Source organism: Shewanella sp. Isolate13 (assembly GCF_022398325.1).
In the GTDB taxonomy this organism is placed as follows: domain Bacteria; phylum Pseudomonadota; class Gammaproteobacteria; order Enterobacterales; family Shewanellaceae; genus Shewanella.
This window is the reverse complement of sequence record NZ_JAKEVD010000037.1, coordinates 1-43724: the sequence shown is the minus strand read 5'-3', so window position 1 is coordinate 43724 and position 43724 is coordinate 1. Positions and strand designations below refer to the sequence as shown.

41 protein-coding genes and 2 riboswitches are annotated in these 43724 nt (G+C 45.9%); of the genes, 25 read left to right on the top strand and 16 right to left on the bottom strand.

Translation table 11 applies throughout. From position 1 onward, the window contains the following. The first annotated feature begins 771 nt into the window (after positions 1 to 771). The 3 genes from L1D44_RS18400 (at position 772) to L1D44_RS18390 (ending at position 4638) form a co-directional block, all read left to right on the top strand. Entirely contained in the window at positions 772 to 2331 is a 1560-nt protein-coding gene (locus L1D44_RS18400) for a flavocytochrome c (protein WP_239892751.1), read from the top strand. 72 nt (positions 2332 to 2403) lie between these two features. Next, entirely contained in the window at positions 2404 to 4047 is a 1644-nt protein-coding gene (locus tag L1D44_RS18395; protein ID WP_239892750.1) for an aromatic amino acid ammonia-lyase, read from the top strand. Between the two features lie 210 nt (positions 4048 to 4257). Then, positions 4258 to 4638: a cytochrome c3 family protein gene (locus L1D44_RS18390; protein ID WP_239892749.1), complete on the top strand. Its 381-nt coding sequence runs from the start codon at positions 4258 to 4260 to the stop codon at positions 4636 to 4638. Between the two features lie 915 nt (positions 4639 to 5553). On the opposite strand, the gene L1D44_RS18385 is transcribed toward L1D44_RS18390, so the two are convergent. The 7 genes from L1D44_RS18385 to L1D44_RS18355 form a co-directional block, all read right to left on the bottom strand. Beyond that, the gene (locus tag L1D44_RS18385) at positions 5554 to 5937 is read right to left on the bottom strand and encodes an MAPEG family protein (RefSeq protein ID WP_239892748.1); all 384 of its coding nucleotides are present in this window, start codon (positions 5935 to 5937) and stop codon (positions 5554 to 5556) included. Between the two features lie 348 nt (positions 5938 to 6285). Next, a complete protein-coding gene (locus L1D44_RS18380) occupies positions 6286 to 6843 on the bottom strand; it encodes a DUF308 domain-containing protein (RefSeq protein WP_239892747.1) in 558 nt (185 codons plus the stop codon). A 423-nt stretch (positions 6844 to 7266) separates the two neighbouring features. Beyond that, a complete protein-coding gene (locus tag L1D44_RS18375) occupies positions 7267 to 8100 on the bottom strand; it encodes a cobalamin-binding protein (RefSeq protein WP_239892746.1) in 834 nt (277 codons plus the stop codon). A gap of 251 nt (positions 8101 to 8351) precedes the next feature. Further along, positions 8352 to 9029: a cob(I)yrinic acid a,c-diamide adenosyltransferase gene (gene cobO, locus L1D44_RS18370; protein ID WP_239892745.1), complete on the bottom strand. Its 678-nt coding sequence runs from the start codon at positions 9027 to 9029 to the stop codon at positions 8352 to 8354. Between the two features lie 329 nt (positions 9030 to 9358). After that, positions 9359 to 10909, bottom strand: a complete 1551-nt coding sequence (locus L1D44_RS18365) for a cobyric acid synthase (protein WP_239892753.1) — start codon at positions 10907 to 10909, stop codon at positions 9359 to 9361. Between the two features lie 42 nt (positions 10910 to 10951). Further along, positions 10952 to 11512: a bifunctional adenosylcobinamide kinase/adenosylcobinamide-phosphate guanylyltransferase gene (gene cobU / locus L1D44_RS18360; protein ID WP_239892744.1), complete on the bottom strand. Its 561-nt coding sequence runs from the start codon at positions 11510 to 11512 to the stop codon at positions 10952 to 10954. Further along, complete coding sequence (locus tag L1D44_RS18355; protein WP_239892743.1) at positions 11509 to 12288, bottom strand: adenosylcobinamide-GDP ribazoletransferase; 780 nt, start codon at positions 12286 to 12288, stop codon at positions 11509 to 11511. Before L1D44_RS18355 ends, cobU begins: the two co-directional genes overlap by 4 nt. Before the next feature lie 318 nt (positions 12289 to 12606). Between L1D44_RS18355 and L1D44_RS18350 the strand changes: the two genes are divergently transcribed. Continuing rightward, positions 12607 to 12822: a hypothetical protein gene (locus L1D44_RS18350; protein WP_239892742.1), complete on the top strand. Its 216-nt coding sequence runs from the start codon at positions 12607 to 12609 to the stop codon at positions 12820 to 12822. 55 nt (positions 12823 to 12877) lie between these two features. On the opposite strand, the gene cobT is transcribed toward L1D44_RS18350, so the two are convergent. The 4 genes from cobT to L1D44_RS18330 all read right to left on the bottom strand — a co-directional run bounded on the left by cobT (position 12878) and on the right by L1D44_RS18330 (position 17224). After that, on the bottom strand, positions 12878 to 13906 hold the full coding sequence (gene cobT / locus L1D44_RS18345; RefSeq protein ID WP_239892741.1) for a nicotinate-nucleotide--dimethylbenzimidazole phosphoribosyltransferase: 1029 nt from the start codon (positions 13904 to 13906) through the stop codon (positions 12878 to 12880). Between the two features lie 83 nt (positions 13907 to 13989). Further along, positions 13990 to 15045, bottom strand: coding sequence for an iron ABC transporter permease (locus L1D44_RS18340; protein WP_239892740.1), 1056 nt, complete (start codon positions 15043 to 15045; stop codon positions 13990 to 13992). Then, positions 15038 to 15928, bottom strand: a complete 891-nt coding sequence (locus tag L1D44_RS18335) for an ABC transporter ATP-binding protein (RefSeq protein WP_239892739.1) — start codon at positions 15926 to 15928, stop codon at positions 15038 to 15040. The genes L1D44_RS18340 and L1D44_RS18335 overlap by 8 nt, the downstream gene beginning before the upstream one ends. Before the next feature lie 128 nt (positions 15929 to 16056). Then, positions 16057 to 16210: riboswitch (cobalamin riboswitch) on the bottom strand. A 405-nt stretch (positions 16211 to 16615) separates the two neighbouring features. Continuing rightward, positions 16616 to 17224 carry a histidine phosphatase family protein gene (locus L1D44_RS18330; protein WP_239892752.1) on the bottom strand — a complete coding sequence of 203 codons (609 nt, stop codon included), beginning with the start codon at positions 17222 to 17224 and terminating at the stop codon, positions 16616 to 16618. 258 nt (positions 17225 to 17482) lie between these two features. Between L1D44_RS18330 and metH the strand changes: the two genes are divergently transcribed. Next, the gene (metH, locus tag L1D44_RS18325) at positions 17483 to 21238 is read left to right on the top strand and encodes a methionine synthase (protein ID WP_239892738.1); all 3756 of its coding nucleotides are present in this window, start codon (positions 17483 to 17485) and stop codon (positions 21236 to 21238) included. Positions 21239 to 21315: 77 nt separating this feature from the next. Here metH and L1D44_RS18320 read toward each other — a convergent pair whose 3' ends face one another. Further along, a complete protein-coding gene (locus L1D44_RS18320) occupies positions 21316 to 22056 on the bottom strand; it encodes a hypothetical protein (RefSeq protein ID WP_239892737.1) in 741 nt (246 codons plus the stop codon). 353 nt (positions 22057 to 22409) lie between these two features. Between L1D44_RS18320 and L1D44_RS18315 the strand changes: the two genes are divergently transcribed. The 12 genes from L1D44_RS18315 (at position 22410) to L1D44_RS18260 (ending at position 32325) form a co-directional block, all read left to right on the top strand. Continuing rightward, positions 22410 to 22580, top strand: coding sequence for a hypothetical protein (locus tag L1D44_RS18315; protein WP_202720859.1), 171 nt, complete (start codon positions 22410 to 22412; stop codon positions 22578 to 22580). 233 nt (positions 22581 to 22813) lie between these two features. Beyond that, on the top strand, positions 22814 to 23731 hold the full coding sequence (locus tag L1D44_RS18310) for an urease accessory protein UreD (protein ID WP_239892736.1): 918 nt from the start codon (positions 22814 to 22816) through the stop codon (positions 23729 to 23731). 84 nt (positions 23732 to 23815) lie between these two features. Next, positions 23816 to 24118: an urease subunit gamma gene (ureA, locus tag L1D44_RS18305; RefSeq protein WP_220767390.1), complete on the top strand. Its 303-nt coding sequence runs from the start codon at positions 23816 to 23818 to the stop codon at positions 24116 to 24118. Between the two features lie 48 nt (positions 24119 to 24166). Next, on the top strand, positions 24167 to 24484 hold the full coding sequence (locus L1D44_RS18300; RefSeq protein WP_220767389.1) for an urease subunit beta: 318 nt from the start codon (positions 24167 to 24169) through the stop codon (positions 24482 to 24484). A 2-nt stretch (positions 24485 to 24486) separates the two neighbouring features. Further along, positions 24487 to 26190 carry an urease subunit alpha gene (ureC, locus tag L1D44_RS18295; RefSeq protein WP_220767388.1) on the top strand — a complete coding sequence of 568 codons (1704 nt, stop codon included), beginning with the start codon at positions 24487 to 24489 and terminating at the stop codon, positions 26188 to 26190. A gap of 78 nt (positions 26191 to 26268) precedes the next feature. After that, positions 26269 to 26787 (top strand): urease accessory protein UreE, encoded by a 519-nt coding sequence (gene ureE / locus L1D44_RS18290; RefSeq protein WP_239892735.1) that lies wholly within the window; start codon positions 26269 to 26271, stop codon positions 26785 to 26787. 3 nt (positions 26788 to 26790) lie between these two features. Continuing rightward, positions 26791 to 27474 (top strand): urease accessory protein UreF, encoded by a 684-nt coding sequence (locus tag L1D44_RS18285; protein ID WP_239892734.1) that lies wholly within the window; start codon positions 26791 to 26793, stop codon positions 27472 to 27474. A gap of 108 nt (positions 27475 to 27582) precedes the next feature. Further along, positions 27583 to 28206: an urease accessory protein UreG gene (gene ureG / locus L1D44_RS18280; RefSeq protein ID WP_239892733.1), complete on the top strand. Its 624-nt coding sequence runs from the start codon at positions 27583 to 27585 to the stop codon at positions 28204 to 28206. Between the two features lie 190 nt (positions 28207 to 28396). Further along, positions 28397 to 29635, top strand: a complete 1239-nt coding sequence (locus L1D44_RS18275) for a Rid family detoxifying hydrolase (RefSeq protein WP_239892732.1) — start codon at positions 28397 to 28399, stop codon at positions 29633 to 29635. A 336-nt stretch (positions 29636 to 29971) separates the two neighbouring features. After that, complete coding sequence (locus L1D44_RS18270) at positions 29972 to 30220, top strand: YdcH family protein (protein WP_239892731.1); 249 nt, start codon at positions 29972 to 29974, stop codon at positions 30218 to 30220. 170 nt (positions 30221 to 30390) lie between these two features. Next, positions 30391 to 30490: riboswitch (purine riboswitch) on the top strand. A 90-nt stretch (positions 30491 to 30580) separates the two neighbouring features. Beyond that, on the top strand, positions 30581 to 31576 hold the full coding sequence (gene add / locus L1D44_RS18265) for an adenosine deaminase (protein ID WP_239892730.1): 996 nt from the start codon (positions 30581 to 30583) through the stop codon (positions 31574 to 31576). Positions 31577 to 31983: 407 nt separating this feature from the next. After that, entirely contained in the window at positions 31984 to 32325 is a 342-nt protein-coding gene (locus tag L1D44_RS18260; protein WP_239892729.1) for an NINE protein, read from the top strand. A gap of 182 nt (positions 32326 to 32507) precedes the next feature. Here L1D44_RS18260 and L1D44_RS18255 read toward each other — a convergent pair whose 3' ends face one another. The 3 genes from L1D44_RS18255 to L1D44_RS18245 all read right to left on the bottom strand — a co-directional run bounded on the left by L1D44_RS18255 (position 32508) and on the right by L1D44_RS18245 (position 34823). Then, positions 32508 to 32747: a YgjV family protein gene (locus L1D44_RS18255; protein WP_239892728.1), complete on the bottom strand. Its 240-nt coding sequence runs from the start codon at positions 32745 to 32747 to the stop codon at positions 32508 to 32510. A gap of 97 nt (positions 32748 to 32844) precedes the next feature. Then, positions 32845 to 33624: a nucleoside phosphorylase gene (locus L1D44_RS18250; RefSeq protein ID WP_239892727.1), complete on the bottom strand. Its 780-nt coding sequence runs from the start codon at positions 33622 to 33624 to the stop codon at positions 32845 to 32847. A gap of 251 nt (positions 33625 to 33875) precedes the next feature. Next, a complete protein-coding gene (locus L1D44_RS18245) occupies positions 33876 to 34823 on the bottom strand; it encodes a LysR family transcriptional regulator (RefSeq protein ID WP_239892726.1) in 948 nt (315 codons plus the stop codon). Between the two features lie 394 nt (positions 34824 to 35217). Here L1D44_RS18245 and L1D44_RS18240 point away from each other — a divergent pair, with 394 nt between their 5' ends. The 3 genes from L1D44_RS18240 to L1D44_RS18230 are packed head-to-tail and all read left to right on the top strand — an operon-like array spanning position 35218 to position 37361. Continuing rightward, positions 35218 to 35955, top strand: a complete 738-nt coding sequence (locus L1D44_RS18240) for a basic amino acid ABC transporter substrate-binding protein (RefSeq protein ID WP_239892725.1) — start codon at positions 35218 to 35220, stop codon at positions 35953 to 35955. A gap of 7 nt (positions 35956 to 35962) precedes the next feature. Beyond that, on the top strand, positions 35963 to 36643 hold the full coding sequence (locus L1D44_RS18235) for an amino acid ABC transporter permease (protein WP_220767376.1): 681 nt from the start codon (positions 35963 to 35965) through the stop codon (positions 36641 to 36643). After that, a complete protein-coding gene (locus L1D44_RS18230; RefSeq protein ID WP_239892724.1) occupies positions 36636 to 37361 on the top strand; it encodes an amino acid ABC transporter ATP-binding protein in 726 nt (241 codons plus the stop codon). Before L1D44_RS18235 ends, L1D44_RS18230 begins: the two co-directional genes overlap by 8 nt. A 174-nt stretch (positions 37362 to 37535) precedes the next feature. Here L1D44_RS18230 and L1D44_RS18225 read toward each other — a convergent pair whose 3' ends face one another. Further along, on the bottom strand, positions 37536 to 38846 hold the full coding sequence (locus L1D44_RS18225) for a hypothetical protein (protein WP_239892723.1): 1311 nt from the start codon (positions 38844 to 38846) through the stop codon (positions 37536 to 37538). A 372-nt stretch (positions 38847 to 39218) separates the two neighbouring features. On the opposite strand from L1D44_RS18225, the gene L1D44_RS18220 reads away from it, so the two are divergent. From L1D44_RS18220 to L1D44_RS18200, 5 genes are all read left to right on the top strand, one after another. After that, on the top strand, positions 39219 to 39698 hold the full coding sequence (locus L1D44_RS18220; RefSeq protein WP_239892722.1) for a YbaK/EbsC family protein: 480 nt from the start codon (positions 39219 to 39221) through the stop codon (positions 39696 to 39698). 252 nt (positions 39699 to 39950) lie between these two features. After that, positions 39951 to 40442 (top strand): hypothetical protein, encoded by a 492-nt coding sequence (locus tag L1D44_RS18215; protein ID WP_239892721.1) that lies wholly within the window; start codon positions 39951 to 39953, stop codon positions 40440 to 40442. Positions 40443 to 40830: 388 nt separating this feature from the next. Further along, positions 40831 to 41394: an NAD(P)H-dependent oxidoreductase gene (locus tag L1D44_RS18210; protein WP_239892720.1), complete on the top strand. Its 564-nt coding sequence runs from the start codon at positions 40831 to 40833 to the stop codon at positions 41392 to 41394. A gap of 30 nt (positions 41395 to 41424) precedes the next feature. After that, positions 41425 to 42672: a nucleoside transporter C-terminal domain-containing protein gene (locus L1D44_RS18205; RefSeq protein ID WP_239892719.1), complete on the top strand. Its 1248-nt coding sequence runs from the start codon at positions 41425 to 41427 to the stop codon at positions 42670 to 42672. A 308-nt stretch (positions 42673 to 42980) separates the two neighbouring features. After that, the gene (locus tag L1D44_RS18200) at positions 42981 to 43658 is read left to right on the top strand and encodes a DUF2076 family protein (protein ID WP_239892718.1); all 678 of its coding nucleotides are present in this window, start codon (positions 42981 to 42983) and stop codon (positions 43656 to 43658) included. The last annotated feature ends 66 nt before the right edge of the window (positions 43659 to 43724 follow it).

Sequence of the window (43724 nt, the reverse complement as noted above, 5' to 3'; positions counted from 1 at the left end):
AGCTTAGAATGTGAGAGCTATTTAAAACTAAACATGAAGATGTGAATGCTTTTACAAAAGCGATAAAATATGTGAGTAATTTAAAAATAAACTCAGATATGTGAGCTATTCACCCATAGAGTTAAATATGTGAGAAGCTTATAGGTTCCACTGCAACATGTGATGATTTATACATATGAAAAATGTTATTCAACAGCAGTTACCGTTTACAAAAACCATGAGAGGCAAACCGTCAAACCTTTGATTGAAAATGATTTATGCAGTAACACCCAAAACCATCCAATGCTCATCAGCGCCTATCCCCCCCTCTCTGTGCAGGCTAATAAAAACACAAATAAGAGCAAGGCAAAAACCGACTTAATAAGTATACAAATAATTTAGTAGATTAATTCATTTAAACCTACACCTTCCCCTACCGCAAACCAAATTAATTGGCTAACATATCTATTAATAACCACTATCACCCCTACTTATATCGAATACAAGATCCCCATTTTATAGTTAGTTACTCATTACTTTTTAAACAGCAAGTGCAAAAGCCTATTTTAAATTCAAATTATAAGCCAAGTTTATTATTGATATGTCGGGATAACCACGAAATATCATGATGGTAAATCTTGATATTTCACGATTTCAGGATCCTGTTCATAAATCACAGGCTTTATACTAAAAATTAGGTAGTTGGCACAGTCACTGCAACTTCATCTACATGAGTTAGAGCTTAAACAGCTCAGAAACATAATTAGAAAATACACATAGGGAAACAGATAGATGAACGTAAAAGAACTGGCAAGTCCTGGCCGACGCCAACTATTAAAAGGCGGTGCAGCGATGGCTGTTGCAGGCCTTGGTAGCACAGTTGTCTTATCGGCGAATGCCACTTGCGTCTCTGTAGACGAGGCAAAGTTTGACGAAGTGGTTGATGTCATCGTCGTTGGTAGTGGCTTTGCGGGTATGTCTGCTGCGCTACAGGCAAAAGAGAGCGGCGCAAGCGTTATGGTTATCGACAAGATGCCAGTGTTTGGCGGCAACTCTACTATTAACGGTGGCGCAATGGCGGTTGCAGGCTCGCCTTTGCAAAAGAAAGAAGGTATTGAAGATTCTGTCGATGTAATGGTTGCCGATATGCTTGAGTCTGGCCGCGGCATGAACGATGTCGAGATGCTAAAGCTTGTGTGTAATGGTACCGCCGAGTCTTGTGAGTGGCTTATCGACCATGGTGTTGAATGGAAGCCGTTCGTACAACACTTCGGCGGCCACTCAATTCCACGCGTACTGCAAACCGTACAAAGCTCAGGCGCTGGCATTATTCGCCCACTTATCAAAGCCGCTAAGAAGAGTGGCATCGATATGAGAAACCAGACCAAGCTAGAAGGTTTCGTCAAAGATGACAGTGGCCGAGTGATCGGTATCGAAGTTCGTCAAGGCTATTACTTCCCAAAAGAACGCACAGGTAAGATGGCTAAGATTGGTGCCCGTAAAGGTGTGATCATGGCGACGGGGGGCTTTGGTAACGACATCGAGTATCGTCAGATGCAACAACCAGAGTACACCAGTGAGCTAGACTCGACCAACCATGCGGGTGCGACCTCTGAAGCACTTAAGCAGATGATGCTACTGGGCGCTAACCCGATTCACTTAGATCAGATCCAGCTAGGTCCATGGGCATCTCCTGACGAGAAAGGCTTTGGCACCGCATCACAATTCAACACTATCGCCACCTACCCTAGTGGCATCGTTGTTGACGTCCGTACCGGTGAACGCTTCTTTAACGAGCTTGCCGACCGTAAAGCTCGTGCTGATGCCATCATGACCCGCCGTGACGATAAAGGTAATCCTGTTTATCCGATTGGCTTTACCAATGCCGAAGGTGCGAAAGATGCACAAACGCTAGATTGGGGCCTTAAATACAATGTGATTAAGAAAGCCGACAACCTAGATGAGCTTGCCAAGATCTACAACATGCCAGCCGAAGCGCTAAAGGCGCAGGTTGCACGCTGGAACGAAGCGGTAAGCAAAGGAGAAGACGGTGAGTTCGGTCGCCCTATGCAAAAAGCCATGCTGTTAGACAAAGGTCCTTGGTACGCAGTACGTATGTGGCCAAAGGTTCACTACTGCATGGGTGGTGTAAAAGTTAACACTGCATCTGAAGTACTACACCTTGTCAGCAACAAACCCATCCCAGGCCTATACGCTGCCGGCGAAGCGACGGGTGGTATTCACGGTGCGAGTCGTTTAGGTGCTTGCGCGGTAGCTGAAGGGGTGGTAACCGGACGTAACGCTGGCCGCCATTGTGCACAGAGCCAGTCAATAACACTGAATCTCGCTTAGCCCAAAGAGAAATCAAATTCGCCTTGCTGAGTGACTGACACTTAGCAGCAAAAAATTATGGAATAGATGAAGATGAAAACAACTAAAAATGCTGTATTAACATCACTAGCCCTCGCACTAACTGCGACTCATGCCATGGCTGCAGATCCTGTGGTACTCGATGGTAAACACTTCACCCAAGACCAAGCTTGGGCTATCGCCGATGGCGCCGAAGTTAAAATCGCACCACAGTCGGCGACTACGCTAGTAAAAGCCCACGAGTTATTGATGGAAGCGGCGCGTCTAGGCAAGCCAGTTTACGGCCTAACCGTAGGTGTGGGTCTAAACAAAGATCACAAACTATTTGATGCTAACGGTGAGCTAAGCGCCGAAGTATTGAAGGCTTCAGAGTCATTCAACTACAGCACTCTACGTGCTCACAGCGCTGGTGTCGGTGAAGCTATGCCAGTACGTTTAACCCGTGTCGCCCTAGCGGTACGCTTAAACACAATTCTGTCTGGTCACACAGGCGTGCAACCTTATGTTGCCGAGCTTTACCAAGCTTATCTAAATAACGATATTTCACCTATCATCCCATCTAAGGGCACCGTGGGTGAAGCGGATATTCTTCTAGCTTCTCACGTTGGCCTTGCCATGATTGGTGAGTGGGACGTTATCTACAAAGGTGAGCGCATGAACAGCGCTGAAGCGATGAAAAAAGCTGGCATCAAGCCACTTAAGCCTGTCGGTAAAGACGCGCTATCGATTCTATCGAACAACTCTGTTGGCGTTACATACGCAATGAAGGGCTACCGCGATGCCAAGCACCTGCTTGAGGTGTCACCAACGGTATTTAGCTTAAGTCTTGAAGGCCTTAATGGTAACGTGTCACCGTTCTTGCCACAGACCAACGACATTCGCCCTTTCCCTTATCTCAAAGAAGCGACAGCCAATGTGCGTGACAGCCTGACTGGTAGCTACTTATGGGATGCTAACAGTGAACGTCCACTCCAAGATCCACTCAGCTATCGCACCACAGCCTACACATTTGCAAGCGCATACAAGGCACTAGCAGATCTTGGACAGATGATTGATATTCAAATCAACCATTCTGACGATAACCCAGGTGTGATCCTTGGCGCAGGCATAGACTACGGCAACAACTCTCAGGTATCTAAGTACCTAGTTGAAGGCAAAGGCGGCGTGTTCCCCACCACCAACTTTGAGCCACTACCTGTTGCACTCGCCGTACAGCAGCTCAGTATCGCCCTAACTCACGTTTCACATAACAGTGCTATGCGTACCATCCACCTATCGGATGACCACTTTACTCGTCTACCACGCTTCCTAAGTGCACCGGGTAACAATGGCCACGCCTTTGGTGCAATCCAGAAGACCTTCGTCGACATGCAGGTGCGTAACAAAGCCTTAGCGAACCCAGTATCGTTCGATGGTATTCAAATCGCGGGTAACATCGAAGACACCTTCACTAACTTGAAGCTGGCGTCTGACAGACTTATCCAAATTGTTGCTAACACCAATGTAATGTACGGCTTAGAGCTAATGCACTCGACTCAAGCTATCGATCTTCGCAAGCTTGCAGACAAGAACATCAAGCAAGGCGAAGCGACCAAAGCTATGCATGACGCGTTCCGTAAGCAAGTGCCATTTGTTGAAGTTGACCGCCCGTTCACACCAGATATTAAGGCGTCATACGACTTTATTACTCAGTTCTAATCCCATGAATTAAGGCGACTCAACATCGCCCCACTTGCTCTCCCTTGCAGCGATAGGTACCACTCCCGCCTATTGCTGCAAGCCGAGTGCAAAAGGCTAAGGAAAGCCCTGTCACTCAAGAGCAAGGTTCTGATTAATAAGTTTTGGTTAATAGATTTTGTTTCAACAATTAGTGGGCATAAGCGCCCCAAATAAAGAATAGGATTAAAGATGTTAAGAGTACTAACGGCTATCTGTATGGTGATGCTGATGTCAATTCCGGCAGCCAACGCGATGAAGCTTAAAGATTACCACCAAGAGATCATGACTGGTGACAACGGCAAGGTCGATTGTAGTTTTTGTCATGGCGAAGCCAAACGCAAAACCATTCCTGAGGCGAGCAGATGTGAAAGCTGTCACGGTACACCAAGCGATGTAGCCGAACTCACTAAGCGTCCAGCTGGTTCAGGTCACGATGTAGAGCCAAACCCGCATGACAGCCTACACTACGGCACAGACCTACCTTGTACTTACTGCCATATGGAGCACAAAGAGAGCAAGGTTTACTGTAATCAGTGTCACGAGTTTGAATACCCAGAAATGAAGCGCTAGGTTCTAGCGCCGAATAAGCAAAGACGGTAAAGAGTAGGAAAGAGCTAAGACGGTTGAAAGCCGAACAAGCAAAGACGAACGGTCTTCAACCTGACCCAAAGCTATAACCTTCCACTCTTCTCCGTCTTTTCCAACTCTTTCGTCTTTTCCGTAAGCGCAGCGTTCTGTGAGTGACTAAGTCACGTTCCCTAGGCTGCAGGCCGTTCGACTCTTACCGTCTAAGCTTTACCCATCTTTGCTTTCATCGTCTTTGCTTTAAAAAAGGGGCTAGGTTCTAGGACGCTCCGCCCGAGGACGGGCTGCGCCCTACTAGGAAAATCAAAAATCACGACCTTTGTCTCTTCTTTGCTTTTCCGGCTTCTCCCGTCTTTGCTTTTTCCTAGAACCTTTCTTTGCCTTTCCTAGGCCCTTGCTCATCCCGTAAGCGCAGCGTTCTGTGAGTGACTAAGTCACGTTCGCAAGGCTGCAGGCCATTCGACTCTTACCGTCTCAGCTTTAAAACAAGGACCTAGATTCTAGGGCGCTTCGCTTCGAGGACGGGCTGCGCCCTACTAGGAAAATCAAAAGCTCAAAACAAAACCCAAGCAAAACACTGTATTCTTTCTGCTTTTTCCTTCTTTATCCTTTCTAGGATCTAAGGTCTTCTTTTCCAGATACCTAACTCTTTGACGGGCTAAAGCCCGACCAACAAAGTAAGATTAAATACGCTTGACCGTCTCAGCTTAACCGTCTTTGCTTGTATCGTCTTAGCTTGTACCGTCTTTGCTTGTATCGTCTTTGCTTGTATCGTCTTTGCTTGTATCGTCTTAGCTTGTACCGTCTTAGCTCTTCCTAAAACCTAGAACCTAAAACCTAGAACCTAGAACCTAGAACCTAAAACCTAGAACCTTTCTTTGCTTTTCCTAGAACCTTCTTTTAAACCGCCTGCCAAAACACAGTAAATGAGGCAAATATTGCCACAAACCACGACAGTGATCGCAGCGTACCTTTATCCACTAAGTACAAGAGCTGATACGCAACTCTTGCAATCACATGCACGACTGCTGCTGTTTCTGCGACTCCATTCACTTTATCTGTGGCTATCACGGCCAGAACTGACAAGCCAAAAATCAGCAATGACTCGAAGGCATTTTGATGCCCCGCAACAGCCCGAGCACCAAAACCGGTAAGTTTCGACTGCTGCTCACGGGGGTGGTTATTGTCATAACCTCCAAGCTTGGCCATTGCCACCGCAACCGGCCCCTTTGCAGCATAGGGCAGCAACATGGCGATAAATAGACAGATGAGTAGCGTGGTCATAGTGGATTCCCTGTTATTGTTATGAGTTTTTATCTGAAACTAAGCTTTATGGGTGATAACACTACAGGATTATAAAAGCAGCTTCTAGGCTCTAGGAAAAGCGGAAAGGTAAAGACAATAACAGCTAAGACGGGAAAACAGTTCTGCTTCTGTAGCTCGGCATTTATGCCGTCACTTGTTTAGGCGGAGCAAGGATTACTAGATGGTTCTAGAAAACAGCTCCTAGGTAGCAGGAGTTACTTTTCCTAGAGGCCTATTTCCTAAAACCTATTTCCTAGAATCTATTTCCTAGAACCTAAGTCCTAGGAAAAGTGGCTAACGAATACGCGATGATTACAGGTACTCGGGCTATTTAGGCACAACCTTTTTCATCTGTACCCCGATGAAGATAAAACTAACCCCTTCAAAGATAAAAGAAACACCAATGAAGATCCCTAAGAGAGACAGTGAAAATTCAGGGTTGTTCATCAGAGTAAAAAAGTAAACCGCAATGGCTGTAGATACTAATCCACTGAACACAATCCAGGGCCAACCATCTAGGTTACCTCGGCTCATAAAACCAAAAAACATCCTCGTCACCCCATTAAACAGCATAATAACGATCATCATTGCCGTAATGGTCAATAAACTAACGAAGGGTTCGGCTAAAATGAGTATGCCGCCAATAAGATAGAACAGTGCACTAATGACATACCAAGACTTAGCTTTCCATTTAGGAATGCTGAAGGTGTGGTAAACCTGCACCAGGCCGATAACTAAAAAGATCGCTCCAATGATAGCGGTAATAGCCACCCCCACAGCAACAGGCAGGCTTATAGCAAGAAAGCCAGCAAGGGTAACCACGACACCAACTATGACGAACCATTTCCAGCCTTTTGTGAGCATAGTATTTACTGGATTTTCCATATTATATCCTTAAGAATCAGCTGATTGATTAGCAGCTAAGCCTGAGTGTTCAATTCACTTGTAGATTGTTTATCAAAAACAGATCCAACTATTTGAATTGGCGATACAAGCTCAAGTATTGGTCATCAATGAAGATATGACTAGCTGTAGGTCAATATTTATTGGTTTAATCTAATGCCTACCGAGACTTAGCAGACTATTAATCTAGACTTACAAGGTTGAACCAGTGATATAAACCGCACGAGATCGATATGGTAGAACTCAACACCAATCACGAACGTGATCAGCGTCACAAATAACGATGTAGCGTGACTTTAATAACAGGGCGATATTGCGCATATCAAAAATTAGGCTATCCGGATAGCTTGAGTACCTGCCGCAAGCCTGCAGCAGAGCCGGACAGGCTTGAGGAGTAGATAATTTTTAACGCGACTTATCTAGCGCTTCGCACAGTTCCTCGACGCCAAGCAGTGCTCTTGGTGCAGCGCGGTGAAGGAGATCTGTGTTGAGCTGGTAGATATGGCCATTCTTAACCGCAGGGATCTCAGCCCACTTACTCCAGTTTACACCGACTATGTTCCCCTCATCTTGGCTCTGTAGGATCACTTCAGGCTGTTTCAAGACCACTGTTTCTAGGCTAACTTGTGGATAATCGCTGGCAGCATCGACAAATACATTATCGCCGTGGCATACAGCAATGATCTGTTGGATCCAGCTATTTTTTGCAACCGTCATCAAGGGAGTCGACCACAGCTGATAGAAGACACTTACCTCAGACTTGGCTGCGTTATCGATACGTAACTGTTTCAGCTTCTCACGGTAATCTGCAGCCACTTTCGCAGCTTGCACCTGATGCCCCGTCAGCTCACCAAGAGATTCTAGCTCATCGGCTACCGCCTCGAGTGTTTGCGGGTTACTATCAAACACGCGAAAGCCCAGCTCTTTGATACGCTCAATATCTTCGGCTTTATTACCGCTACCCCACACCACAACTAAATCAGGCTCTAGCTCCAATACTCGCTCTATCTGGATACCGTAATAACCGCCAATGCGTGGAATAGCTAAAGCCGCTTCGGGAAAGTCGGCATGGTCTGTGGTAGCCACAATCGACTCCCCAGCACCAATCGCATACAGCATCTCAACCGAGTGCGGCGACAGCGCAACAATGCGTTTAGTGGGTGTTTCAACAGCAAAAATAGGAGTAGAAGCAGATATAAATAGGCCCAACACCAATAACAATTTACATAAGATGTTCATAAAATCCTTCTAAAGTCGGTTAAACCTAAGATGGTAGGAGCTAAGACGACTCAAGCTGTTACGGAAAAGTCGATAACAGCAGAGATGAAGAAGACAATAACGCCACAACAAAGAAAGCGAAGAAAGTAATTTCTAACTGTTTGAGATTAGGACAAAGCCGTCAAGTTTTCCTAGCCCCTGAGCATACGAGTAGTATGTGATGGGGTAGGAAAACGAAGACAATGCCGTCATCATTTCAAACAGGACGAAATTTAGTAGTCGAAGCCGGGCTGAGCTTTAATGCCATTATCAAATGCATGCTTTATCGGCTGCACCTCGCTCACCGTATCAGCCAGCTCGATAATGGCTCGATGACATGCTCTGCCCGTGACTATCACATGCTGCATTGGCGGGCGATTCTTTAGCGCCTCAATCACTCGATCCACTTCTAGATAGTGGTAGCTGACCATATAGGTCAGCTCATCGAGCATGACTAAATCGATCGTTTCATCTTGCAGTAATTTCTCGGTCGCCTCCCAAGCTTGCAGTGCTGCTAGAGTATCTTTTTCACGGTCTTGAGTTTCCCAAGTAAAACCGGTGCCCATCACGTGAAACTCAACACCAGCGCCTTCGAGTAAGGTACGCTCGCCGCAGTCCCAGTTACCTTTGATGAATTGCACTACGGCAGCTTTTTTACCATGACCGACTGCGCGTACCACGGTGCCAAAACCTGAGGTAGATTTGCCTTTACCATTACCGGTTAACACTAAAAGGATGCCTTTCTCTTCTTGGGCGCGAGCGATCTTGGCATCTACGCCCTCTTTGATCCGCTGTTGGCGCGCTTTATGACGCTCTGCTTTTGCAACTTCTGATCTCGCCTTTTCCGATTGAGTTGCAGCAGATTGAGCAGCTGGCACTTGATCTGCCTCGTTCGAGTTATTATCCGTCATATTACTTCCCTATTTTATCCCTTAAACACTAATCTAATTTGCAAACAAACTAAAAAACACCCAACAGCTTCCCGGCTAAAGTTTTGTCTCTCACAGCTAAAAACGTCTTTATCAACTCAGTTTAAAAACCCACAACAAACTCAGTGATGGCGAGGGTTTGAACGATATGAATTATGAAGCCCGCACATCATATTTTAATCGTTTAGTTAGCGCACAACCAACGTTTAACTTTCAAGCAAAAAGATGATTTTTTACACCTTTAGCATTTTTATCTGCTTTAAGACTTATAAATACACTTTTTACTTTAAACACAACCCAACCTTGATAAGTTAATGTCGATCCCAGATCTGATCGAGTCGATCGAGATCTAGATGCAGCTCTAATACATCTGCCAATCGATCAAGTTGCTGCTCGCGTACTTGATTAACATCAACCGCTGCCGCATCTTTCATTCCCGCCCATTGCAAAATCAATTGGCATGCCTGTGGCGAATCAAATAAGCCATGAACATAAGTGCCCAAGATATTGCCATCATCTGACAGCATGCCCTCTAATTCTGGCACTTGGGCTTCAGCGCTCTGCTCATAATCGCCAGCTTCGAGCTTGACGCTTAATGATAACGGCTGAGTTAATGGCAACAGTGAGCGCGAACGACCACAGTGGATCTCATAACCTTCAACAGGTACCCTTTCACCAAGCAAGTTCAAATGCCCCTCAACCTGTTGCAAAATCTTGTTATCCGTTAACTCGGTAACCAGCGGCAATAAGCCTAAAGCGTCGCTATTACCTGGACTGTCTTCTATTCCGTGTGAGTCATCGATTAACTGACCGAGCATTTGATAGCCTCCGCAGATCCCCATCAGTTTGCCGCCGTAGCGTAAATGCTTATCAATGGCGCTATCCCACCCTTGCTGGCGAATAAACTCAAGGTCGGCACGCACATTCTTACTACCCGGAATAATGATTAAATCCGCAGCAGGAAGTGGATGGGGCTCATCAATCGCTTTTTGCGCCTGAGTTTTGGTAATAGTTTGCAGCGACACATAATTAAAGTCGATTTGCGGGTGTAACCTTAGCGGGTCAAAATCAGTATGGTTACTGATCCGCGGTAGCACCAACACTAAGACTTTCAACTTAGTATCAGTAGATTTTTCTGGCGCGGCAATTAAGGCATCTTCGGCATCTAAATGCAGGTCATGTAGATAGGGCAGCACGCCTAGCACCGGTTTATTAGTGTAGTTTTCTAGCCAATCCAGCCCATCTTGCAATAGGCTAATATCGCCACGAAAACGGTTAATCACAAAACCTTTTACTCGTGCTCGCTCCGACTCACTCAAAAGAGCCAAGGTTCCGACCAGATGGGCAAATACGCCACCCTTGTCGATATCGGCGATGATGATGACAGGGCAACCCACCTCTTCGGCGAAGCCCATATTGGCAATATCACCTTCGCGCAGATTGATCTCGGCTGGGCTGCCCGCCCCTTCCACCAGCAACATGTCGTAATCGCTTGTTAAGCGCTGATAAGACTCAAGCACCGCCGCCATCGCTTTAACGCGGTAGCCCTCGGCATTTTTACCAAAGTAATCTTCAGCCTCCATTTTCATCAAGGCTCTACCATGCACTATCACTTGTGAGCCAGTGTCAGAGCTCGGCTTTAGCAGAATTGGATTAAAGTCAATTTGAGGCTCAAGATGGCAGGCCACAGCTTGTAAAGCTTGCGCGCGGCCAATCTCGCCGCCATCTATGGTGACAGCGCTATTAAGCGCCATATTTTGCGGCTTAAACGGCGCGACTTTAACGCCATTTCTCACAAACAAGCGACACAGCCCTGCCACCAGAGTACTTTTACCCGCATCCGATGTAGTGCCCTGCACCATCAAAACTTTGCTATTACTTAACCTTGCCACTAATTGGCTCTCCTAACCTTTTAGACACAGGGGCAAACCTGCGGTCACCAAGGTGACTCTGTCTGCAATAGCCGCAATATCTTGATGTAGCCAACCCGCTTCATCGACGAAGCGACGATTTATCTCACCCATTGGCACTATGCCGCAGCCAACCTCATTACTCACCAGTACCACAGTCCCCGGCAATTCGCTTAAAAGTTGTAAAAAATCGGCCTTAACCTGTTGCCAACTATCTTCTTTTTGTAAGAGCGGCTCTTTTTGCAACAGATGATTCGTCAACCACAGGGTTAAGCAGTCCACTAAGATGATGCTGCTTTCAGTAGCATGTGCCTTTAGGGCAACGGTTAACTCTAGGGGGCATTCGATAGTGCGCCAAACAATAGTATCTGACCCACGCTGAGTTTGATGGTGGTGAATACGCTCGCCCATTTCAGCGTCTAACGCCTGGGCTGTGGCGAAGTAGAAGCACTCGCTATCAACACCATTTTGCGTCTCAGCTAAAAGCTGTTTCACTTGCGCCTCGGCGAAACGACTCTTGCCGCTACGGGCACCGCCTAATACAAGATGGATCACCAACTTACTCCTAAAATAAGCAAAAGTAGATAACAGCTCAGCTCACTGCCTTGCTGGGCAGCTCCTAATGTGTCACCTGTATAGCCACCGATTTGACTTCGAAACAATCTAATAAAGCCGTACCGTACGATAATAAGACCCGTGATCAACACTAACGCAGGCACAAAACCGACTAACAGCAGTGGCAATACACCTAAAACTAATAAAATAGATAACTCGTTTACCCCCTGCTCTTGGGCAAGGGGCTTACTCTTGCTGGTGCTTGAATCACTCACATATGGCTCAGAGAAGATAAAACTCGCGGCAACGACCCGACTTAAGCAGTGACCAACAATCAGCGCTAAGCTCACACTGCTTGGGTCAAATAGTGCAATCTCGGTTAGCAGTTGCCACTTTAGCAGCAAGGCTAACACCAACGCCAGTGCTCCGTAGCTGCCAAGGCGCGAGTCCTTCATGATGTTAAGCTTAGCCTCCACCGTCCAGCCTCCCCCTAAGCCATCTGCGGTGTCGGCAAGACCATCTTCATGAAAACCACCAGTGACTAACACGCTGGTTATCATGGCCAGCACTATGGCAATAGAAGGCGATACCCAGTGCAGCATCAGGGTATAAACCGCCGCACTAATGACGCCCACCAGCAAGCCCACCAAGCCGAAATAACGGCTAGCCTTATTAAGTTTATCTGCATCCACCTCAACCCATTTAGGCATCGGAATTCGAGTAAAGAACCCCATCGCAATAAAGAATAAATTGAGCTGCTTATGCCATGCCTGCATGTAAAAATCCTTAAAATATCGAATAAAGCTAAGACGAAAAATCCGAAAATAGCAGAGACGGTAAAAAGCCGAAGAAGCAAAGACGGATAAGAGCGGGTTAAAGCAAAGATGAACGGTCTTCGAACTACCGAAAAGCAATAACTTTCCACTCTTTCTCTCAGCTTGTACCGTCTTAGCTTTGACCGTAAGCAAAGCGTTCCGTAGTGACGCAGTCACGTTCGCAAGGCCGCAGGCCGTTCGTCTCAGCTTGTACCGTCTTAGCTTATACCGTCTCAGCCTGTACCGTCTTAGCTTTAACCGTAAGCGAAGCGTTCCGTAGTGACGCAGTCACGTTCGCAAGGCCGCAGGCCGTTCGTCTCAGCCTGTACCTTCTTAGCTTATACCGTCTCAGCCTGTACCGTCTTAGCTTTAACCGTAAGCGAAGCGTTCCGTAGTGACGCAGTCACGTTCGCAAGGCCGCAGGCCGTTCGTCTCAGCTTATACCGTCTCAGCCTGTACCGTCTTAGCTTTAACCGTAAGCGAAGCGTTCCGTAGTGACGCAGTCACGTTCGTAAGGCCGTAGGCCGTTCGTCTCAGCTTGTTTCGGCTGTTAAATCTCTATCCCTACATCTTGAAAGCTGGCCATCTCATTATAGAAATTGGCCGCCGCCTGAATGAGCGGTAGTGCGAGCGCTGCGCCCGTGCCTTCGCCGAGTTTCATGCCAAGCTTTAAGAGTGGCTTAGCCTGCAAAAACTCCAGCATAAAAAAGTGGCCCTTCTCATCAGACTGATGAGCGAAAATCATATAATCACGCACATTAGGGTTAATCTTCACCGCGACTAAGGCTGCTGCGCTAGCAATAAAACCATCAACAATGATGAGCATATTGCGCTCGGCAGCGGCAAGCATGGCACCTGTCATCTGTACGATCTCGAAACCGCCGAGACAAGCCAAAACCTGCATTGGATCGTCAAGTTCACTATGATGCACAAGCAGCGCTTGCTCAACGAGCATCTTCTTGCGCTTAAAAGTCGCCGCATCGATACCAGTGCCTCGACCGACACAATCCTCCACTTTTATGCCTGTTAGCGCTGCCATGATAGCGGCGGCAGAAGAGGTGTTGCCTATGCCCATCTCGCCGAGCGCAATCAAGTTGCAACCATTTTGATGGTGTAATTCGACTCTCTCGGTAGCCATCTTAAAGCCCTGCTTCACCGCGCCCAGCGTCATAGCAGCGCGTTTGTGAATGGGACCCGTTCCAGAGCCTAAACGCTGATTAATTACACCGGGTAAATTTTCAATTGGCTTTAAGATGCCACAATCAATCACCTCTAAGTCGAAACCAACCTGACGGGTAAATACGTTAATCGCCGCGCCGCCATTCATAAAGTTGTACACCATCTGCGTGGTGACTTCACTCGGCGCTATGGAGACGCCTGAATCTGCAATACCATGGTCGGCGGCAAATACCATCATCTTTGGATTGGCAATTTGTGGTTTGTCTTTACCCAGTACCCGAGCAATTTGCAGCGCTACGGTCTCTAGGTCGCCCAGCGCTCCTAACGGCTTGGTTTTAGTGTCTATTTTTTGCTGAATGACATCATCAAATTCAGTGCTTACAGGTTTAATATCAAACATCTTTAGTTCCCCTAACCGCTCAATAAGGATTAATTACGCGCACAACTATCACAACTAACCACAACGACTAATATCATGGTTTGCTAGAGCCGCTTCGCGCTGCGACTGCCTAGAATAAATAAAAAGAAAATACTGCCCATCACAGAGGTAATAATCCCCACTGGCAACTCTTGGTAACTGAGCACTGTTCGGGCTAACACATCGACCCAGACCATAAACAGTCCGCCCAGCAATGCCGTTAATAACAGTGGATATCGCCCCGGAAACAGTAAACGCACCGTATGGGGCACCATCAGGCCGATAAAACCAATACCGCCACAGTTGGCCACCAGAATCGCAGTGATTAGCGAACACAGTAGCAACATGCTAAGCCGCAGGTGGCCCACATTAATGCCTAAGGTATGGGCCGTTTCATCACCGGCTCGCATCGCCACAATCTGACGCTTATTCAGTAAAATAATCAAAGTTGCAACCAGCACCACTGCAGCGGGCAACCACAAACCTTGCCAGCTAGCTTTGGCGAAACTGCCTAAGGTCCAAAACAGCACAGAGGCGGCCGCTTGTGGGCTGGAGAAATACAGCATCAGGCTCGCCATTGCGCCAAACATAAACGAGATCGCCACCCCTGAAAGCAGCATACGTTCAACCTGAGTACTCAAGTTGCGGCCACATAGACTCAGCACCATGACCACAGAAAGACTGGCACCAATAAAGGCACCAACTGGTAAACTGAGCCAGAGCATACTTTGGCTAAAGAGGGTTAACGCCACTACGGCACCAAAAGAAGCGCCAGATGAGATCCCAAAAAGATAGGGGTCGGCCAACGGGTTGCGGGTCACGGTCTGCAGCACGCTACCGGCTATCGACAGCCCAGCTCCGGCGATAAAAGCCAATAACACTCGTGGTAAACGTAGCTCCCAAATAATTCGTTCCCTCACCCCCAGTGATTCGCCAATCCCCAATAGCTTATGATTGAGCACATTGAACACATCGACGGCACTAATGGTGGCCGCTCCAAAACTTGTAGCCGCAAACGGCGTGAGCAGAGTTAAAAATAGGAGTAATGTAAACAGCAGGTATTCAATCGGTCGCCGCTCCAGCTTTAACGTACCAACTTGGCCAATAGTGGGATTAGTCATCTTGGCCTCCAACGATATCGAACCGGGTTGAACCATCACGAATGTGATGCCCAGAATGCCCATAGCCGTAAAAATAGCTGATCAGCGGGTTACCATGCTGCGGATGAGGCCTTATTTCACAGAAGACATCAAACACTTCGGCGATCCGCTGCTCTGTGAGTACCGCTTTGGGTGATCCTTTTGCGACACAACAACCATCATTTAATAGCAATAACTCATCGCACAGGGCGCTGGCGAGATTAAGATCGTGAATTGAGGTAATAACGGTAATATTGAGGCTACGAAGCAGCTCCAAGGTTTGGATCTGATAGCGAATATCTAAGTGATTAGTGGGCTCATCGAGAATAAGCAGCTTGGGACGCTGAACGATGGCGCGAGCAATCAAGGCGCGCTGCTTCTCTCCACCCGATAGGCTCTCATAGGCTTGATTGGCTTTGTCTTGCAGACCTACCTTTTCAAGAGCTTGAGCGATCACTTCTCGGTCACCACGACTGGTAAAGTCAAACGCACCTTTATGGGGGGTTAAGCCTAGCGCCACAAGCTGAGCCGTGGTCATCTCAAAATGATGAGGAGTGTCTTGCAGCACGACGGCTATTTGCTGCGCGAACGCCTTGGCCGACAAGGTGTTAATGTCATCGCCAAAGAGATGAATACAGCCTGTTGTTGGCTTAATAAAGCGGTATAGACAACGTAGCAAGCTCGACTTACCCGCACCATTAGGGCCGATGATGCCCAGCATCTTGCCTTCAGCTAAGCTAAATTCAATGGCCGATAAAATCGCTTTACCAGCTAACTGCCAGCCTAAGTCTTGTACCGACAGCACAGTTTCTGCGTCAGAGTCGGCTTGAGAACAAGGCTTGTTTACGCCTGCCCATTTAGTCATGACAAGCGTTTGCCCCAGCTTCTTAGCCCGGTATCGAGTTTCATTTATTGTCTCCCCCGAGTCGCCCGCTCGAGTCAATGCGTATATAAATACACTTTTAGCCATCAATACATACTGATGAAGATGTATCGAACAATATTAAGTTAGGCAGGTATCTGACTTGGACAATAGCTTTCGGGCTATCTTCCCTACAGTTGCGGGTACAGTCCGGACTAAGCCACTGATTATAGTCAACTTCCGGTTCCCTTTATGCCGTTAAGCACCTAACTTTCATTTTTTCACAAGTTTAACGCTATGAGCGCCAACAAGATAACGCCGCAGTTTAACACGCCTTCGAGCATTTGCGTGCTGAGCTTTTTTCTTATCTAGCAAATCGCCTTGCTTGGAAGAAGGCGCTAGGTTCTAGGACGCTACGCTGCGAGGACGGGCTGCGCCCTACTAGGAAAATCAAAAGCATGACGGGCTAAAGCCCGACCTACAATGTAAGATTAAAACCGCTTTTCCGTCTTTGCTTCTACCGTCTTTGCTCTTCCTAGAACCTAGAACCTAGAACCTAGCACCTTTCTTTGCTTTCATCGTCTTTGCTTTAATCGTCTTTGCTTTTTGCCTTTCCTTGAACCTTTCTTTGCTTTTCCTAGAACCTAAAACCTTTCTTTGCCTTTCCTAGGTCCTTCTGTTAACCCTTCGTTATCCCCAATTTAAGCTCGTATACTGCTTATCGCCATCGTGTAAAACATCTATCTCCACCGTGGCGGCATAGGGCAGTTTAAGCGAAGTATAAAAACCGCTAGCTTGGCTGATCCCTAATGCTTTTGCCATCAAGTGGCGGATCACGCCGCCATGAGTCACCAATAACACACTCTGTCCCTGATACGCTTCAAGCATTGCCTGCCAAGCGGCACCGATGCGGGACTCGAACGCTTGCATCGATTCTCCATTGGGTGGCGGTATTTTCCAAGGGTTGGCCCAGTAACTATCAAGCTCCTGAGCATAATGCTGGTAAAGGGTATCGAATGTTTGCCCGTCCCAATCACCGAAGTTCAGCTCTTTAAACCTGTCTTCAAGCGCAAAGCCTAACTCATGCTCCTCGGCAAACAGTTGAGCGACCTTAGCACAGCGAATAAGCGGCGAGCTCACCAGTACATCGGGCGAAAAACCGTCTAAAAACAAAGTCGAAAGCGCAGTTTGCATCTGCTGTTCTCCCAGTTCTGTCAGCGCAACATCGATCTGGCCGCGTAAAATATTGCCACCTTGACATTCGCCATGCCGAAGTAAAATAACCTTAGTGGTTTGCATCATCCCCGCTTACCTTCATTATTTATCAGCAACTTAGTTAAATTCATTGGCTTTTAATGCTGAAAAAGTATCATGCTTTAGCACTTGCACTTTTTGTTACGCCTCACGTATTATGGACGTCTATACGTATAAATGTCCAAACAAAATATTCGGCAGGTTAACATTAGTCGCCTTAAAAACCGGACAGTAATTACATAAGAATATTGACGAAAAAATAAATAACAAAATACTTTATTTGCGAATTGGTAGGAATTATCTATGGCAACCTGTACCCCAACACATGCCTTGAGCGCAGTAGCACATACTCAAGACACGGCCGACAAGGTTTTAGCACTGCTTACCCAAAAACTCCATGATGGGATCCTTATCCTCGATGGTGCAATGGGTACCATGATCCAAGATCGCAAATTTGAAGAATCCGACTTTCGCGGCGAACTGTTCAAAGACTGGCATTGTGATGTTAAAGGCAACAACGATATGTTGGTGCTCACCCAGCCAGAGGCCATCAAACACATCCATAAAGAGTATCTGCTTGCTGGCAGCGATATTATTGAAACCAACACTTTTAATGCCACGCGAATCGCCTTGGCCGACTACGACATGCAGGCGCATTCGGCCGAGATTAACCTGGTTGGTGCAAGCCTCGCTCGGGAAGCTGCCAACGAGGTCGAGGCGGAAACTGGCCGACAGTGCTTTGTTGCAGGGGTACTTGGCCCGACCAACCGCACCTGTTCAATCAGTCCTGATGTCAACGACCCTGGCTATCGCAACGTCAGTTTCGATGAACTGGTTGAAGCCTATATCGAGTCTATCAATGCCCTGATTGCTGGCGGCAGCGACATCATCATGGTAGAAACCATTTTCGATACCCTTAACGCCAAAGCTGCATTGTTTGCTATCGAAACCGTCTTCGATGAGCAAGGCTTTCGCTTGCCAATTATGATCTCCGGCACCATCACCGATGCCTCAGGCCGCACTCTTACCGGACAAACTACCGAAGCTTTCTACAACTCGCTGCGCCACGTTAAGCCGCTATCGATTGGCCTTAACTGCGCCCTAGGTCCAACTGAACTTCGTCCTTATGTGGAAGAACTCTCTAAAATTTCTGAGTGCTTCGTATCGGCGCACCCCAATGCGGGATTACCAAATGAATTTGGTGGTTACGATGAAACGCCAGAGCAGATGGCCGAAGTCATCGAAGAGTGGGCAAAGGAAGGCCTATTAAACATCATCGGCGGCTGCTGCGGCACCACGCCGGAGCATATCCGCGTTATTCGTGAAGCGGTACTTGACCATGATGCCCGTAAACTCCCAGATATTGCTGTTGCCTGTCGGCTATCGGGCCTTGAGCCACTCACCATAGATGAGAACTCGCTCTTTTTAAACGTGGGTGAGCGAACCAACGTTACCGGTTCGGCTAAATTCTTGCGCCTCATTAAAACTGGTGAATATGAAGAAGCGCTTTCGGTTGCTCGCGACCAAGTTGAGAACGGCGCACAGATCATCGATATCAATATGGATGAAGGCATGCTCGATGGCGTTGAGGTGATGCAAAAATTCCTCAACCTTATCGCCTCTGAGCCAGATATCTCGCGGGTACCTATCATGATCGACTCCTCTAAGTGGGAAGTGATTGAGGCAGGCCTTAAGTGCATTCAAGGTAAAGGCATCGTCAACTCTATCTCACTCAAAGAGGGGGAGGAGAAGTTTATCGAACAGGCTAAACTGGTTAAGCGCTATGGTGCCGCGGCGATTATTATGGCCTTCGATGAAGTCGGCCAAGCCGATACCAAAGCGCGCAAAGTCGAGATCTGTACTCGTGCTTATAACGTACTGGTCGACAAGGTCGGCTTCCCGCCGGAAGATATTATCTTCGATCCCAATATCTTCGCCATTGCCACAGGTATCGATGAACATGACAACTATGCGGTCGACTTTATCGAAGCCACCCGCGAGATAAAGCGCACCCTCCCCCATGCGATGATTTCGGGCGGTGTGTCTAACGTATCCTTCTCCTTCCGCGGTAATAACCCTGTACGCGAAGCTATCCATGCGGTATTCCTGTATCACGCGATTCAAGCGGGGATGGACATGGGAATTGTTAACGCTGGCCAGTTGGCAATCTATGACGATATCGACCCTGAGCTTAAAGAGCGCGTTGAAGCTATTGTACAAAACTTGCCTTGCACCGTTGCCGACACGAATAACACTGAACAGCTACTAGAAGTCGCTGAAAAATTCCGTGGTGACGGCAGCCAAGCCGCCAAAAAAGAAGATTTAGAGTGGCGTACTAAACCGGTGAATGAGCGCTTAGCCCATGCGCTGGTGAAAGGCATCACCGACTTTATCGATGCCGACACCGAAGAAGCGCGTTTGCAGGCAAACCGCCCACTCGATGTGATTGAAGGGCCGTTAATGGACGGCATGAACATCGTTGGCGATCTCTTTGGCTCAGGCAAGATGTTCCTGCCTCAGGTGGTTAAATCGGCGCGAGTAATGAAGAAAGCCGTGGCTTATTTAAACCCCTTTATTGAGCTTGAAAAGGTTGAGGGCCAGTCAAACGGTAAAATCTTAATGGTCACGGTGAAAGGCGACGTGCACGATATCGGCAAAAATATTGTCGGCGTAGTGCTAGCCTGTAACGGCTATGAAGTCATCGACTTAGGCGTCATGGTGCCAGTCGAGAAAATCATCGAAGTCGCTAAGGCTGAAAATGTCGACATTATCGGCATGTCAGGACTAATCACTCCAAGTCTCGATGAGATGGTGCATAACGTTAAGAGCTTCCATAAGGCAGGCTTAACCATTCCATCGATTATTGGTGGTGCCACCTGCTCTAAAATTCATACCGCAGTGAAAATTGCGCCTCACTCACCTGAGGGTGCCATCTACATTGCCGATGCCTCTCGCGCTGTGCCTATGGTGTCAAAACTCATCAACGATGAAACGCGCCAAGCGACCATAGATGAGGCTTACGCCGAATACCAGCTGATGCGCGACAAGCGCAACTCTCAGGCCAAACGCAAAGAGATCACCTCAATCGAGGCGGCCCGTGAAAATCGTTGCCAGCACGACTGGGCTGGCTACACGCCATTTATGCCAAACCAGCTTGGTCGCCAAGTATTTGATGACTACCCATTAGAAGATCTGCTGGAGCGTATAGACTGGACGCCTTTCTTTAGAAGCTGGGAATTACATGGCCATTTCCCACGTATCTTAGAAGACGAAGTGGTAGGCGTTGAGGCGCGTAAGCTCTACAGCGATGCCAAGGTGATGCTTAACCAAATAATTAGTGAAAAGTGGTTAACCGCCAAAGCCGTGATTGGTCTATTCCCCGCCAATACCGTCAACCATGACGATATTGAGCTATACACAGATGAGAGCCGCAGCGAGCTTGAACTCACGACTCACCATCTGCGGATGCAGATTGAGCGGGTGGGTAATGACAACTTCTGTCTTGCAGATTTTGTGGCGCCAAAAGCTAGCGGCGTTGCCGATTACATGGGCGGCTTTGCTGTCACCGCAGGCCATGGCATTGACGAGCATATTGCTCGCTTTGAAGCTAACCATGACGATTACAGTGCGATTATGCTCAAATGTTTGGCAGACCGCTTAGCGGAAGCCTTCGCCGAACGTATGCATGAGCGCGTACGGAAAGAGTTTTGGGGTTACGCTGCCGATGAGGCCCTCGATAACGAAGCGCTTATCCGAGAAAAATATAAAGGTATTCGCCCCGCTCCTGGCTACCCAGCCTGCCCTGATCACACTGAAAAAGGCTTGCTGTGGGACCTGTTAAAACCTGATGAAACCATTGGCCTTAACATTACTGAAAGTTATGCTATGTTCCCTACAGCTGCAGTATCGGGTTGGTACTTTGCTCACCCTAAATCTCGTTACTTTGGCGTGACCAATATTGGACGCGATCAGGTGGAAGATTATGCAGCGCGTAAAGGCATGAGCATAGAGGAAACTGAGCGCTGGTTAGCCCCAGTTTTGGACTATGATCCGGAATAAGCAGCCTTGAGCGGGAGGGCAAACTTATTTGCCCTGTGGCCATAGGCCTAAATTAAAGAGTCGCCCTAAAACAAAGGCTATAAAATATTACTCATACAAGGCTTAACAGTCGTGGAGGCTTTATCATTATTCAATGATAAAGCCTCATACTGATTGATATTCATCGCGACTTGACGCAGCAAGCCTTCCGCTCCTTTTGCGGCCTCACTCTCATAGATCAAAGGCACCATAGTTAACTGATGGGATTTTGCCTGGGCATCGATAAACTGTAGCTGAGACCAAAAGAGTGTTGAGATCAGATGAAACAGGCAACTCCCCACCCCAAGATGACGCCACTTTGGTACCACATAGGCGTACAGCAAGTAACAGCAACCACCAATTTGCCGCTCATTACAGATCTTGCCATCGGAGTACCAAGAATCGAGTAAACCGATATTAAAGGTCACGAATGCTACTGGGGTTCGCTTTTCCTCTTCAGAAAAAGCCACTAATCGATAATGCCTCTGATGCCTGCTTTCAGAGATGTGACTGACAGGTGTGAGGGTGTTGAATATCTGCTGGCAGACCAACTCATCGTCTGCGCATGTATCGCAAAAGTATTGCTGTAAAGCAGTGGTGTTCTCATGCGATGAATCGTCATAAATACTAACGCAGGGTATAACGGATGACTCATCTAACTCGATTGAGGAAGGGGCCTGCAAACGCAAATCTTTTTCGGCTAATGTTTGAATAAAGCCATGTTGTAGTTGGAAGTGGCTAAAATCATCCAACAGGTGAAGTAAGGGAAAGAGCTCCACCTTACTTTTATGAAGTATCATATACAGCTCCGCACAATCTACTCATTATCTGCATAAATAATAGAAGGTCTCACAACACAATACAGACAACATTGTGCATTAACTATAGGTGCTCATTTTCAACCTGTAAAATGCAAGAACACTAGGTTTGATAAGGCTTGTGGCTTAATTCAAACCCAAGCTATTGTATATAAAGACAAGCCTCTCTCTCGCTAGTTAATCCCACTAAAAATCAGATTTTCTTCGCACTTGTCGCTCACTTAGTGATCTCCGTCATTGTTTTTCGGCCGAAAAGGTTTACTATGGCGGCTTCTCAGGAGGAATGTTCTTTCCTCCGCACTGCTTACCACAATTTATTTCAGGATATACACACAATGAAGAGTCTTCTTCCTACATTGATCATGCTATTGATCCCGTCTGTTTCATGGGCACACCCAGGTCATGGTGCTGTTGGCTTGTTCCACCACCTATCTGATGTTGCACCACTTATCTTACTGGCCGCTATTGTTGCCGGCTATGCGATTTGGGTTCGTTCAAAGCGCTAACTATTCACAACTTTTTATTCATTAGATTTTAAAGCGCACGCAGCCGTTCAAGCTCTGGTTCGTTTGGCACTCTTGTAGCCGCTGTTAGATTAAATTCTCAACAACTTTAGATTGTTTGGGCTAGCTAGTTGCGCGCGTTTTTCAAAATCTATATCAGGATCACATGCTCACGTTTTGGGAGTGTGATCTGTTGGCTTGCGATTTTGCCTTGATGATTTGGATAAATTTGAATAATGAATATTCCACAAAGCGTTTGCTTTAAACGCCCTGAGTCCGATGCTGGTTGGCGTGCGGAACTGCGCCTTAAATATGGCATTAAGAGAGAAAAAACTCGGCTTTTAGAACGCCATCAAATCGGGCCGTTAACGGTTCAAAAGACATTTTTCCCTGAAGGTGCGGCTTGTCATACCTATCTTTTACACCCGCCAGGTGGCGTGGTTGGCGGCGATCAACTCAGCTTCACTGTTGATGTCGCAGAACAGGCCCATGCGTTATTAACCACTCCAGGGGCGACTAAATTTTATCGCAGTAATGCAGAGCAGGCATGGCAAAGCCAACAATTGAGCGTGGCAGAATCAGGCTTACTCGAGTGGCTTCCCATGGAGAACATTTTCTTCCCTGGTGCTAATTGTAAGTTACTCACTCAGGTGAATTTAGCCGCCAATGCCCGTTTTATTGGCTGGGAAATGCAATGCTTCGGTCGTCCACAACTTGGGGAAGAGTTCAATTACGGACAAGTATTAGGCCAGACCTTTATTTGTCGTGATAACAAGGTGTTATTGGCTGAAAGTCTACGAGTTCAAGATCAGTTTCAATTCAAGCAAGCTGCTGCTATGCGCAACTTCGCCATGACTGGATGCCTGTATATCACTCCTGTTGATCGCGCGCTTATCGACAAAGTGAATCAAGTGATTGATGAGCAGCAAGCGCGCTTCGCAACTGAGATTGTGCTCGGAGCCAGTGAGTTAGGCAGCTCCTCAATGAGTAGTGCAATGACCCTCAACAGTCCGGCAGAAAACAGCTTATTGGTGGTACGCGCCTTGGGACAACAAACCGAACCTATGATGGCCAGTTTTGTCCAGATCTGGCGCTGCGTTCGCCAACATTGGTTTGGTCAGCTCCCCGATGTACCGAGGATTTGGTCAACTTAAGCTCTGCCGTTCAAGCACTCATTCACGCTTAATCGCACGCAAAACTACATCTAAAAACCAATTGATTTTAAAGAGAGTTATGCCATGGAACTAACCCCAAGAGAAAAAGATAAGTTAATGCTATTTACCGCTGGCTTACTCGCTGAGCGTCGGCTGGCGCGAGGCTTAAAGCTCAACTATCCCGAATCAGTCGCATTAATCAGTTGTGCCATTTTAGAGGGCGCTAGAGATGGCCGCACAGTAGCTGAACTGATGAATTATGGCCGCACAATTTTAACCTCAGAGCAGGTTATGGAAGGCGTACCAGAGATGGTGCATAACGTGCAGGTGGAGTGCACTTTTCCAGATGGCACCAAGTTAGTCTCCATCCACGAACCCATAGTTTAAAAAGATATTGTTAACGGTTAATCGAATACGTTGTTTAAGGACCACACCATGATCCCGGGTGAAATCATAATAAATAAAAATCTTGGTGAGATTGCGCTCAATCAAGGCTATCAAAAGCGAACATTAGCGGTCGCAAATATTGGCGACCGCCCTATTCAAGTGGGTTCTCATTATCACTTTTACGAAGTGAATCAGTTTTTAAGTTTCGACCGAGCGCAGAGCTTAGGTTTTCGTCTCGACATTCCCGCAGGGATGGCTGTGCGATTCGAGCCAGGGCAAAGCCGAACGGTCGAACTCGTCGCTTTTTCTGGCAAGCGCATAATTCAAGGCTTTGATGGCCAAATCATGGGCAAAATTAAGGAGTAAGTATGGCTAAGATCTCAAGACAAGCTTATGCAGATATGTTTGGCCCAACGGTCGGCGATCGTGTGCGCTTGGCTGACACTGCATTGATTTTAGAGGTTGAAAAAGATCTCACCACCTATGGTGAAGAAGTTAAGTTTGGCGGTGGAAAAGTGATCCGTGATGGTATGGGGCAAAGTCAGGTATTGAGTCAAGATTGTGTTGATGCCGTGATTACCAATGCACTCATTCTTGACCATTGGGGCATAGTTAAAGCCGATATCGGCATCAAGCATGGGCGTATTGTTGGAATTGGTAAGGCTGGTAACCCCGATGTACAACCCAATGTCGACATCGTCATTGGCGCAGGTACAGAAGCTATCGCAGGTGAAGGAAAAATCATTACCGCTGGTGCGATTGACACTCACATTCACTTTATCTGCCCGCAGCAGGCTGAAGAAGGTCTGTGTGCTGGCACTACAACCTTTATTGGGGGCGGTACCGGCCCTGTTGCAGGCTCAACGGCAACAACAGTCACTCCAGGCACGTGGAACATGCACCGCATGTTAGAAGCGGCAGATGAGTTACCCATCAACGTCGGTTTATTCGGTAAAGGGACTGTGAGTAACCCAGATGCCATTCGAGAGCAAATAAGCAACGGTGCTATGGGGCTCAAAATTCATGAAGATTGGGGCGCAACGCCGTCAGCCATCGATACCTGTTTAAGTGTCGCTGACGAGATGGACGTGCAAGTGGCTATCCACTCAGATACCTTAAATGAAGGGGGTTTTTATGAGGCAACCGCTAATGCCATTGGCGATCGTGTTATTCACGTATTCCATACTGAAGGTGCCGGCGGCGGCCATGCTCCCGATGTCATAAAATCGGTAGGCGAGCCTAATATCATTCCTGCCTCGACCAATCCGACCATGCCTTACACCGTCAATACCGTGGATGAGCATTTAGACATGTTGATGGTATGCCATCACTTAGATCCCGCTATCGCAGAAGACGTTGCCTTTGCAGAGTCCCGTATTCGCCGTGAAACCATTGCCGCTGAAGATATCTTGCATGACTTAGGTGCAATTTCAGTGATGAGTTCGGATTCTCAAGCAATGGGACGCGTGGCCGAGGTTGCCATGCGTACCTGGCAATGCGCCCATAAGATGAAGCTTCAACGTGGCCCACTCGAAGGCGACAATGAAGATGCTGATAATACTCGCCTAAAGCGTTATGTCGCCAAGTACACCATTAACCCAGCCATCGCTCACGGGATAAGCCACGAAGTGGGCTCCATTGAAGTGGGCAAGCTGGCGGATATCGTGCTGTGGGATCCCGCATTTTTTGGCGTCAAACCCGCGTTAGTGCTCAAAGGTGGCTTAACGGTTTATGCCCCAATGGGTGATATTAATGGTGCCATTCCTACGCCACAACCCGTGCACTACCGCCCTATGTATGCAGCAACAGGCAAGGCCCGTGCAGCAACATCCATGACTTTCTTGCCAAAGGCTGCCATTGAGGCCGCCATACCTGAAAAGCTCAAGTTAACTCACCTTATCGGCGAGGTTAGAGGCTGCCGCAATATCAGTAAACAGGACATGATCCACAACAGCTACGTGCCGCATATCGAGCTCGACTCACAAACTTATGTGGTCAAAGCCGATGGCATGCCCTTGGTGTGTGAGCCCCTTGCAAAGCTGCCAATGGCTCAACGCTACTTTTTATTCTAATTGTTGGAGTTTGTTTAATTTTCAACGCCATGCCGAATGTTGCTCTGTTGACTCACTCGGCTTTTTGAAGAGGTCAAAATGATTAAGTTAACCCAGATATTACCCCAAGCAACTCATATTGATGCAAAGGTGTGTTTAACCATGGTTGAGCGCACTAAGAGTCGATTACGTATCGTCCTTGAAGATGGTCGAGGTGCAGGCTTAATGTTGCCGCGAGGACACATTTTGCACCATGGGTCGTTACTGGCTAGCGACGACGGCTTTGTGGTTGAAGTTATCGCTGCTAAAGAGCAAGTGTCCACCGCACGTAGTGATGATGCGACCCTTTTTGCCAAAGGCTGTTATCACTTAGGAAATCGACATGTGCCACTACAAGTTGAAGCCGGATGGTGCCGATACCAACACGATCATGTCTTAGATGAAATGCTGATGGGGTTAGGGCTTGAAGTGAAAGTTGAAAGTGCAGCATTCCAGCCTGAACCCGGCGCTTATGGCGGCACTACAGGTGGACATTCCCATGGAGAAGTTTACGACAGCAGCTTAGAAAAAATGGCTAACAGCCATCATCACGAGCACTGCCACAGCCACGAACATTAAGCCATGTACAACATCCAAAACATGCTACCAGAATTGCGCTTATATCAGTTGATAAGCCCCTCCCTCCCCGTTGGAGGCTTTACCTACTCCCAGGGCTTGGAGTGGGCAATTGAACAGGGCTGGGTATCGACAGCCGATGCGCTAGAAGAGTGGCTTAAGAGTCAGATGCTTGAAAGTTTAACCCATCTTGAACTGCCCATTTTAGTCCGAATTCAAGGTTACCTAGCAGCCAGTGAATACGCTCAGGCCCAAGCTTGGTGCCACTATTTAACAGCTAGCCGTGAGACTAAAGAGCTACGACTAGAAGAGTATCAACGAGGTATCGCTTATGCCCAACTACTACCAAAGCTTGGGCTGACATTAACCCCTGAGCTAAAAACTATGGTGCAAACCTCTCAGTTAGCCGCCTTTGCTTTAGCCATCAATCAATGGCAAATCCCGCTAGAAAAAGCACTAGGGGGCTACTTATGGAGCTGGCTTGAAAATGCCGTCGTTGTGGGGATAAAACTGGTTCCACTTGGCCAGAGTATCGGCCAACAGCTATTGATGTCGCTCGCAAGCTGTATTCCTGCTGCGGTAGAGAAAGCCCTCATCATACAAGATGATGAGATAGGTAGTTTTACACCAGCGCAAGTGATGGCGAGTTGCCGTCATGAGCACCAATACACTCGGCTATTTCGATCTTAGCCACAACGGCTTTAATCAAAAAGCAATTGAACTGTGCTCGCAACCATCCGAGCAGTTCTCACCTAAGGCTGTGGCTTAAACACGCCTTAATCGTACTTAGGAACAAACATGACTGAATTAGATTATAAACAACCACTGCGGATCGGCGTAGGTGGTCCCGTGGGCTCAGGAAAGACAGCGCTATTAGAAGTGCTGTGTAAAGCACTGCGGGATAAATACCAAATTGCTGTTGTCACTAACGATATTTACACCCAAGAAGATGCCAAGATTTTAACCCGCGCAGAAGCTTTAGATGCTGACCGGATTATCGGCGTCGAAACTGGCGGCTGCCCCCATACCGCCATTCGCGAAGATGCATCGATGAACTTAGCCGCTGTGGAGGAGTTAGCAAAGCGCCACAAAAACTTAGATGTGGTTTTTGTTGAAAGTGGTGGCGATAACTTAAGCGCTACCTTCAGCCCTGAACTGGCAGATATCACCATCTATGTCATCGATGTGGCCGAAGGTGAAAAAATTCCCCGCAAAGGTGGCCCAGGGATCACTCGCTCCGATCTATTAGTGATTAATAAAATCGATCTTGCTCCCTATGTTGGCGCCTCTCTTGTAGTAATGGATCAAGACACCAAGCACATGCGCCCTGAAAAACCTTATGTATTTACCAACATGAAACTGGGCAAGGGCGTACCAGAGATCATCACCTTTATCGAAACCGCGGGCATGCTCAATAGCTAACGCCAGTCACAGGTACGACATGGCAACTCCCCCACTAATGACTGCTTGCTAGCAATGACTCGCAAGCAATCACTAATTAAGCAGCAAGTCATTCGCTGCTATTAACCCAACGGTGATTTTCATCTCAATCTGATGCAAGCACCACAACCTGAAATCTACGGATTAAAAACCTAAGAGGTAAATGTTCTACATGAGTCACGACATTATAAAAGTTTCAAGAAACACAGCTAATGCACCACAAAGTGCGCACTCTACACAAACTGTCGCCTTCTCTCATTACAACAACATTTCAGCACAACTACCGGTAAACCCAAACACGGGTGACATTGTTGTTGGCAATATAAAAGCTCAAGCAAAGCAATGCTTAACCAATATAAAGGCCATCGTTGAAAGTATCGGTCACGTAATGGACGACATGGTAAAAATCACCGTATTTGTTAAGAATATCGACGATATGGATGCTATTGATGAAGTCTATGCCACATTCTTTTCGGCGCCGCTGCCAACCCGTACCGTTGTGGCTGTAAAAGCGTTACCCTTAACTGATGCCTTAGTGCAAATGGATGCGTTGATTTCAAATGGTGAGGGCACTGCACCACAAGCTCCTTGCCCATTGGTGAAAGTCTCTAGAGATACTCAAGATGCGCCAAGCTGTGCCATGTCGACACAGACCGTCGCCTTCTCTCATTATAATAACCTTTCGGCACAGTTACCTATCGAGCCAACAACGGGTAAATTGATTGCTGGCGATATCACGCAACAAACCGAGCAGTGCTTAAATAATATTAAAGCAGTATTAGAGAGCATCAATCATGTGATGGGCGATATTGTAAAAACAACCATCTACCTAAAAGATCTTGCAGACATAGCCGCGGTCAATGAAGTGTGTTCAACCTTTTTCAACGGCTACGTACCCGCACGTACCATAGTCAATGCAACAGAACTACCAATGGGGGCTTTAGTGCAAATAGATACCGTCGTGTCCCATGGTGACGGCACGCCACCACAACCACAAGAAGACAGCCGTTTCATCGTGATAGAAGCCAGCAATACCAACAATGCGCCAACAGCGCCCTACTCGCATACAGTTGCATTTTCTCACTACAACCATGTTTCAGGCCAGTTACCAATCGATGCAACAACGGGCGAAATAGTTAGCGCTGATGTTGCTGAGCAAACTAAGCAATGTTTAAACAATATAAAAGCGATTATCGAGAGTGTCGCGCATGTGATGGATGACGTGGTCAAGGTCAATATTCAAGTTGCCAATATCGAAGATATGGATGCAATCGACCAAGTCTACAACACATTTTTCAAACAGGATCTTCCAGCAAGAACCGTCTTTGCAGTGTCGACATTACCAATGGGCGCACAGGTGCAAATAGACGCTGTTATTTCAAACTGTGAAGGTACTCCGCCTCAAGCTTAGCGAATATTCACTCGGCGGGTAAAGCTAACCCGCCATTAGCGTCTCACCCAAAAAGCGTCTATTCATATCGAGCTATGATTACCGATTCAAAATTGACGCTTTTTATGCACACCTTTATTCATCCGCAATAACCTTAGTGTCAATCAAGATCAAACGAGCATTTCAGCATCCCGTTATCACTCAGAGTCAGCGTTTTATTCCCTCATTATTTTTTCATCTTTACTGTCGCTAAAACCTGCAGAGATCTCACTTTAGAGTCAATAGCGCTGCTATAGTGAATTCAGTGCCAAAATAACAGGTTTCTGTTCAAATAGTTCAGCACTTCAAGGAGCATCTATGTTAAATGAAAATCATGCGCTTATTTTCGATTTCCCAGAGTTTAAACAAGATATCGTGTACTTGAATTATACCGACCAAGAGTTCGACAAATTATCTAAGCAGTACCATCTCCTAGACTATGATATTCGCCAACTCGAAATCGCCGGTAGTCCTACCGATGACGAACACATGCACCAACTCAAGCTGACCCGCGCTAACTTAAAAGACGTCTTATTTCAGAAGTTAAAAGCCCACCACGATAAATAACAGTTTCAATATTTGACCTAGCGCTTTCAGCCAAAAGGGTATTTTCAATACCTTTTTGGCTATTAACTCGGCATTTTAGTCATGCTGCACTTCAATGTCGCTGATAACGATAAAAATATACGCTGGTCTTATTTCTAACGGAACTCTTCCGTAAATGGATAAATGAGTGCTAATATTAGGGGTTAACGCTTCGTATAATCTCAATGATATGGTTTGAGAGTTTCTACCAAGAGCCCTAAACTCTTGATTATGAAGACTTTACTTTATTAATGCTGATCTAGTATTGGTTAACTGTTGCTGCGTAACAGTTTCAGTACTGACTTGCTAGGTTAGTTTAACCACTCAATAAAGGAGAGCTTCATGAATTATCTACAGCTACCCAAAATCGATCTTCACTGCCACCTAGACGGTAGCGTTCGCCCGCAAACTGTTATCGACCTTGCTCAATTCCAAGGTGTTGAAATTCCAAGCCATGATGTCGATGACATTAAAGCGCTAATGGTGGCGCCTGAGACTTGCCCTAACCTCGATGAATACCTGACCCGCTTTGCACTACCGGTATCTGTGATGCAAACCGAGGCAGCCCTTGAGCGTATCTCGTTCGAGCTTTTTGAAGATGCAGCTTTAGAAAATGTGAAGTACTTAGAAGTGCGCTTTGGCCCTCAGCTTCATCGCAAAATGGGTCTGAATTTCGAGCAGATCATTGGCAGCGTCGTCAAAGGGATGCGCAGAGCCGAAGCACAGTATGACATCAAAGGTAACTACATCCTGTCTATCATTAAGGTGCTACCAAAAGATGATATCAATGATGTTATCGATGCCGGTGCTAAGTTCCTCGATAACGGTGTAGTGGCTTTTGACTTAGCGGCAAGCGAAGAGCCAGGCTTCTGCCACGAATATATTCCCTACGCCAAGTATGCCCTTGAAAAAGGCTACAGAATCACTATTCATGCTGGTGAACAAGGTGTAGGTCAGAACGTTTACGATGCGATTTCCCTTCTCGGCGCTGAGCGTATCGGCCACGGTATTCATATCAACAGTCATAAACAGGCTTACGATTTAGTGCGCTCAGAGGCTGTTGCGCTAGAAACTTGCCCTAGCAGCAACGTGCAAACCAAAGCAGTTGAGAGCTTAGAAAGCCATCCATTTGGTGACTTCTACCGCGATGGTTTATTAGTTACGATTAACACAGATAACCGTACCGTGTCAGATACCAACATGACCAAAGAGCTGCAGCTATCGGCTGAGAAGTTCAACTTAAGCGAGCAAGATTACTTTACTATCTACCAGATGAGTGTTGAAAACTCGTTTGCGTCAGACGAAGTCAAACAGGCTTTACTAAAGTTTATTGATTAGGGCTCAGTGAGCCAAAGTTAAAGGCTTTTGCGCGATAAATATAAATCGCGCGCACATCTCCGCTTGATAGCCAAGGACAGTATACAAATGCTGCTCTTGGCTATTTTGTTTCAATCTTAGCGCCAAAAGTATCTACAGCTCTTAGCTTAGCTAAAATTAATAACAGCCCGCCCACTAAGGCTATGACGCCTAATTCCCCCTAGTAAAGCCTAACTCAAGCGAATTTAACTGAATCAAAGCTTAAGTTGCTCTTATAACGTTGTAAGAGCCACTCTGCTTAGCTCAAAAGGCCCAAATTAGCGCTTTTATTTTAATTTTGTGAACTAGGCACCTAGGTTTCGGCGCACACTTGTACACATAATGAGGTATTAGCCAGATATCAGCAGTATTGACTATTGGAGTTTGCAATGCAGAACATAGATTGCCCACAGTGCAGCCATAAAATCGACCTTAATTCAATCTCTTGCCCCCAATGTCATGCCGCACAAGGGTTAGAATCCTTGGCTGGAGTCGACCCAGATATGCGTATCAAAAACCAGAAGCTTGCCATCTGGTTTAGCTTGCTACTAGGAGGCTTAGGGCTACACAAGTTCTATTTAGGTCAGCACCTAAAAGGTAGCTTGTACTTAGCATTTAGCTGGACACTGGTGCCTATGGTCGTGGGCTGGGTCGATGCGTTCCGCACCCTGAAGATGACACCATTTAACTTTGAGCAGCGTTACTGCAAAAGAGTGTCGCAGGGATTTTAATCAAAAACGACTTAAACAAGAGTTATTTAAGCAAGAGTTTGCTTAATTGAGTTGATAGAGAAAAGACAGCTACGGCTGTCTTTTCTATTTAGAAACTTGTTGTGTTACCACAAGCATATTGAAAAGAGTTTGTTCCTCTCTGCGACTATTCCTATGCTGAATGCCGACAAAAACACTCCCGATCAATCCGCTTTAACCAGCTCACTCTTGATGCTTCTTTCTACTTTCACGATGTGATAAATATTGATCATGATACAGATACAATTCATCAGAACGACAGGATACGCCCCAATCAACAATGCATAGACCACCATCATTAAGCAGCCAGCTGAATTTAGGTAACGCAGTCTTGTTATATTGGTTAGCAGTAAAGAAATTGCTATAACGACAGAACCTAAATAGCCAATAAGTTCGTGACTCATTATTAATTCCTTGTGAGTTAAACCATGAAGCGTGGTGCCTTAATCTTAATAAAATTAGTCTGTTAAACTTGATAGAACACCACCTGAGCGACTAAATTTAAAATAGGTTCTTGCCATGATGGAAGCGGTAAATAGCTTCTAGTGCTACCTCAGTTTCTTTCTCAATGCCTTGTTCGAGTAGAATATTTCGCTTCCCCCAAAAGTTCTCGCCTCTTTTATGGTTTGCAGCCACAGCACAGATAGTCGCGCCCTTCAATCCACGGCGATGGCACACAGTGAAGAGTGCCGATGCTTCCATTTCAATATTCTTTAAATTCAAGCTGATAAGCTTTTCAATCCATTCGGGGGTTTCACCGTAAAATGAGTCATCGGTGGAGCTTATCCCCCAATGAACCTGGTAATTTTCACCAACAGACATCTCTTTAGCGACGCGAATTAATTCAGATGTGACTTCTAGATCTGCGACTGCCGGTAAATTGTCTGGCACATAAAACTTTGATGTACCTTCGTTTTTCATAGCCGCGGTCGTAATGACTAAATCACCAATATTAATTTCATCTTGCAGAGCTGCGCAGCTTCCTAAACGGATGAACACTTTTGCGCCAATATTAGCGAGCTCTTCAGCTGCGATGGCCGTAGATGGGCAGCCCATACCTGTTGAAGTTACAGATACCCGAACTCCCTTGTAATAACCTGTATAGGTTTTATGTTCGCGCTTATGGGCAACTAACTCGGCATCATCTAGGTATTTCGCAATAATATCTGTTCTGAATGGGTCTCCCGGTAGCAGAACATATTCGGCCACATCCCCTTCAACCATACCGATATGGTACTGCTTAATACCTTTTGTTCTTTCACTTTTATCTACGACTGACATAACCGACCTCTAATTATTATGATTGAACACCTTGGAGCTGACTCTGCAGCTAATAATCAGATAGTAATCAAGCTCATTTTTCTCATCTACAGGCTTTCACTTGAAACAGTTTTTCCGCCTGAGAATGTAAAATGAGTTAATTAAAAAAATGGGCGGGTAAAAACTAAAAAGTAATAGCTCCTGCAGTAAACAAATGAGATACTGAGGATATGAGCCACTTTAACTCTGAGAGCAAATTTAGGTTAACTTGATTATCGCTTAAGCCACTTTGATAAGTTTTCGTCCCAATATGCTGGCTGACCAATCGACTGTTTAACAGCATCTATAATCATTTTCAGTCGAGTTGGCAGATTTTGGTTTCGTGGATAAACGGCATAAACAGGCATTTTTTGCATTGGCTTCCAATCTTGCATTAAGGGGAGTAACTCTCCTTTTTCTAACTCATCGGTTAGCAGATAGCTGCCGATATAACCAATCCCCCTACCCGCCATAACCGCATCTCGGATAGCCTCAGCCTTATCGACTCGGTAGTTTCCATTAACTCGTACATCCCGCTGTTTACCCTCTTTTTCAAATAACCAGTGGGTATAACTGCGATCCTTGCTGTGATAGGTAACACAGTTGTGAACAATCAAATCGTCAGGGTGCGCAGGCTCACCATAGCGCTGTATATAATCTGGAGAAGCCAAGAGTATAAAATGTGTATCGACTATTCTTTGGGCGACATAACCTATATTTATCTCTTCAAATGTCGTAAACCAAAGGTCGAAGCCTTCATCCAGCATGTCTATCTTATAATCAAACAAACTCACTTCGATATTAAGATCTGGGTACTTTTTCTGGAGTGCATCCAATACAGGTAAAACATGCAGGTTTCCGAATGAGCAGGAAAGTGCTAATCGCACATTTCCTGAAAGCTCATCTCTGCAGCTAGGTACTTTGGTGTTCGCTAGGTGAATTAGGTTCACGATTTGCTCACTGTAACTGGCGAAGTCCTTACCCTCCTCAGTCAAGGTAAGCGCTCTAGTATTTCTATTAATCAGTTGAGTTTGAAGTCTTTCTTCGATGACATTCAACTGTTTACTGACATGAGAGACTGACATGCCAAGTTTATCTGCGGCTTTAGTCAAGCTACCTGTACAAGCTAAAGCGTTAAAGAGCACCATTTGATAGGCCTCATGCTGTAGACCATCTTTCATGTTTCAACCTTATATCATTGAGGTGTCGGCCTCTTAAAGAGAGACTAGATTCATCAACTCATCAGAGTAGGTTGTAATACTTTGTTTGTTAACGATGACTTGATGAATTTAAGAAGCAGCTCAAAATTCTAGCTACACCCACAAAACAAGATATCGCATATCTATTCATAAAAGACTACTACATGAAATTCTAAACAACACACAAAAAATCAATAGAACCCCTACAAAAAAAACTGTTAAGGAAGCGTTAACAAACCAAAATAACGATTAATAGTTAATCATTCGAACCCATTTGAATGGAATTTTTAGTCACTTTTAATGCATAAATATTGACTTAGATGTTTATCAGTTTATAGTCGATGCCAGTTAAGTATTTTGATTAAGAGAGTGGAAGATGAAGAAGTCAGTATTGGTTGTAGCAAGCTTAGGGTTAACAGGCGCATTAATGTTAACGGGCTGCGGTAAGAGTGATGATGTACTTGTTGTGGGCACCAATGCTTCATTCCCGCCTTTTGAATACGTAGGAGGTCCAAATGGTGATGAGGTCATGGGCTTCGATATCGATTTAGCTCAGCAGATAGCTAAAGATGCAGGCAAGACCCTAAAAATTGAGAACATGAATTTTGATTCGCTGATTGTCGCGCTCAATGCTGGCAAGGTCGACTTTATCGCCTCAGGCATGACTATCACTCCTGAGCGTCAGGCTAGCGTGAACTTTTCCGAGCCATACTATGAAGCGACCCAGATGGTGCTAGTCAATAAAGATAACAACAGCATCAATAGCCTAGATGATCTTAAGGATAAGCATATTGCAGTGCAGCTAGGCTCAACCGGCGACATCATGGCTAAGAGTTACAGTCAGCATGTCACCGCATTCAACACAGGATTTGAAGCCGTGATGGAGCTAAGAAATTCAAAGGTCGACTTAGTGCTGTTTGACAGTGAACCAGCCGCAAGTTTCTTAGAGAAAAACCCGCAACTGAAGATGGTTGAGCTCGATTTTGCTCCTGAGTTTTATGGCTTTGCGGTCGCCAAAGACAAAGTTGAACTGCTAAACAGCATCAACACCAGCCTAAGCAACATGAAGCAAAACGGTGGCTATGACGCCCTCGTTAACAAGCACATGAAGTGAGCCTGTAATGATAGATGCAATTAACACCTCACTTTTTACCCCCATAGGCGAAGATGGCTTAATCGGAATTTATCTTATTCTGAATGGCCTTAAAGTCACTTTGATTGTGACCTTCTTCGCCATGATAATAGGTTCAATTCTCGGTGTGGCAACCACCTTGATGAAGATGTCATCTAAATGGTACCTACGCTGGCCTGCTAATTTTTATGTCAGCGTGATCCGTGGAACACCTGTGGTTGTACAGTTAGTGATTCTTTACTTTATCGTGCTTGCGGCACTGGATGTGGATAAGATCACCGCTGCCATTATTGCCTTCGGTCTTAATAGTGGCGCCTATATCTCAGAGATCATTAGAGCCGGTATTCAAGCCGTCGATAAAGGCCAGATGGAAGCGGCACGTTCGCTTGGACTATCACAAGCGGCGACCATGAAAGAGGTGATTTTGCCTCAGGCGATTAAGAATATTCTGCCATCGCTAGGTAACGAATTTATCGTGTTACTCAAAGAGACGGCGGTAATTGGATTCATCGGCGGCGTGGATCTGATGCGCGCCGGCGAAATCATCCGTAGCCGAACCTTCGAAGACAGCGTACCGCTATTTACTTGTGCGCTTATCTATCTGTTACTGACCTATATCTTCACCTTTATGCTGTCTAGATTCGAAACGAGGTTAAAGCAAAGTGATTAAAATAAATAACTTACATAAGAGCTTTGGCGATAACCAAGTGCTAAAGGGCATAAGCGAACAGATTAACCATGGCGAAGTCGTCAGTGTGATTGGGCCCTCGGGTAGCGGAAAGAGTACCTTCCTGCGTTGTATCAACTTACTCGAGCAGCCAACTGAAGGGGAAATCATCATAGATGGTCAATCGATCACCGCTGCAGGCGCCTGTGTCGATAAACTCAGACAGAAAGTGGGGATGGTGTTTCAGAACTTTAACCTGTTTCCCCATAAAACGGTTAAGCAAAACATCACCCTCGCGCCTGTAAAACTAAAGCTAATGACCCAAGCACAAGCGGATATCGAGGCCATAACACTGCTTGAGCAGGTTGGCCTAAAAGATAAGGCCGACGCCTACCCCTCTAGCCTATCGGGTGGCCAGAAGCAGCGGGTTGCTATTGCCAGAGCTTTAGCGATGAAACCTGAGCTGATGCTGTTTGATGAGCCAACCTCGGCGCTGGATCCAGAGATGGTCGGTGATGTCCTCGATGTGATGAAATCCTTGGCACAAAAAGGCATGACCATGGTGATTGTCACCCACGAGATGGGCTTTGCCCGAGATGTATCAGACCGAGTGATCTTTATGGACGGCGGCTATATCGTCGAGCAAGATGAGCCCGAGGCGCTATTTAGCAACCCGAAAGAAGCCAGAACGCAGGCATTTTTAAGTAAAGTATTGAGATAAGCTCAATCAACCCAACTTCTTAAATGTATTTATAGACTCGTTTAGCACTAACGTTGAGCAGCGCTATTACCAAAGAGCCCCACAAAGGCTCGCCGTTTGCATAAACCCCGATATAAAAAAGACAGCTTTCGCTGTCTTTTTTATATCGGTAATTAAACTCATTGTTAACTCAAATTACTGATTAAGATCGAAAGTCAGTCGCATATAATTCGTTTCATAATCAAGTACGCTCAATTGACCATCTGCCATGCGGCTTCGTTCAGCCAACAGTTTACGCCACTCACTTAGTGGCTTTTCTGAGCCGTAGCCTCTAACACCAATCTGTAGTCTTGGATTATTTAGCGAATCTAATTTTGCATCTAAATCTGCTGACAATTTGATATCTGGCATACTGCCTGATACGCCCCCCCAAATAATCCATTCAGCATCCCCATTATCTATATCTCCAGACAAACTCATGTGAGTCAAAGCGATATCAGTACTTACGTTGCTAAAATCATATTGGTATGGCGCCTGGCCAGTTGAGATCTCACTGAATAATGAATAGACCGCATCAGAAAAGCCGTTAGCAGGATCCCAAAGCATTATCGGAGAAGTCTTGCCCTCTGATGTGACTAGATGTCGTGCAGAGCTATAACTATTGGCGGTAACATTACCAATGTCTTCTTGACCCATTCTCGCAGGCCAAACATAGTTACTATTAGTTAATGTTGGGTAAACAAATACCGGATCGTTTTGACTATAATTGGTCCAACCTTCAAATGAGCGGGCATATAAGATCCGTGCATCATAAGGATTAACATAGTCAACCGCTACGCCCTGCTGGGTAAAGTCACTCATATTCAATGTATATTGAGTTTTATCGGTCAAATCAATACTGCCACCTAGGCTACTTTGGCCATCGGCAGCAATTAACTGCACATCTATTGGCCCAACACCATCACACCACTCAATTATGGGGGAACTAGCAAATGGCGTTAACTCATAACTGCTACCTCCCAGATACAGCAAACTGTCTGGCGCGTCCTCGATAAGCGACTGCACAGGAAACTCGACTTGTTTACAGTTACAACCTTCTTCATTGTTGTCATCACGAAAATAGGTAATGCCTAAATCGCCAGCTTGAACATTAACATTAGAAATAACCTTGAGTGTTGGCAGATCTTTGTAATAGTACTGGTTGTCCGCGGTTAACGTGATATGTTTAGCGTTACTCGGCCAGTCAGCAGTGAGCGCGCCATCGGCATCTGTTACGTACTCAGCAATAATGTCACCCGTATTGTTGTGCACAAATACTTTGACGCCAGACTTAGGCTGTTCTATTCCACATTGATTGCCCACAACTGTATTTAATGTAATTTGCGGCACATTACCGCCAGATGAGCCACCATTGCCAGCAGAGCCTGATGAATCATCACCGCCTCCGCCACATGCGGTTAAAACCAATGCAGATAATGCTGTTAGCGTCCATTTTCTTGTTGTCATATCTTCTTCCTGAATATGTATGAATAACTAAATAGTCACAAGGCTATATATCGCCAACACAAAGATGCTAATCATTTGTAACTACAAAGAGGCCGTCACAATAACGTTTTACACGTTAGCTGTCTACGGTTTGGTAACAACTCAAGCTATAGTTATCAAATAGTTAAGCTATACCTAATCCGAAAGAAGCCAGAACGCAGGCATTCTTGAGTAAGGTGCTTAGATAACAGTTCTCAACATAAAACAATAGGGGCTAGCAATGCTGTGATAAGCGGCCCCTCCATCGCTGTTCCGCCTGCAATACTCCTCGTAATCAGCACCTCTATACTATAATTACAGCTAAGATAGTTTCGTTTTTAAAGGGGTAACATTATGTCTATTTCAGCCCGATTAAATGAGTACCTTACTGACAATAAAGTTGATTATGAACTTGTCCCTCACCCTCACAGTTTTAGCTCATTAAGCTCGGCTATCGCAGCTAACATTCCGCCGTCTAAGCTCGCTAAAGCGGTGATATTAGAAGACCACGAAGGGCGAAGAGTCATGGCAGTATTACCTGCAAATCACAAAGTTAGTCTCCGAGCACTAGGCGATAAACTTAATCGCGATCTACGCTTGATTGAGGAGAAAGAGGTCTATGAGATGTTTGGTGACTGCCAAAAGGGCGCCATTCCCTCTTTAGGAGAGGTCTACAATCTAGAGGCTGTTTATGACGATCTGTTAATCGAAGCCAAAGAGATCTACTTTGAGGCGGGCGATCACAACACCTTAGTGCATTTGAGCCGCGAAGACTTTATCAAGCTAATTAAAGACGCCAAGCATTTACGCTTCAGCCACGAAAGTATTCATTAACTAACACTGCAAATCAGTAAGACTATGAGTTAAGTTGGACAGACTCCTGTTGCTGTCCAACTTTGCAATCTTTAGGCATCGTTCACCCAGCCTCTTAAACACCCTGCCATACTTAATCAATAGAATACTTAATTTTCAATAGCTTAATTACAGACCCATACTTGCTGAATTGACTATTCAAGTGCATTATTAATGGGTAAAGAGTGCACAAATTAAACAGATATAAAGATATGAACTGGCAAGGAAAGCACCATGCATATTCTACTCTGGGTGAGTTCTATACTGATTGCGAGCGGCTTACTGCTGCTATCGATAAATTCGCAAGCAACACCAAACCAGACAGCCAGTTCGAACACAAAAGCGGTGACAATTGAGCTCAATAAATACCTAGGTGGCACACAGGGAAAGCTTAAAGACAAGTCGGCACTGATCTTCAGGTTCGGCAATGGCAGCGCTAATAACAGTTGTAGCATTATCACCACAGACAACTATTTAAGGCACTCTAAGAACCGCTTAGAGAATATTAACCTCAGCGAGTCTAATTTCTACTTCGATTGCATGTGGGGTGGCACTTACTATTTCCTATCTAATCGCGTCAAAACCTATGCTGAGGTGATTATCAAACAGCCCGATAGCCAGTTTCCGATGTCGATGCATATCGAAGCTAAGCTCATTAGCCTAACTGGCGAACAAGCCAATATCATCAGCGGCGATATCTCATTAAGAAGAAAGCCGAACGAGTAGCTTAAAACCACTAACAACGAGAATAAGTTGCCGTTAACCGTATCTGAATAAACCCATCTTAATTAATAAAGCCTAAATAACCTTTTAATAAACAAGTAATTCATTCACACCCCCAATACCAAGGTCGATGCTTTTTCAGCCTGAATGCTTAAAAGTCATACTTAGCGTAAAGTTTAAATGTGACTCTGTTACCAATATCCAAATAAGCTAATCTACTTTAATAATCCGCTATGCAATATTAGCGCGCCGCTGCGCTCGCTCCCCCAAATAAATTATATAAACCGATTGGGATCCTCACTATCGATAGGTTATGAGGCCGATGCAGTGAGCATTTTAAGACATCTAGTTATTACTATTACTTCAAGTGTATATATCAATGAAAGACAAAATGAGTAACCTGCTACTGATCTCCGGTCACCCCGATCTCAGCCGCTCCGTTGCTAACAAACAAATCCTTGAGCGACTACAACACGTTAGTCAGATTAAGATCCATAGACTCGATGAGGTATACCCAAACTATCGAATTGATGTTCCAAAGGAGCAAGAGTTACTGACTCAAGCCGACATTATCGTGCTGCAGTTTCCTCTTTACTGGTCCACCTATCCGGCTTTAATGAAGCTGTGGTTCGATGAAGTCTTTACCTACAACTTCGCCTTTGGACCAGAAGGAGACAAGCTTAAAAATAAGAAGCTGATCCTCTCTATCACCTGTGGTGCGACTGAAAACTCTTATCAACCTGGAGAATTTAACTTCCTCCCCTTAGAGCAATATTTACAAGCTGCTGTACACCCTATTAAGGCTGCACAGATGGAGATCATCGATACGGTAATCACCTTCGAAATGAACTCAACTCCAGATGAGGGGGGCGATCACAACAGTGTCATGCAGTTAGCTCAACAGCATGTTGATCGTTTAACCAACTTAATTAATCAACTGAATGTATCAGCTTAATTAGTCAATTTTATAATAGGTCTTTCCACTATGTTTCAATCCATATTAGGTATCGTAGCCCTACTTATCGTAGGTTACCTTTTCTGTAATGCTAAAAAACAAGTTAACTGGCGTACTGTAGGTGGCGCGCTGATTATCCAGCTTGCTATCGCAGGCTTTGTACTGGCCACCAGCTTTGGCTCTAGCGTGTTACTGGCTTTATCGAACGGCGTGGCCAATGTTCTTGGCTTTGCCGCAAAAGGTATTAGCTTTGTATTCGGTAACTTGGTGACATTCCAAGTTGAAAATCTAGGCTTTATCTTTGCATTCCAGGTACTTCCAGCTATTATTTTTACCGCGTCATTAGTCAGCTTACTGCACTATATGGGCATCATGGGCTTTGTAGTAAAAGTGCTAGGTGGCGGACTACAAAAGATGATTGGTTCATCTAAAGCGGAATCGATGAACGCTATCGCCAACACGGTATGTGGTCAAACTGAGGCGCCATTATTTGTTAAGCCTTGGCATCCACATCTAACTAAATCAGAGATCTTCGCCATCATGGTTGGCGGTTTAGCCTCGATTGCAGGCTCAGTTCTAGCTGGTCTTGCGGGGATGGGTGTCGAAGTCAAATACCTTGTAATGGCGTGTTTTATGAGCGCACCAGCAGGTCTACTATTTGCCAAGCTGATGATCCCAGAAACAGAACAACCAGTTAACGATGTACCAGCACTGCCAGATGATGAAAAACCATCTAACTTTATCGATGCAATTGCCAAAGGCGCGATTGCCGGTATGCAGATTGCTGCGGTTGTGGGTGCTATTCTGATTGCCTGTATCGGCTTAATGGCGATGTTAAACAGCATGATCGGCTGGGCCGGTGGCTTATTTGGCTTCGAAGGTGTAACACTAGAGCTACTAATGGGCTATGCGTTTGCGCCAATCGCTTGGTTAATCGGTGTGCCTTGGGTTGAAGCGAATGTGGCAGGTAACTTTATCGCCCAGAAGCTAGTATTAAACGAGTTTGTTGCCTACGCCGGTTTTGCACCTTACATCTCAGGTGAAACAGTGGTTGCAGCAACAGGCGAGGTGATGTCACCAAAATCTGTTGCGGTGATTACCGTTGCCCTATGTGGCTTTGCTAACATCGGCTCAGTATCTATGGTGGTTGCAGCGTTAAGCACCATGATACCTAACAAGTCTAGCTATATCGCCTCTGTTGGTATGAAGGTACTGTTAGCGGCAACCCTAGCGAACCTACTATCGGCCACCGTTGTTGGCCTATTTATGTCTTTCTAAGATAGCCAATATCAAATCCTAGTCCATCAATGCTTAGTCCAGATCCCTCTCTGGAACTAAGCATTTTTTTTACTGCAAACTCCCCTTTAATGGGTTCTCAACACTCATCCCATGCAAGACTCATTTTTGATAAAACTCTCTTAATCTTTGTAATTTTTTAAAGCTGCTTGTTTGTTAATTGTTGTTAACTGGCAGTTATTTAAGCTGTTGATTAGGTAAATAATTATTAGTGATACGTACTGAGTGAACCTTAGGCTAGGATGCGCATCAAATACGTAAAGACGTATCCTTACATTAGGAATTTAAACATGACTCCACAAGAACAAGAACTGATTCAAAACGTAGCCAATAAATTAAAAGCTAGCCCAAACAAGCCAAAAGACGCGGAAGCTGAAACCCTAATCAGCCAAGAGATCGCTTCTCAAGAAGATATCGTTTACAAGCTAACTCAAGCGGTACTTGTACAAGAGATGGCGCTGAAAGAGCTTAAGTCAAAGAGTGACTTTTTACAGACTCAAGTCGATCACTTCAGAAAAGAATCTGAGCGTGGCGCACTAAGCCGTATGATGGGCGGTGCTAACCCGGCGCCAGTACAGCCTCAACCTGTTCGCCAACCAAGTGCTTTCGGTAGCTTCATGCAAACTGCAGCGGGTGTTGCAGCAGGTATGGTTGCCGGTAACCTAATCAGCAACGCACTATTTGGTGATGAAGCGCCTGCAACTGCAGAAGCAGCACCAGAAGTTGCTCCAGAAGTAGCTCCAGAAACTGATGCGGCAACTGAAACCGCAGCTGCCGATACCGCGGCACCAGAAGATGCAGGTTCAAGCTTCTTGGGTGACAACTCAGGTTTCGCTTCTGAGTATGCTAGCGAAGACACCTTTGCTAATACTGGCTTCGGCGGTGATGAAAGCTTTGGCGGCTTTGATGATGCAGGCTTTGGTGACGGCGGTTTCGGTGATTTTGGTGGCGACGACGAAGATTTTTAATCTCGCTTAGTCGCAGCTAGCATCACTGCTATAACCGCAAAAAATAATGGCGGCCGAATCCTAGAT

Excerpts from the sequence above, each read along its gene's own strand:
- L1D44_RS18400 (WP_239892751.1), top strand. The coding sequence starts at position 772 with ATGAACGTAAAAGAACTGGCAAGTCCTGGCCGACGCCAACTATTAAAA.
- L1D44_RS18395 (WP_239892750.1), top strand. The coding sequence starts at position 2,404 with ATGAAAACAACTAAAAATGCTGTATTAACATCACTAGCCCTCGCACTA.
- L1D44_RS18390 (WP_239892749.1), top strand. The coding sequence starts at position 4,258 with ATGTTAAGAGTACTAACGGCTATCTGTATGGTGATGCTGATGTCAATT.
- L1D44_RS18385 (WP_239892748.1), bottom strand. The coding sequence starts at position 5,937 with ATGACCACGCTACTCATCTGTCTATTTATCGCCATGTTGCTGCCCTAT.
- L1D44_RS18380 (WP_239892747.1), bottom strand. The coding sequence starts at position 6,843 with ATGGAAAATCCAGTAAATACTATGCTCACAAAAGGCTGGAAATGGTTC.
- L1D44_RS18375 (WP_239892746.1), bottom strand. The coding sequence starts at position 8,100 with ATGAACATCTTATGTAAATTGTTATTGGTGTTGGGCCTATTTATATCT.
- cobO (WP_239892745.1), bottom strand. The coding sequence starts at position 9,029 with ATGACGGATAATAACTCGAACGAGGCAGATCAAGTGCCAGCTGCTCAA.
- L1D44_RS18365 (WP_239892753.1), bottom strand. The coding sequence starts at position 10,909 with ATGGTGCAGGGCACTACATCGGATGCGGGTAAAAGTACTCTGGTGGCA.
- L1D44_RS18355 (WP_239892743.1), bottom strand. The coding sequence starts at position 12,288 with ATGCAGGCATGGCATAAGCAGCTCAATTTATTCTTTATTGCGATGGGG.
- cobT (WP_239892741.1), bottom strand. The coding sequence starts at position 13,906 with ATGTTTGATATTAAACCTGTAAGCACTGAATTTGATGATGTCATTCAG.
- L1D44_RS18340 (WP_239892740.1), bottom strand. The coding sequence starts at position 15,045 with ATGACTAATCCCACTATTGGCCAAGTTGGTACGTTAAAGCTGGAGCGG.
- L1D44_RS18335 (WP_239892739.1), bottom strand. The coding sequence starts at position 15,928 with ATGACTAAATGGGCAGGCGTAAACAAGCCTTGTTCTCAAGCCGACTCT.
- L1D44_RS18330 (WP_239892752.1), bottom strand. The coding sequence starts at position 17,224 with ATGCAAACCACTAAGGTTATTTTACTTCGGCATGGCGAATGTCAAGGT.
- metH (WP_239892738.1), top strand. The coding sequence starts at position 17,483 with ATGGCAACCTGTACCCCAACACATGCCTTGAGCGCAGTAGCACATACT.
- L1D44_RS18320 (WP_239892737.1), bottom strand. The coding sequence starts at position 22,056 with ATGATACTTCATAAAAGTAAGGTGGAGCTCTTTCCCTTACTTCACCTG.
- L1D44_RS18315 (WP_202720859.1), top strand. The coding sequence starts at position 22,410 with ATGAAGAGTCTTCTTCCTACATTGATCATGCTATTGATCCCGTCTGTT.
- L1D44_RS18310 (WP_239892736.1), top strand. The coding sequence starts at position 22,814 with ATGAATATTCCACAAAGCGTTTGCTTTAAACGCCCTGAGTCCGATGCT.
- ureA (WP_220767390.1), top strand. The coding sequence starts at position 23,816 with ATGGAACTAACCCCAAGAGAAAAAGATAAGTTAATGCTATTTACCGCT.
- L1D44_RS18300 (WP_220767389.1), top strand. The coding sequence starts at position 24,167 with ATGATCCCGGGTGAAATCATAATAAATAAAAATCTTGGTGAGATTGCG.
- ureC (WP_220767388.1), top strand. The coding sequence starts at position 24,487 with ATGGCTAAGATCTCAAGACAAGCTTATGCAGATATGTTTGGCCCAACG.
- ureE (WP_239892735.1), top strand. The coding sequence starts at position 26,269 with ATGATTAAGTTAACCCAGATATTACCCCAAGCAACTCATATTGATGCA.
- L1D44_RS18285 (WP_239892734.1), top strand. The coding sequence starts at position 26,791 with ATGTACAACATCCAAAACATGCTACCAGAATTGCGCTTATATCAGTTG.
- ureG (WP_239892733.1), top strand. The coding sequence starts at position 27,583 with ATGACTGAATTAGATTATAAACAACCACTGCGGATCGGCGTAGGTGGT.
- L1D44_RS18275 (WP_239892732.1), top strand. The coding sequence starts at position 28,397 with ATGAGTCACGACATTATAAAAGTTTCAAGAAACACAGCTAATGCACCA.
- L1D44_RS18270 (WP_239892731.1), top strand. The coding sequence starts at position 29,972 with ATGTTAAATGAAAATCATGCGCTTATTTTCGATTTCCCAGAGTTTAAA.
- add (WP_239892730.1), top strand. The coding sequence starts at position 30,581 with ATGAATTATCTACAGCTACCCAAAATCGATCTTCACTGCCACCTAGAC.
- L1D44_RS18260 (WP_239892729.1), top strand. The coding sequence starts at position 31,984 with ATGCAGAACATAGATTGCCCACAGTGCAGCCATAAAATCGACCTTAAT.
- L1D44_RS18255 (WP_239892728.1), bottom strand. The coding sequence starts at position 32,747 with ATGAGTCACGAACTTATTGGCTATTTAGGTTCTGTCGTTATAGCAATT.
- L1D44_RS18250 (WP_239892727.1), bottom strand. The coding sequence starts at position 33,624 with ATGTCAGTCGTAGATAAAAGTGAAAGAACAAAAGGTATTAAGCAGTAC.
- L1D44_RS18245 (WP_239892726.1), bottom strand. The coding sequence starts at position 34,823 with ATGAAAGATGGTCTACAGCATGAGGCCTATCAAATGGTGCTCTTTAAC.
- L1D44_RS18240 (WP_239892725.1), top strand. The coding sequence starts at position 35,218 with ATGAAGAAGTCAGTATTGGTTGTAGCAAGCTTAGGGTTAACAGGCGCA.
- L1D44_RS18235 (WP_220767376.1), top strand. The coding sequence starts at position 35,963 with ATGATAGATGCAATTAACACCTCACTTTTTACCCCCATAGGCGAAGAT.
- L1D44_RS18225 (WP_239892723.1), bottom strand. The coding sequence starts at position 38,846 with ATGACAACAAGAAAATGGACGCTAACAGCATTATCTGCATTGGTTTTA.
- L1D44_RS18220 (WP_239892722.1), top strand. The coding sequence starts at position 39,219 with ATGTCTATTTCAGCCCGATTAAATGAGTACCTTACTGACAATAAAGTT.
- L1D44_RS18215 (WP_239892721.1), top strand. The coding sequence starts at position 39,951 with ATGCATATTCTACTCTGGGTGAGTTCTATACTGATTGCGAGCGGCTTA.
- L1D44_RS18210 (WP_239892720.1), top strand. The coding sequence starts at position 40,831 with ATGAGTAACCTGCTACTGATCTCCGGTCACCCCGATCTCAGCCGCTCC.
- L1D44_RS18205 (WP_239892719.1), top strand. The coding sequence starts at position 41,425 with ATGTTTCAATCCATATTAGGTATCGTAGCCCTACTTATCGTAGGTTAC.
- L1D44_RS18200 (WP_239892718.1), top strand. The coding sequence starts at position 42,981 with ATGACTCCACAAGAACAAGAACTGATTCAAAACGTAGCCAATAAATTA.